This window comes from Actinorectispora metalli, assembly GCF_056323685.1.
The window spans coordinates 891981-945925 of sequence record NZ_JBREYE010000002.1 but is presented as its reverse complement, the minus strand read 5'-3'; the positions used below and the strand labels follow the sequence as shown (position 1 = coordinate 945925).

At 68.9% G+C, this 53945-nt stretch carries 64 protein-coding genes and 1 pseudogene (1 of these 65 only partly in view); 33 read left to right on the top strand and 32 right to left on the bottom strand.

Features of this window, described 5'->3' with window-relative positions; all coding sequences use genetic code 11:
* The first annotated feature begins 44 nt into the window (after positions 1-44).
* Entirely contained in the window at positions 45-710 is a 666-nt protein-coding gene (locus ACU6XJ_RS24685) for a HemK2/MTQ2 family protein methyltransferase (protein WP_476316340.1), read from the top strand.
* Positions 685-903, top strand: coding sequence for a CDGSH iron-sulfur domain-containing protein (locus ACU6XJ_RS24680; RefSeq protein WP_476316337.1), 219 nt, complete (start codon positions 685-687; stop codon positions 901-903). The genes ACU6XJ_RS24685 and ACU6XJ_RS24680 overlap by 26 nt, the downstream gene beginning before the upstream one ends.
* Here the strand turns inward: ACU6XJ_RS24680 and ACU6XJ_RS24675 are convergent.
* The gene (locus ACU6XJ_RS24675; protein ID WP_476318619.1) at positions 879-1844 is read right to left on the bottom strand and encodes an iron-containing redox enzyme family protein; all 966 of its coding nucleotides are present in this window, start codon (positions 1842-1844) and stop codon (positions 879-881) included. The genes ACU6XJ_RS24680 and ACU6XJ_RS24675 overlap by 25 nt on opposite strands.
* 35 nt (positions 1845-1879) lie before the next feature.
* Positions 1880-2953, bottom strand: a complete 1074-nt coding sequence (locus tag ACU6XJ_RS24670) for a carboxylate-amine ligase (protein ID WP_476318617.1) — start codon at positions 2951-2953, stop codon at positions 1880-1882.
* A gap of 228 nt (positions 2954-3181) precedes the next feature.
* On the opposite strand from ACU6XJ_RS24670, the gene ACU6XJ_RS24665 reads away from it, so the two are divergent.
* Both ACU6XJ_RS24665 and ACU6XJ_RS24660 read left to right on the top strand, forming a co-directional pair.
* Positions 3182-3712, top strand: coding sequence for a hypothetical protein (locus ACU6XJ_RS24665; RefSeq protein ID WP_476316334.1), 531 nt, complete (start codon positions 3182-3184; stop codon positions 3710-3712).
* Between the two features lie 113 nt (positions 3713-3825).
* Entirely contained in the window at positions 3826-4287 is a 462-nt protein-coding gene (locus ACU6XJ_RS24660) for a GNAT family N-acetyltransferase (RefSeq protein ID WP_476316331.1), read from the top strand.
* Positions 4288-4597: 310 nt separating this feature from the next.
* Here the strand turns inward: ACU6XJ_RS24660 and ACU6XJ_RS24655 are convergent, their stop codons facing one another.
* Positions 4598-5074, bottom strand: a complete 477-nt coding sequence (locus ACU6XJ_RS24655; protein ID WP_476316328.1) for a hypothetical protein — start codon at positions 5072-5074, stop codon at positions 4598-4600.
* 91 nt (positions 5075-5165) lie between these two features.
* Here ACU6XJ_RS24655 and ACU6XJ_RS24650 point away from each other — a divergent pair, with 91 nt between their 5' ends.
* Complete coding sequence (locus tag ACU6XJ_RS24650) at positions 5166-6023, top strand: aldo/keto reductase (RefSeq protein ID WP_476316325.1); 858 nt, start codon at positions 5166-5168, stop codon at positions 6021-6023.
* Here the strand turns inward: ACU6XJ_RS24650 and crcB are convergent.
* Both crcB and ACU6XJ_RS24640 read right to left on the bottom strand, forming a co-directional pair.
* Entirely contained in the window at positions 6012-6371 is a 360-nt protein-coding gene (gene crcB, locus ACU6XJ_RS24645) for a fluoride efflux transporter CrcB (protein ID WP_476316322.1), read from the bottom strand. The two genes, ACU6XJ_RS24650 and crcB, sit on opposite strands and share 12 nt — an antisense overlap.
* Positions 6368-6793, bottom strand: a complete 426-nt coding sequence (locus tag ACU6XJ_RS24640) for a FluC/FEX family fluoride channel (RefSeq protein ID WP_476316319.1) — start codon at positions 6791-6793, stop codon at positions 6368-6370. Before ACU6XJ_RS24640 ends, crcB begins: the two co-directional genes overlap by 4 nt.
* A gap of 279 nt (positions 6794-7072) precedes the next feature.
* Here ACU6XJ_RS24640 and ACU6XJ_RS24635 point away from each other — a divergent pair, with 279 nt between their 5' ends.
* Together ACU6XJ_RS24635 and ACU6XJ_RS24630 are read left to right on the top strand one after the other, a co-directional pair.
* Positions 7073-7771 carry a hypothetical protein gene (locus ACU6XJ_RS24635; protein WP_476316317.1) on the top strand — a complete coding sequence of 233 codons (699 nt, stop codon included), beginning with the start codon at positions 7073-7075 and terminating at the stop codon, positions 7769-7771.
* Between the two features lie 36 nt (positions 7772-7807).
* Positions 7808-8737, top strand: a pseudogene (locus ACU6XJ_RS24630) (VanZ family protein); the annotation flags it as partial.
* A 293-nt stretch (positions 8738-9030) separates the two neighbouring features.
* On the opposite strand, the gene mshC reads toward ACU6XJ_RS24630, so the two are convergent.
* Positions 9031-10269: a cysteine--1-D-myo-inosityl 2-amino-2-deoxy-alpha-D-glucopyranoside ligase gene (mshC, locus tag ACU6XJ_RS24625; protein ID WP_476316314.1), complete on the bottom strand. Its 1239-nt coding sequence runs from the start codon at positions 10267-10269 to the stop codon at positions 9031-9033.
* 125 nt (positions 10270-10394) lie between these two features.
* Here mshC and ACU6XJ_RS24620 point away from each other — a divergent pair, with 125 nt between their 5' ends.
* A complete protein-coding gene (locus ACU6XJ_RS24620; RefSeq protein ID WP_476316311.1) occupies positions 10395-11249 on the top strand; it encodes an arylamine N-acetyltransferase family protein in 855 nt (284 codons plus the stop codon).
* Here ACU6XJ_RS24620 and ACU6XJ_RS24615 read toward each other — a convergent pair.
* On the bottom strand, positions 11239-12186 hold the full coding sequence (locus ACU6XJ_RS24615) for an MBL fold metallo-hydrolase (RefSeq protein ID WP_476316308.1): 948 nt from the start codon (positions 12184-12186) through the stop codon (positions 11239-11241). The two genes, ACU6XJ_RS24620 and ACU6XJ_RS24615, sit on opposite strands and share 11 nt — an antisense overlap.
* Positions 12187-12454: 268 nt before the next feature.
* Here ACU6XJ_RS24615 and ACU6XJ_RS24610 point away from each other — a divergent pair, with 268 nt between their 5' ends.
* Positions 12455-13252 (top strand): GNAT family N-acetyltransferase, encoded by a 798-nt coding sequence (locus tag ACU6XJ_RS24610; protein ID WP_476316305.1) that lies wholly within the window; start codon positions 12455-12457, stop codon positions 13250-13252.
* Here ACU6XJ_RS24610 and ACU6XJ_RS24605 read toward each other — a convergent pair.
* Together ACU6XJ_RS24605 and ACU6XJ_RS24600 are read right to left on the bottom strand one after the other, a co-directional pair.
* The gene (locus ACU6XJ_RS24605; protein WP_476316303.1) at positions 13249-14049 is read right to left on the bottom strand and encodes an SCO1664 family protein; all 801 of its coding nucleotides are present in this window, start codon (positions 14047-14049) and stop codon (positions 13249-13251) included. The two genes, ACU6XJ_RS24610 and ACU6XJ_RS24605, sit on opposite strands and share 4 nt — an antisense overlap.
* Positions 14050-14058: 9 nt before the next feature.
* Positions 14059-14634, bottom strand: a complete 576-nt coding sequence (locus tag ACU6XJ_RS24600) for a DUF3090 domain-containing protein (protein WP_476316300.1) — start codon at positions 14632-14634, stop codon at positions 14059-14061.
* 220 nt (positions 14635-14854) lie between these two features.
* Here ACU6XJ_RS24600 and ACU6XJ_RS24595 point away from each other — a divergent pair, with 220 nt between their 5' ends.
* Positions 14855-15271: a hypothetical protein gene (locus ACU6XJ_RS24595; protein ID WP_476316297.1), complete on the top strand. Its 417-nt coding sequence runs from the start codon at positions 14855-14857 to the stop codon at positions 15269-15271.
* A 37-nt stretch (positions 15272-15308) separates the two neighbouring features.
* Positions 15309-17240 (top strand): prolyl oligopeptidase family serine peptidase, encoded by a 1932-nt coding sequence (locus ACU6XJ_RS24590; protein WP_476316294.1) that lies wholly within the window; start codon positions 15309-15311, stop codon positions 17238-17240.
* Here the strand turns inward: ACU6XJ_RS24590 and ACU6XJ_RS24585 are convergent.
* Positions 17237-17686, bottom strand: coding sequence for an MSMEG_6728 family protein (locus ACU6XJ_RS24585; protein WP_476316291.1), 450 nt, complete (start codon positions 17684-17686; stop codon positions 17237-17239). The genes ACU6XJ_RS24590 and ACU6XJ_RS24585 overlap by 4 nt on opposite strands.
* Here ACU6XJ_RS24585 and ACU6XJ_RS24580 point away from each other — a divergent pair.
* The 3 genes from ACU6XJ_RS24580 to ACU6XJ_RS24570 all read left to right on the top strand — a co-directional run bounded on the left by ACU6XJ_RS24580 (position 17685) and on the right by ACU6XJ_RS24570 (position 19836).
* A complete protein-coding gene (locus ACU6XJ_RS24580; protein ID WP_476316288.1) occupies positions 17685-18317 on the top strand; it encodes a pyridoxamine 5'-phosphate oxidase family protein in 633 nt (210 codons plus the stop codon). The two genes, ACU6XJ_RS24585 and ACU6XJ_RS24580, sit on opposite strands and share 2 nt — an antisense overlap.
* A 63-nt stretch (positions 18318-18380) precedes the next feature.
* Entirely contained in the window at positions 18381-19736 is a 1356-nt protein-coding gene (locus tag ACU6XJ_RS24575) for an L-lactate MFS transporter (RefSeq protein ID WP_476316286.1), read from the top strand.
* Positions 19729-19836 (top strand): MFS transporter small subunit, encoded by a 108-nt coding sequence (locus ACU6XJ_RS24570; protein ID WP_476316283.1) that lies wholly within the window; start codon positions 19729-19731, stop codon positions 19834-19836. Before ACU6XJ_RS24575 ends, ACU6XJ_RS24570 begins: the two co-directional genes overlap by 8 nt.
* A 42-nt stretch (positions 19837-19878) precedes the next feature.
* On the opposite strand, the gene ACU6XJ_RS24565 is transcribed toward ACU6XJ_RS24570, so the two are convergent.
* The 3 genes from ACU6XJ_RS24565 to ACU6XJ_RS24555 are packed head-to-tail and all read right to left on the bottom strand — an operon-like array spanning position 19879 to position 22504.
* A complete protein-coding gene (locus tag ACU6XJ_RS24565) occupies positions 19879-20697 on the bottom strand; it encodes an NAD(P)H-binding protein (RefSeq protein ID WP_476316280.1) in 819 nt (272 codons plus the stop codon).
* A 26-nt stretch (positions 20698-20723) separates the two neighbouring features.
* Positions 20724-21542, bottom strand: coding sequence for an ABC transporter permease (locus ACU6XJ_RS24560; RefSeq protein WP_476316277.1), 819 nt, complete (start codon positions 21540-21542; stop codon positions 20724-20726).
* The gene (locus tag ACU6XJ_RS24555) at positions 21539-22504 is read right to left on the bottom strand and encodes an ATP-binding cassette domain-containing protein (protein WP_476316274.1); all 966 of its coding nucleotides are present in this window, start codon (positions 22502-22504) and stop codon (positions 21539-21541) included. The genes ACU6XJ_RS24560 and ACU6XJ_RS24555 overlap by 4 nt, the downstream gene beginning before the upstream one ends.
* A gap of 75 nt (positions 22505-22579) precedes the next feature.
* Between ACU6XJ_RS24555 and ACU6XJ_RS24550 the strand changes: the two genes are divergently transcribed.
* Positions 22580-23326, top strand: coding sequence for a TetR/AcrR family transcriptional regulator (locus ACU6XJ_RS24550; protein ID WP_476316271.1), 747 nt, complete (start codon positions 22580-22582; stop codon positions 23324-23326).
* On the opposite strand, the gene ACU6XJ_RS24545 is transcribed toward ACU6XJ_RS24550, so the two are convergent.
* Genes ACU6XJ_RS24545 through map form a run of 3 tightly spaced genes read right to left on the bottom strand, consistent with a single transcriptional unit; the run spans position 23304 to position 25179 of the window.
* Positions 23304-23945 carry a class I SAM-dependent methyltransferase gene (locus ACU6XJ_RS24545; RefSeq protein ID WP_476316268.1) on the bottom strand — a complete coding sequence of 214 codons (642 nt, stop codon included), beginning with the start codon at positions 23943-23945 and terminating at the stop codon, positions 23304-23306. The two genes, ACU6XJ_RS24550 and ACU6XJ_RS24545, sit on opposite strands and share 23 nt — an antisense overlap.
* Positions 23942-24364: a PPOX class F420-dependent oxidoreductase gene (locus ACU6XJ_RS24540; RefSeq protein WP_476318615.1), complete on the bottom strand. Its 423-nt coding sequence runs from the start codon at positions 24362-24364 to the stop codon at positions 23942-23944. Before ACU6XJ_RS24540 ends, ACU6XJ_RS24545 begins: the two co-directional genes overlap by 4 nt.
* 47 nt (positions 24365-24411) lie before the next feature.
* Complete coding sequence (map, locus tag ACU6XJ_RS24535) at positions 24412-25179, bottom strand: type I methionyl aminopeptidase (protein ID WP_476316266.1); 768 nt, start codon at positions 25177-25179, stop codon at positions 24412-24414.
* A 48-nt stretch (positions 25180-25227) separates the two neighbouring features.
* On the opposite strand from map, the gene ACU6XJ_RS24530 reads away from it, so the two are divergent.
* From ACU6XJ_RS24530 to ACU6XJ_RS24515, 4 genes are all read left to right on the top strand, one after another.
* The gene (locus ACU6XJ_RS24530; RefSeq protein ID WP_476316263.1) at positions 25228-25488 is read left to right on the top strand and encodes a helix-turn-helix domain-containing protein; all 261 of its coding nucleotides are present in this window, start codon (positions 25228-25230) and stop codon (positions 25486-25488) included.
* Between the two features lie 783 nt (positions 25489-26271).
* Positions 26272-27189, top strand: coding sequence for a YVTN family beta-propeller repeat protein (locus tag ACU6XJ_RS24525; RefSeq protein WP_476316260.1), 918 nt, complete (start codon positions 26272-26274; stop codon positions 27187-27189).
* Between the two features lie 305 nt (positions 27190-27494).
* Positions 27495-27941 carry an SRPBCC family protein gene (locus ACU6XJ_RS24520; RefSeq protein ID WP_476316257.1) on the top strand — a complete coding sequence of 149 codons (447 nt, stop codon included), beginning with the start codon at positions 27495-27497 and terminating at the stop codon, positions 27939-27941.
* 43 nt (positions 27942-27984) lie between these two features.
* Complete coding sequence (locus tag ACU6XJ_RS24515; protein WP_476316254.1) at positions 27985-28542, top strand: TIGR03086 family metal-binding protein; 558 nt, start codon at positions 27985-27987, stop codon at positions 28540-28542.
* Between the two features lie 25 nt (positions 28543-28567).
* Here ACU6XJ_RS24515 and ACU6XJ_RS24510 read toward each other — a convergent pair whose 3' ends face one another.
* On the bottom strand, positions 28568-29344 hold the full coding sequence (locus ACU6XJ_RS24510; RefSeq protein ID WP_476316251.1) for an alpha/beta fold hydrolase: 777 nt from the start codon (positions 29342-29344) through the stop codon (positions 28568-28570).
* A gap of 130 nt (positions 29345-29474) precedes the next feature.
* Here ACU6XJ_RS24510 and ACU6XJ_RS24505 point away from each other — a divergent pair, with 130 nt between their 5' ends.
* From ACU6XJ_RS24505 to ACU6XJ_RS24490, 4 genes are all read left to right on the top strand, one after another.
* The gene (locus ACU6XJ_RS24505) at positions 29475-29741 is read left to right on the top strand and encodes a hypothetical protein (RefSeq protein ID WP_476316249.1); all 267 of its coding nucleotides are present in this window, start codon (positions 29475-29477) and stop codon (positions 29739-29741) included.
* An 81-nt stretch (positions 29742-29822) separates the two neighbouring features.
* Positions 29823-30650 carry a putative RNA methyltransferase gene (locus ACU6XJ_RS24500; RefSeq protein ID WP_476316246.1) on the top strand — a complete coding sequence of 276 codons (828 nt, stop codon included), beginning with the start codon at positions 29823-29825 and terminating at the stop codon, positions 30648-30650.
* Positions 30651-30690: 40 nt separating this feature from the next.
* Entirely contained in the window at positions 30691-31662 is a 972-nt protein-coding gene (locus tag ACU6XJ_RS24495; protein WP_476316243.1) for an aminoglycoside phosphotransferase family protein, read from the top strand.
* Positions 31663-32016: 354 nt separating this feature from the next.
* Positions 32017-32319 carry a hypothetical protein gene (locus tag ACU6XJ_RS24490; protein WP_476316241.1) on the top strand — a complete coding sequence of 101 codons (303 nt, stop codon included), beginning with the start codon at positions 32017-32019 and terminating at the stop codon, positions 32317-32319.
* Positions 32320-32553: 234 nt separating this feature from the next.
* Here ACU6XJ_RS24490 and ACU6XJ_RS24485 read toward each other — a convergent pair whose 3' ends face one another.
* On the bottom strand, positions 32554-35118 hold the full coding sequence (locus tag ACU6XJ_RS24485; protein ID WP_476316238.1) for a molybdopterin-dependent oxidoreductase: 2565 nt from the start codon (positions 35116-35118) through the stop codon (positions 32554-32556).
* Between the two features lie 104 nt (positions 35119-35222).
* Positions 35223-35792, bottom strand: coding sequence for a TetR/AcrR family transcriptional regulator (locus ACU6XJ_RS24480; RefSeq protein WP_476316235.1), 570 nt, complete (start codon positions 35790-35792; stop codon positions 35223-35225).
* Positions 35793-35916: 124 nt separating this feature from the next.
* Here ACU6XJ_RS24480 and ACU6XJ_RS24475 point away from each other — a divergent pair, with 124 nt between their 5' ends.
* Positions 35917-36549 (top strand): helix-turn-helix domain-containing protein, encoded by a 633-nt coding sequence (locus ACU6XJ_RS24475; RefSeq protein ID WP_476316232.1) that lies wholly within the window; start codon positions 35917-35919, stop codon positions 36547-36549.
* Here the strand turns inward: ACU6XJ_RS24475 and ACU6XJ_RS24470 are convergent.
* Positions 36546-37412 (bottom strand): trypsin-like serine peptidase, encoded by an 867-nt coding sequence (locus ACU6XJ_RS24470; RefSeq protein WP_476316229.1) that lies wholly within the window; start codon positions 37410-37412, stop codon positions 36546-36548. The genes ACU6XJ_RS24475 and ACU6XJ_RS24470 overlap by 4 nt on opposite strands.
* Before the next feature lie 214 nt (positions 37413-37626).
* On the opposite strand from ACU6XJ_RS24470, the gene ACU6XJ_RS24465 reads away from it, so the two are divergent.
* Positions 37627-38640: a DUF2891 family protein gene (locus ACU6XJ_RS24465; protein WP_476316227.1), complete on the top strand. Its 1014-nt coding sequence runs from the start codon at positions 37627-37629 to the stop codon at positions 38638-38640.
* Here ACU6XJ_RS24465 and ACU6XJ_RS24460 read toward each other — a convergent pair.
* The 4 genes from ACU6XJ_RS24460 to ACU6XJ_RS24445 form a co-directional block, all read right to left on the bottom strand.
* On the bottom strand, positions 38537-39814 hold the full coding sequence (locus tag ACU6XJ_RS24460) for an MFS transporter (protein ID WP_476316224.1): 1278 nt from the start codon (positions 39812-39814) through the stop codon (positions 38537-38539). The two genes, ACU6XJ_RS24465 and ACU6XJ_RS24460, sit on opposite strands and share 104 nt — an antisense overlap.
* Before the next feature lie 82 nt (positions 39815-39896).
* Positions 39897-41069: a mandelate racemase/muconate lactonizing enzyme family protein gene (locus ACU6XJ_RS24455; RefSeq protein WP_476316221.1), complete on the bottom strand. Its 1173-nt coding sequence runs from the start codon at positions 41067-41069 to the stop codon at positions 39897-39899.
* A gap of 9 nt (positions 41070-41078) precedes the next feature.
* Positions 41079-42410, bottom strand: a complete 1332-nt coding sequence (locus tag ACU6XJ_RS24450) for a cation:dicarboxylate symporter family transporter (RefSeq protein ID WP_476316218.1) — start codon at positions 42408-42410, stop codon at positions 41079-41081.
* Positions 42411-42423: 13 nt separating this feature from the next.
* On the bottom strand, positions 42424-43539 hold the full coding sequence (locus tag ACU6XJ_RS24445) for a mandelate racemase/muconate lactonizing enzyme family protein (protein ID WP_476316215.1): 1116 nt from the start codon (positions 43537-43539) through the stop codon (positions 42424-42426).
* Positions 43540-43674: 135 nt separating this feature from the next.
* Between ACU6XJ_RS24445 and ACU6XJ_RS24440 the strand changes: the two genes are divergently transcribed.
* The 6 genes from ACU6XJ_RS24440 (at position 43675) to ACU6XJ_RS24415 (ending at position 47311) form a co-directional block, all read left to right on the top strand.
* Complete coding sequence (locus tag ACU6XJ_RS24440) at positions 43675-44358, top strand: FCD domain-containing protein (RefSeq protein WP_476316212.1); 684 nt, start codon at positions 43675-43677, stop codon at positions 44356-44358.
* 60 nt (positions 44359-44418) lie between these two features.
* The gene (locus ACU6XJ_RS24435) at positions 44419-45483 is read left to right on the top strand and encodes a GDSL-type esterase/lipase family protein (protein ID WP_476316209.1); all 1065 of its coding nucleotides are present in this window, start codon (positions 44419-44421) and stop codon (positions 45481-45483) included.
* Positions 45484-45546: 63 nt separating this feature from the next.
* On the top strand, positions 45547-45843 hold the full coding sequence (locus ACU6XJ_RS24430) for a hypothetical protein (protein ID WP_476316206.1): 297 nt from the start codon (positions 45547-45549) through the stop codon (positions 45841-45843).
* Positions 45844-45850: 7 nt separating this feature from the next.
* Positions 45851-46162 carry a hypothetical protein gene (locus ACU6XJ_RS24425; RefSeq protein ID WP_476316204.1) on the top strand — a complete coding sequence of 104 codons (312 nt, stop codon included), beginning with the start codon at positions 45851-45853 and terminating at the stop codon, positions 46160-46162.
* A gap of 28 nt (positions 46163-46190) precedes the next feature.
* Positions 46191-46922 carry a hypothetical protein gene (locus tag ACU6XJ_RS24420; protein ID WP_476316201.1) on the top strand — a complete coding sequence of 244 codons (732 nt, stop codon included), beginning with the start codon at positions 46191-46193 and terminating at the stop codon, positions 46920-46922.
* A 2-nt stretch (positions 46923-46924) separates the two neighbouring features.
* The gene (locus tag ACU6XJ_RS24415; protein WP_476316198.1) at positions 46925-47311 is read left to right on the top strand and encodes a hypothetical protein; all 387 of its coding nucleotides are present in this window, start codon (positions 46925-46927) and stop codon (positions 47309-47311) included.
* Positions 47312-47319: 8 nt separating this feature from the next.
* Here the strand turns inward: ACU6XJ_RS24415 and ACU6XJ_RS24410 are convergent, their stop codons facing one another.
* From ACU6XJ_RS24410 to ACU6XJ_RS24380, 7 genes are all read right to left on the bottom strand, one after another.
* Positions 47320-47523 (bottom strand): DUF397 domain-containing protein, encoded by a 204-nt coding sequence (locus ACU6XJ_RS24410; RefSeq protein WP_476316195.1) that lies wholly within the window; start codon positions 47521-47523, stop codon positions 47320-47322.
* A 3-nt stretch (positions 47524-47526) separates the two neighbouring features.
* Positions 47527-48387: a helix-turn-helix domain-containing protein gene (locus tag ACU6XJ_RS24405; protein WP_476316192.1), complete on the bottom strand. Its 861-nt coding sequence runs from the start codon at positions 48385-48387 to the stop codon at positions 47527-47529.
* Between the two features lie 285 nt (positions 48388-48672).
* On the bottom strand, positions 48673-49626 hold the full coding sequence (locus ACU6XJ_RS24400) for a class I mannose-6-phosphate isomerase (RefSeq protein WP_476316189.1): 954 nt from the start codon (positions 49624-49626) through the stop codon (positions 48673-48675).
* A gap of 13 nt (positions 49627-49639) precedes the next feature.
* Positions 49640-50191, bottom strand: coding sequence for a GNAT family N-acetyltransferase (locus tag ACU6XJ_RS24395; protein WP_476316186.1), 552 nt, complete (start codon positions 50189-50191; stop codon positions 49640-49642).
* An 85-nt stretch (positions 50192-50276) separates the two neighbouring features.
* Positions 50277-50489: a PspC domain-containing protein gene (locus tag ACU6XJ_RS24390; RefSeq protein WP_476316183.1), complete on the bottom strand. Its 213-nt coding sequence runs from the start codon at positions 50487-50489 to the stop codon at positions 50277-50279.
* A 131-nt stretch (positions 50490-50620) separates the two neighbouring features.
* On the bottom strand, positions 50621-51070 hold the full coding sequence (locus tag ACU6XJ_RS24385; RefSeq protein WP_476316180.1) for an Lrp/AsnC family transcriptional regulator: 450 nt from the start codon (positions 51068-51070) through the stop codon (positions 50621-50623).
* Positions 51067-52212: a M24 family metallopeptidase gene (locus ACU6XJ_RS24380; RefSeq protein ID WP_476316177.1), complete on the bottom strand. Its 1146-nt coding sequence runs from the start codon at positions 52210-52212 to the stop codon at positions 51067-51069. Before ACU6XJ_RS24380 ends, ACU6XJ_RS24385 begins: the two co-directional genes overlap by 4 nt.
* A 90-nt stretch (positions 52213-52302) precedes the next feature.
* Here ACU6XJ_RS24380 and ACU6XJ_RS24375 point away from each other — a divergent pair, with 90 nt between their 5' ends.
* Both ACU6XJ_RS24375 and ACU6XJ_RS24370 read left to right on the top strand, forming a co-directional pair.
* Positions 52303-53274 carry a 5'-3' exonuclease gene (locus tag ACU6XJ_RS24375; RefSeq protein WP_476316174.1) on the top strand — a complete coding sequence of 324 codons (972 nt, stop codon included), beginning with the start codon at positions 52303-52305 and terminating at the stop codon, positions 53272-53274.
* A 100-nt stretch (positions 53275-53374) separates the two neighbouring features.
* Positions 53375-53761 (top strand): VOC family protein, encoded by a 387-nt coding sequence (locus tag ACU6XJ_RS24370; RefSeq protein ID WP_476316170.1) that lies wholly within the window; start codon positions 53375-53377, stop codon positions 53759-53761.
* A 130-nt stretch (positions 53762-53891) separates the two neighbouring features.
* Here the strand turns inward: ACU6XJ_RS24370 and ACU6XJ_RS24365 are convergent, their stop codons facing one another.
* Positions 53892-53945 carry the final stretch of a GNAT family N-acetyltransferase gene (locus ACU6XJ_RS24365; RefSeq protein WP_476316167.1) on the bottom strand. Its footprint extends 1170 nt past the window's final position, so only the last 54 of its 1224 coding nucleotides appear in the window; its start codon lies beyond the right edge, outside the window; the stop codon is at positions 53892-53894.

Genomic DNA, 53945 nt, shown 5'->3' with positions numbered 1-53945 from the left:
CATCCTCCGAGTTTGATCCACCACAGACGAGGTACGTCCTATCAGTGATATTGCTGAGACCTCCCGGCGTCTACCCGCCACAGGCTGATACCTGGTTGCTCATCGACGCGCTGCGCACCGCGGCGATCCCCGCGGGCGCCCGTGTGCTCGACATCGGCACCGGCACCGGTGCGTTGTCCGTGGCCGCATTCAAGGCGGGTGCCGCCGAGGTCACGGCGATGGACGTGTCCCGGCGCGCGGTGTTCGCCGCCCGCCTCAACACCTTCCTGCGCGGCCTGCCCGTGCGGGTGCTGCGCGGCGACGGCTACCGCGCGGTGGTGGGCCAGGAATTCGACCTGATCCTGGCCAACCCGCCCTATGTGCCCAGCGCGGAACCCGACCTGCCCACCGACGGGTCCGCCCGCGCCTGGGACGGCGGGCTGGACGGCCGGACCCTGGTCGACACCCTGTGCGTCAACGCCCCGGACATGCTCGCCGTCGGCGGCACCCTGCTGATGGTCCACTCCGGGCTCTGCGGCGCGGAGGACACCCTGGACCGACTGCGCGACGGCGGGCTGAAGGCCTCGGTGGTCGCCCGGCACATCGAACCGTTCGGGCCCGTGCTCACCGCGCGGGCGCCGATGTTGGAGGAGCGTGGGCTCATCGAGCCCGGGCAGCGGCACGAGGAGTTGGTGGTGATCCGCGGTGACCGACCCGATCCGGCAGGCTGAGCAGCAGGATCGCCGCGTCACCAGGGTGCCCGGCGGCCCCATCCTCATCGAGGGGCCGGTCGAGGTGACCGACCCCGACGGCAACACCGTGGTCTCCGACCGGTTCCTGGTGGCGCTGTGCGCCTGCCGTCGCAGCAAGCGCTACCCGTTCTGCGACACCAGCCACCGTCAGCGGGTGCGCAGCGAGGACTGACCGCGCCGCCACGAGCCGAGCATCCGCTCGGCCAGCCGCGCGTCAAGCACCTCGGTGGCCTGGATGCCGAACACCACGTCCGCCGTCAACTCCGGCTCCCGCGCCACCAGATCCCCGATCACATCGTGACGCATCACCTGCTCGTGCACGGCGTCGGCCTCGATGTGCTCGGTGTAGAACTCCACACACGCCGGGTGCGCGCCCAGCCGCCGCAGCGCCTGCGCCACCCGGGTCACGCTGGGGGAACTGGTGATCTCCACGGAGGCGAACTGGCCCACCAGCGCGCCGCGCAGCGACCGGTGCAGCCCGAACATCGACATCATGTTGACCAGCGCCAGCGGTTCGGCGGGCACGTCGTCGAGGTAGTGCAGGTAGTCCGGGCACAGTCCGGCGCCCGCCATCAAATCCGCCCAGAGCTGGGAGTGCATGCGTTCGGCGCGGCCGCCGCCGTACTCGTCGAACTCCACCGCCACCAGCGCGGCCTTGGCTTTGCCGGTCAGCCGCGGGATGGCCCAGGCCTGCGGGTCGGCCTCCTTGAGGTGGTAGACCGAGCGCTGCACGAAGTACTCCCGCACCTGCCACCACTCGGCGTCATCGCGCAGGTGGTGGGACACACCGCCGCCGGGGACGTGTTCGATCAGCAGCGCCTCCAGTTCGGCGTCGAGATCGCTGCCGCCTTTGACCTCCTCGCGCAGCGCCGACAGGAAGACCCGTTCCATGGCCGCCCGGAACCGCAGCAGTTCCGGCTGCCACTCCCACCCGGCGTCCACGCCAGCGAAGCCCTGGTAGTGCAGCTCGTAGCAGGAGTACAGGGCCAGCGCGAGGTCCTCGCCGAACGGCTCGGCCCGCACCGCGGGGTAGGGCCGGTCGGCGGGTTCGGCGGTCAGCGCCGCCACGACGGCCTCCGACAGGGGGCCACGGGGCTCGGGCAAAGGTGCGATGTTCACACGTCCGGGGTTACCCAGCGCCGCGACGATCACGCCGGGTAGGTGGCCTCGGCGAGCATGTCGACCACCGCGGGCAGACCCCGGTCGGCGGCGCGGAGTTGCCGCACGCTGCCGGTGCCTTCGGTCAGCAGCCAGTCCAGGTATTTGTGCACCAGCGGCAGGTCGCCGGTGTCCTCCAACGCGGGCCGCACCCAGTCCAGCATTTCCCACACCAGGTCGACGGCGTCGACGGTGGTGTGGTGCACCGGGTGCACGGCGTTGCCGCGCAGGCCGTGGCGGGCGGCGGACCACACGGCGGCCGCGGAAAGCTGATCGTCGCCGAAGGCGGCTTCCCGTCCCGCGGCGAGTTCATCGAGTGCGGTGCGGACCAGCGCCCGCGACAGCGCCGCCTGCAGCACCGCCTCCTCCACGGTGGTCGCCGCGTCCGCGGCGCGGAACTCGACGGTGGGCACATGGGTGGACAGCCGCGCCAGCCAGGTCGTCATCCGGTCGTCGGGCAGCGCCCCGCTGTCGACCAGCCGCGTGATGCTGCTGTCGTAGTCGGCGAGCGAGGCGAACCAGGGCGGCACGCCCACGTTGGGCAGGCGGACCATCCGCATCATGCGCCAGCTTGCGTAGCGGGTGTCGCGGCCCTGGTCGAACGGCGAGTTGCCCGACAGCGCGAGCAGCGTGGGCAGCCAGGGGCGCAGGTGGTTGAGCACGGCGACCGCGGTGTGCCGGTCGGAGACTCCGATGTGGACGTGGCAGCCGCAGGACTCGTAGTCACGCAGCACCCACGCATACATCTGGGCGATCTTCTGGTAGCGCTGGTCCAGAGTGGTCGGCGGGGTGACGGCGTCGATGACGGGCAGCCCCACCGAGATCAACGCACAGCCGTTGGCCTTGGCCGCCGCGGCCAGTGCGCCGCGCGCCCGCAGCAGCATGCCCCGCAGCTCCTCCAGCGACGTGCAGGGCCCGGTGGCGGCCTCGACCTGGCTGCGGATGAACTCGGTCTGGAATTCCGTGCGCTCGACCTCGGGTGTCGCGTCGAGCACCTGCCGCGCTCTGGGCACGGTTTGGCCGTTGTCGGGGTCCACGAGGAGGAACTCCTCCTCCACGCCCATGGTGAAGCCGTCGGCGATGTCCACCGTCACCGGATACCCGCCGCGGGCCCGCCGCACAAGTCGACCGTCCCCCTGCTGTGCTTTCGACCACAGCCAGTAAGGTGATCTTGGCGGGGTGATCGGCAGTAACCGCTGGTCCATCCGCTCGTTAGGGTGACACGAGCAGGAGAAGCATAGGTTCGGGCTATCGTCTTGAAGGGCGATTTCGGGTAAAGCGGGGAGGCGGGTATGACCGGTCGGTCGGTCGATCCCGGCTGGCGGCCCGCCCCCGATGCCCCGTCCCGTTCCCGTCGAGCAGGTCTGCCGGGGCGCAGACCCAACTTCGTCGTGATGGTGGGTGGGACGGCGATCGTCACCGCCACCCTGTTCGCCTCCATCGCCACCGTCTCCAGCCAGTACGCCAACCCGCGCTCCGGCCACGGCGACCCGGGGCAGGCGCCGACGGAGTCGGCCACCTCGGCGACGCCCGGCCCGTCCGTCCCGGTCTCGGCTTCGGCACCGCCCGCCGTGGTTCCGGTGAAGACCGTGCAGGACGCTGCGCCCCGCACCACGGTGTTCACCGACCCGGACGGCAGGCCCACCACGGTGACCCTGCCCAGCAGACCCACCACCTCCACAGGCACTTCGAAACCCACCTCGACGGGTTCGCCCTCGCCCACGACCACGTCGTCGGAGACGAGCACGACCGTGCCACCGCACTCCAACGCCACGGTGCCGCCGCAGCCGTCGCCGACGGGAAATTCCCTCGACCCTCGGTGAACCGGCCGGCTAGCCTGGCAGGCATGTCACATCGACATTAGAACTCCCGAGCACCTCCTCCGCGTCTCGCGTCGATCAGGCACGTCCACGACCGAGACGAGGAGAAGACACCGATGATGGAGATACGGCGGATCCGCGAGGACGAGGGTCCGGCGGTGGCGCTGCTGTGGGACCGCATGTGCCGCGAGATTCCCGACGGCGGTCCGCTCGCGCCCGAGGGGCTGCGGCGGATCGCGAACATGCTCAGCGCCTGCGCGTGGCACGACCGCTCGTTCTGCCTGGTCGCCCTGTGCGATGGCCGCATCGTGGGTTTCGCGAACGGCACCTTGGCCGTCGGCGACGGCCTGCTGCCCGGAGCGGTCGGCGAGATCGAGAACTGCTTCGTGGTGCCGGTGGCCCGCAGGATCGGCATCGGCGGCGCGTTGGCCGATGCCGCGTTGGCGTGGCTTCGGGAGCGCGGCGCGCACATCATGCGGCTGGAGATCTGCGCCGACGACGACAAGGGCAAGGCCTTCTGGGCGTCGAAGGGTTTCGAGGCGGACATGGTCTGCATGTCCCGCTACGAACCCGCCTGACCACCACACCGGTGGGGGTGAACCTCAGGTTGAGGTTCACCCCCACCGGGCCTGCTCGGATACCTCCCAGGGCCGTCCCTTCGCGGCACCGAAATGCGGTGGCGCCGGCGGTCTCACCATCGCCGCGGGGTTCGGGCAACGCTCACCGCTGTGGGTCAGCGCTCTGCTGGTCGCCGCCGCGTTCGTCACGGCGGGCCTCGCCTACGCAGCCCGGCGTATCCCGCGGCGGGAGCGGGCACGTGGTCCGGAGCGGCCGCGGGTGTGACCATCGCACCGGCCGCCGGGACCCTCCGGCGGCCGGTGCCGCGTGCTAGGGGGCAGGGGTGTCGGCGGTGTCGAGCGCCGACTCCAACTTGGCGATGTAGGCGCGGACGATGTCGCCGTAGGCATCCTCGTCCAGGGCGTCGAGACAGTCCTTGGCCAACGCCAAGTGGTGGCGGGCCCGGTCGCGGTCGCCGAGCAGCAGGTGGTCCTCGGCGAGGTTGGCGTGCAGCGACGGGTAGAACCCGCGCAGGCTCATGCCCGGGTGCAGCCGGTGCAGGCGCTCCTCGGTGAGCTCACCCGCGGCGTCCAGCGCCACCTGGTCCCAGTGCAGCTTCCGCGCCGGGTCCTCGTGCAAATCCGCCAGGTAGTGGCCGAGGGTGCAGCGGTAGAGTGGATCACCGTCGCCGCCCACCTCGGCCCAGATCGCCAGCAGGCTTTCCCGGGCCGCGGGCGGGTCGCTGCCCTGCAGCATCATCGCCGCGCCGATACGGTTCATGGTCTCGTCGGGACCAGGATCGGTCATGGTGTTTCCCCCTTGTGGTGGTGCTCCCGCCACGCTAGGCCATGGCCCCGACAATTCGGTTTATTCGTGCGGTTTCACCGGGAGGGTTGGCATGCAGGTGCGCAAGATCGGGCAGGTCGAGGTGTCGGCGATCGGTTTCGGCGCCATGCCGCTGTCGGTGGTGCGGCGCCCGGACCGGCAGCAGGCGATCGAGACCGTGCGGGCGGCGCTGGAGGCGGGGGTGACGGTGATCGACGCCGCAGATGCCTACTCCCACGACGACAGCGACTTCGGGCACAACGAGGAACTGCTCGCCGAGGCCCTGCGCGTCGCGGGTGGGCCGGAGGTGCTGGTGGCCACCAAGGGTGGGCATACCCGCGGCCCCAACGGCGAATGGAGGGTCGACGGGCGGCCCGAGTACCTAATGCGCGCCTGTGAGGACTCGCTGCGCAGGCTGGGGGTGGAGGCCATCGGGCTCTACCAGTTCCACCGCCCCGACCCTCGGGTGCCGGTCGCCGATTCGGTGGGGGCCCTGGCGGACCTGCTGGAGCAGGGCAAGATCCGCTACGCCGGGGTGTCGAACTTCGACCCGGAGCAGATCAAGGAGGCCAACGAGATCCTGGGCGGGCGGCTGGCCTCGGTGCAGAACCAGTTCTCCCCCGCCTTCCGCAGCAGCGAGCCGGAACTGCGTTTGTGCGACGAGTTGGGCATCGCGTTCCTGCCGTGGTCGCCGCTGGGCGGCATGGGCGAGGCGGGCGCGCTCGGTTCCCGGCACGCGGTGTTCGCCGACATCGCGGCCCGTCACGGCGTCAGCCCGCAGCGGGTGTGCCTGGCGTGGATGCTGGCCAAGTCGCCGGTGGTGATCCCCATTCCCGGGGCATCCCGCCCGGAGACGATCCGCGACTCGGCCGCGGCCGCGGAGCTGGAACTGTCCCCTGTGGACATCCACGCCCTGGATTCAGCGCAGTGACGACGCGATCAGCACGCCTGCGTAGGCCGCTGCCAGCCCGGCGGTGAGACTCACGGCCACGTTCACCGTCGCCCGGGTCCGCGCGCCGTCCCGCAGCAGGCACACGGTGTCGTAGCCGAACGTCGAGTACGTGGTCAGCGCCCCGCAGAACCCGGTGCCCAGCAGCGCGGTCCACCCACCGCTCGCGGGCATGGCGAGCAGAATGCCGAGCAGCAGCGAGCCCGCCACGTTGACCAGCAGGGTGCCCCACGGAAACGCCGCACCCAGCCGGGCGGCCACGGCGCGGTCGAGCAGGTAGCGGGCGGGTGCGCCCACGGCGGCGCCCGCCGCGACCAGCAGCACGGTCATGAGCGGCTCCGCGCCGCGAGCCGCGCCAGCGCCGAGCCCGCGACCACGCCCGCGAGGGCGGCCGCGGCGGTGCCCAGCAGGTAGAGCAGGCCGATGCCCGGTGTGCCCGCTTCGATCAGGGCCCGCGCGTCGGTCATGGCGGCGGAGAAGGTGGTGAAGCCGCCGAGCACCCCGGTGCCGAGGAAGGGCCGCAGCAGCGGTGGCCGGGGTCGCCGGGCGAGCAGCGTCATCATCGCACCGATCAACACGCAGCCGCCGACGTTGATCAGCCAGGTCGCCCACGGCCAGCCGCCCGGCTGGTGCGGCCACACCTGCCCCAGGCCGTGTCGGGCCAGCGCGCCGAGGACTCCACCGGCGGACACCGCGGCCACCACGACGGCCGGATGCGCGGTGCGAGGGGCATGCGCCGGGGATTCGATCACCAAAGAAGGGCCTCCGCGAAGACTGCGAAGAGTCACTATAGGAGCGGGGTTTCACTCTTTTCAGAATGTGTGACCGGACGCGCGCGTATCGGCCAAAACTGTCATCTGCGACTGTAGAGCCGGGGTTTACCTGTGGTTTAGATTCGGGTGGATCCATGACGCCGGTCGCACGTGCGTCACGAACCTTGCGCGGACTTAACATGGCGCTCACGCTTCAACCAGAGACCTCACCCGAAAGAGTGAGGACGGTCCCGGTCCCCTGCTTATCCGGAGCCCTTCATGACCCGCCGAGTGCTCGCGGCGGTCGTACCGCTGATGTGCGGTCTCGGCCTGCTGCTCCCCGGCGCCATCGCAGGCGCCGACCCGGGCGACCACCCGGCCGCACCGCCGAGTTCCACCGCACCCTGCCCGCACCCGGGCGCCGAGCCCACGGCGAGCTTCGCCGACTCGCAGGGCGACCCCTACGGGGTTGCCCCGACCGGCCCGCCGTGCGAGTCGCAGTACGGCATCGGCATCCTGCCCTGGCCCCCACCACCGCCGCCGCCGTGGCCGACGTTCACCCCTCCCCCGCTGACCACCCGGCCTGCCCCGCCCCCGGTGGTCACCCGCACCCCGGCCCGCCCGGTCGCACCCGCCGCCGAGTCCCCGGCCAAGGCCAGGGTCTACCGGGAGCCGACGCCGTTCACTCCCAGGTCGACGACGTTTTTGCCCGAGACGCTGCCCGCCAAGGACACCCCGGGCGCGGTGGCGCCGTCGCTGGCCCAGCCGCCCGACGTCTACGGCGCGCTCGCGGCCTCGCACCGCTACACGGCGCTGGAGTCGGGCTGGATGATCGCCCTGGTGCTCTCGGCGCTGCTGGCGGCGGGCTGGTTCATCCTGCTGGTGAGCGTGCCGGATATGCGCGGCCGCGACCCGTTGGACCAGGGGCTGACCGCGCTCAGCCTGGAGGCTGACCCGGAGGATGAGCCCGCCGGATGACGCGAGCGCCCGGGTGCGGGCGGAAAACTCTTCCCCGTGCTCTCCGCCGCTCATCTCACTTCCCTGCGCACCGGCCTGCTGGTGTTCCTCGCCGTCGGCGCCCTGCTGTTCCTGCCGGTGATCTGCTGGCACTACGCCCGCTTCGGCCGGGTCGAGCCGCGCCGCTCGCTGATCCTGTACGCGGGGCTGCTCTACGGGCTGGTGGCGGTGGCGCTGGTGTTCATGCCGCTGCCCGACCCGGCGACGGTGTGCATCGACCAGCAGGTCACGCAGCGGCGGCCGTTCCAGTGGGTCGGTGACATCCGCACCGAGATGACCAAGCACGGTCTGCACGGCGTGGGGGCGGCGCTGGGCACGAAGGCGTTCTTCTCCTTCGCCTTCAACATCGCCCTGTTCGTGCCGTTCGGGGTGTTCGTGCGCCGCGCGTTCCGGCGGGGCTGGGCGTGGGCGGTCGGCGGCGGGGCGGCGGTGTCGCTGCTGTTCGAACTCACCCAGCTCACCGGCAACTGGGGCATGTACCCGTGCCCGTACCGGATCTTCGACGTCGACGATTTGATCGCCAACACCGGCGGCGCGGCGCTGGGGTGGTTGATCGCACCGGCGATCCTGGTGGTGCCGAGGCTGCTGCCCGCCGCGGAGTCGATGGTGCTGCCGGGGGTGGTGAGCGTGCCGCGCAGGCTGGGTGCGCTGGTGCTGGACTTCATCGCCTGGGTGGTCCTGATCTTCGCCGGGTACGCCGTGCTCGGTGAGGTGAGCGTGGCGGAGGGCGGTCTGCTGGTGGTGGCCGCCGCGCTGGGTGTGCGGGTGGGGCTGCCGTGGCTGACCGGCGGGTTCACCCCCGGTGGGTGGCTGCTGCGGTTCCGGGTCCGCACCGCCGACGACCGGCCCGCCGGGCTGGGCCGGATCGCGCTGCGGGAGGCGCTGGGCCTGTTCGGGCTGTTCGGCTACCTGGTTCTGTTGCCGGTGGCCGCGGCGGTGCTGCTGCGGGTCTCCGGGGTGGACGCCCGCCGGTTCGTCAGCCTGGAGTCGGTGCAGATCCTGGTGTTGCTGGCGCTGCCGATCGTGCTGGTCGTTTTGATCGGGGCGGTGCTGGTGCCGGCGTTCCGGCGCGATCAGGTCGGCTGGAACGAGTCGCTGTCCGGAACGCGGTGCGTCCCGGTCCGCCACAGCGGTGGTGAACCCCCGCTGACCAGCGCGGACAGCGGGAGTACCACACGTGTAGTCACTGATTCACATGAAACATCAACAGAGGGTGACCGTCACAGGTCGACGCCGAGCAGCGCGTCCACCCCGGACCGCACCAGCGCGGGGGCGGCGGAGTCCCGGCCGGACCTGGTCAGCGCCTCCTCGGCCCAGGCGTCCACCGCGGCCAGCGCCCGGGGGGTGTCGAGATCGTCGGAGAGGTGATCCCGCAGCCGCACCAGCAGGCTCTCGGCATCCGGCCCGGCATCCAGCGACACGGCCTCCCGCCACTTCGCCAGCCGGGCCTGGGCGGTGCCGAGCAGGTCGTCGGTCCAGGCGCGGTCGGTGCGGTAGTGCCCGGCGAACAGCGCCAGCCGCACCGCCATCGGGTCGACCCGGTCGGCGCGCAGGCGGGAGACGAACACCAGGTTGCCCTTGGACTTCGACATCTTCTCGCCGTTGAGGGCGATCATGCCCGCGTGGCTGTAGTGCCGGGCGAAGGGGTGCTCGCCGGTCAGCGATTCGGCGTGCGCCGCGCTGTATTCGTGGTGCGGGAACACCAAATCCGATCCGCCGCCCTGGACGTCGAAGCCCATGCCCAGCCGGTTGAGCGCGATGGCCGAACACTCCACGTGCCAGCCCGGGCGGCCCGCGCCGTGCTCGGACTCCCAGGAGGGCTCGCCGTCGCGGGCCATCCGCCACAGCAGCGCGTCCAGCGGATGCCGCTTGCCCGCGCGGTCGGGGTCGCCGCCGCGCTCGGCGAAGAACCGCAGCATTGTCGGCTCGTCGTAGTTGGACTCATACCCGAACCGGCCGGTGGCGCTGTGGTCGAAGTAGATGTCGGGGTAGCGCTCGTCGTCGACCCGGTAAGCCGCGCCGGAGGCCATCAGCTTGCCGATGGCCTCGACGATCTCCGGGATCGACTCCACCGCGCCGACGTAGTCGTGCGGGGACAGCACCCGCAGCGCCTCCATGTCCTCCCGGAACAGCGCCGTCTCCCGCATGCCCAGCACGACCCAGTCCTCCCGGTCGCGCTCGGCGCGCTCCAGCAGCGGGTCGTCGATGTCGGTGATGTTCTGCACGTAGTTGAGGTCGTGACCGTTGTCCAACCAGATCCGCTGCACCAGGTCGAACGCCAGGTACGTCGCCGCGTGCCCGAGGTGGGTGGCGTCATACGGCGTGATGCCGCAGACATACAGCCGGGCGGTGGGGCCGGGGGTGGTGGGACGGATCTCCGCGGTCGCGGTGTCGAACAACCGCAGCGGACGGGGGGTGCCGGGAAGCCTCGGCACCGGTACCGACGACCAGGTTTGCATACGCCTGACTCTAATCCGCTCGTGAGGGGGCTCTGGAGGTGTTCCGTGGCTCACAACAGGCATGACGTCACGATCTATTCCCGTTGATCGGGGTGACCAGTCGACGGCGACTGTCTGGAGGGGACATGGACGACGACCAGTGGCAGATCGACACCTTGGACCTGTCCGCCTATCTGGCGAGAATCGGCATAGCGGCTGCGCCACAACCGGATCTCGCGGGTCTGCGGTTGTTGCAGCGCTCGCATCAGGAGGCGATCAGCTTCGACAGCGTGACGTCCTTCCTGCACGACCCGGTCAGCCTGGAACTGCCCGACCTTCAGGCGAAGCTGGTGGGTCGGCGCCGCGGCGGCTATTGCTACGAGCAGAACCTGCTCTACTCGGCGGCGCTGACGAGGATGGGCTTCTCCCTGACCCGGCTGCTGGGCAAGGTACTCATCGGCGGCAAGCAGCCGTGGGAGATGGGCCGCACCCACATGGTGAGCCTGGTGCGTTTCGGGGAGCAGCAGTGGATCTCCGATGTGGGGTTCGGCGGAGTCAGCCCGCACGAGCCGGTGCCGCTGGAGGACGGCGCCGAGGTCGAGCAGGACGGCTGGCGGTACCGCGTCGAGTGGGTCGACCGGTGGTATTGGCGGCTGCTGTTCCACGACGGGCAGCGCTGGGAGGTGATGTACCAGGTGCCGATGGTGCCCACCGACCGCATCGAGTACCGGCACGCGAACTTCGTCACCACGAACTGGCCCACCTCGGGCTTCCGCAACAACCTGGTGGCCGCCCGCCCCAACGGCAAGCGCCGCATCCAGTTGCGCAACACCGAGTTGACCGACACCACCTCGGACTGGGCCTCGCAGACCCGTGTCCTGGCGCCCGCGGAGGTGCCGGGTGTGCTGGCGGAGGTCTTCGACATCGACCTCACCGCCGACGAGAGCAGCCGTGTCGTGACGCGGCTGACCGAGAATCCCCAGGGCGCCGTCAGCGGCTGAGCAGGGCGGACGCGCCGACGGCGAGGTCCAGCAGGTCCTCCGGGGCACGGCCCGCCTCCGCCCAGGCCTGGCGGGCCCGGCGCAGCGGTTCCAGTACCGGTTCGGCGGAGAGGGCGAAGGTGCCCCAGTGCATCGGCGCCAGCTTCGCCGCACCGACGTCGGCCGCGGCCCGCACGGCCTCCTCGGGGTTCATGTGGACGTCCTTGAGGAAGGCCCGCGGCTCGTAGGCGCCGATGGGCAGCATCGCGACGTCGATGCCCGGGTAGCGGGCGCCGATCTCGGTGAACCAGTGGCCGTAGCCGGTGTCGCCGGCGTGGAAGAGGCGGGTCTGGTCGGGGGCGGTGATGATCCAGCCGCCCCAGAGGCTGCGGCAGGAGTCGAACAGGCCGCGCCTGCTCCAGTGGTGGGCGGGCACGAAGTCGAAGCGCAGCCCGCCGACCTCGGCGGACTCCCACCAGTCCAGTTCGATGACGTTGCCGAACCGGCGGCGCCTGCACCATTCGCCCAGGCCCGCGGGCACCAGGAGGGCGGTGTCGCGAGGCAGCCGGGCCAGGGTGGGGGCGTCGAGGTGGTCGTAGTGGTTGTGGCTGATCACCACGGCGTCCACCGGCGGCAGCGCGGACCACGGGACGCCGACCGGGGTCAGGCGGGGGCGGACGCCGGGGATGCGGCGCGACCACACCGGGTCGGCCAGCACGCAGCGTCCGCCGGTGCGCAGCACGAACGACGCGTGGCCTGCCCAGGTGATGCCGGTCTGGCCCGGGTTCACCGGCGGCAGGTCCTGCTCGGCGACCGGGATGTTCGCCGCCTCGGCGAGATCGGGCCGCAGGCCGCCGGAGCGCAGCAGCTTCAGCGCCTCGCGCGCCGAGGGCAGCGGCGCGGTGAGCCGGTCGGAGAAGGACCGCGGCCAGCGCCGCGCGGGAACCACCGAGGTCATAGCCCCCAGAATGCCAGACCCGATCGAGGGATAACGATTACCGGCGGTTCATGAGATGATCACTGAGTAGGCGAGATGACCCTTTGTCCATAAATCAATAAGGTGATTTGTCGACAAATCGACAAGGAGTCGGGTTCCCTTCGCGTCGCGGCGTCCCTCCGGCCGGCACATCCGCCGCCGATCCTGCGTGCCGCGCGACCATGCACCCCGAAGCGTCGCCGACGAAAATCGAGCGCGTCGCGGCACCCGGCGTGGTAGGTGTGCTCCGGTGGACACCAAGATCGCCGACGTGCTCGACCGCATGGAGCGCAACCTCGCCGAGCACGCCTGCCACCTGCACCGCGACCGGCCCGGGATGACCGTCACCGAGACCGACGACCTCGTCATCGGCGACAGCGGGCTGCACGACGACACGTTCAACATCGTCGCGACCGCCCGCTTCACCGCGGCGACCGCCGACACCCGGATCGCCGAGACCGTCGGTGTGCTGACCGCGACCGGGCGGCCCTACTCCTGGTGGGTCGGCCCCGCATCGACCCCGCCCGACCTGTCGGCGCGGCTGACCCGCGCGGGGTTGCCCGTCACGGAGTCCGAAGCCGCGATGTGGGCCCGGCTGGACCACATCCCCGACCAGCCGCCGCCCGAGGGCCTGGAGATCCGGCAGGTGCGCACCACGGGCGAGTTGGCCGACTACGCCACGGTGCTCGCGGCGCTGTGGGACCCGCCCGCGGCCACCGTGCGCCGCTTCTTCACCGAGGCGGGCACCGCGGTCCTGTCCCCCGAGTGCCCGGCCCGCTATCTACTGGGCTACCACCGCGGCGAACCGGTCTGCTCGGCCGAGGTGTTCCTGCACGCCGACGTCGCGGGCATCTACAACATCGCCACCCTCGCCGCGCGGCGGCGCCGCGGATTCGGCGGCGCGATCACCCTGGCCTGCCTGCGCACCGCCATCGACGCCGGTTACGACACCGCCGTCCTCCAAGCCTCACCCGAGGGCGAACCGGTGTACGAGCGGCTGGGATTCCACGCCTGCGGCCGCTTCGTCGAGCACGCGATCCGGGGCTAGAACACCGGCCACGGAATCGCGGGCCACTCCCCGCCCGGGGCGGGGAACCTGCCCTCGGCGAGGAACCGGGCGATGCGGTCGTCGAAGGCCTGCAGCTCCTTCTTGGTCAGGTGCTCGGCCAGCTTCTCGCCGAGACCGTCGTGCAACCCGGCCCGCAGCCGCTCCAGCAGATCGATGCAGTCGGCGGGCAGCGCCTCGCCCAGCCAGCCCCACAGCACGGTCCGCAGCTTGTCCTCGGAGTTCAAACACACCCCGTGGTCGACGCCGTAGACCGTGCCGTCGCGGGAGCGCAGCACGTGCCCGCCCTTGCGGTCGGCGTTGTTGATCACGATGTCCAGGGCGGCCAGCCGTCGGATCGCCGGGTCGTCGGCGTGCACCAGCAGCGCCGGGCTGCCGTGGCGGTCATGGGCCCGCAGGACCGTGCGCCACCCGTCGGGCACCTCCGCGGGCGGCACCACGTCGACCAGCGCGGAATCCTCGTCGGTGTCCACCCACAGCTGAACCATGCCTGCACCGAACGGCCCGTCCCGCAACACCGTCGGCGGCACCAACCCGAGCCCGGCGGCCTCGCTGATCAGGTAGGTCGCGACCTCGCGGCCCGCGAGCGTGCCGTCGGGAAAGTCCCACAGCGGACGCTCACCACGGACCGGCTTGTACACGCACTCGGCTTCCAGGCCGTTGCCGGTGATCGTGCAGAACAGGGTCGCGTTGGAGGCGTCGACCAGCCTGCCCTGCACCTCGATCTCACCGCTGCGCAAAAGCTCGCCCGCCGCGTCGTCACTCAGCCGTACCCCCACGAGACCAGCTTAGGTCTCGGGGGTCTCGCTGCGCCGGTAGCCGTTCTGCCGCGGGCAGATGTGGCCCTCGGAGTCCAGCGGCTCGCTGCACAGCGGACAGGGCTTGCGCCCGGCGGCGACCACGCGCTCGGCGCGTTCGGCGAACGCGCGGGCCTGCAGCGGGGTCAGGAAGACCCGCACGGCGTCGGGGCCTTCCTCGGTGTCGTCGAGGACGACCGATTCGTCGATCTCCTCCTCGGTGGTCGCCAGCAACTCGATCACCACGGCGCGGGTGTCGGCGTCCCAGCCCAAGCCCATGGTGCCGACGCGGAACTCTTCCTCGACGGGCACCTCCAGCGGCTCGGTGTCCACGGTGCCCTCGGGGGCGGTCGGCGGCGGCACCTCGGCGCCGAACCGGCGCGCCACCTCCTCGAGGAGCGCGCCGATACGGTCCGCGAGCACGGCCACCTGCTGTTTCTCCAGCATCACGCTGACGGTCCTTGCTTCCTCGACCGCCTGCAGATAAAAGGTGCGCTCGCCTGGCTGCCCGACGGTTCCGGCGATGAACCGTTCGGGCTGGCGGAAGACATGAATGACACGGGCCATAGCACTACCGACCCTAGAGGACGGCCAACGCCGAAGCAGGGCTATCCCGAGGAAATTGGGCCCACGCCACTACGGTAGGCGTTGATCGCTAGGCCGAACGGTATGTGATTCACGCCGCGATACCTCGCGCCGGTCACGTTCCGCACCCTACGGTTCACCGTTGCGCCACCGCGGCGCAACGAGTACGGCGTCGGAGTCGTTGAGACTGGGTCCGGTCGCGATGGGGATGGAGGCACAGCAGGTGGCCAAGTGGGTCCGAAGCGAGTTCGATGAGCGAGAACATGCCGTGGCCGAGGACGGCGGTGGCGATGTGCTCGTGGCGGAGTTCCTCACCGATCACGACACCGTCGAGGACACCGGCCCCATCCCGGCCATCATCGAAGCGGTCGAGGCGCTCTGCGGTGCCCGCCTGACCGTCTCCAGCGGCCGCCACGCGGGCAAGGCCGCGCGGTGTGAGCGGTGCGTGATCGTCGTCCGCGCCAGGGAGACACTGCGGGATCTTCCCGACTTCGACGACGAACCCGAGCGCTCCGGCTGGTTCGGCCGCCTGCGCCGCACGAAGAAGACCGACGCCGCCCGCCCCACCCCGGACACGCTGCCGCGCTACTCGCTGCGCGCCGAGTCCACTGTGGATTGAGTTAACGGCTATTGCGGGCGCAGGTACGCTCGCAGGCGTGGTGAAGATCGCACCGTATGGAGCCTGGGAGTCACCTATCGGCGCCGAGCAGGTCGCCGCGGCCGGTTCCCGGCCGTTTTGGGTGGATGTAGCCGACGGACAGGTCTGGTGGACCGAGAGCCGTCCCGCCGAGGGCGGGCGACTCGCCCTGCTGCGGCACACCGAGGCAGGGACCAGCGAGGTGCTGGCCGCGCCGTGGAACGTCCGCAACCGGCTGCACGAGTACGGCGGCAGGCCGTGGACGCTGTTGGGCGGTGCGCGGTTCGCCTTCACCCACTGGGACGACCAGCGCATCTACGTCGCGGAGCCGGACGGGCAGCCCCGCCCGATCACCCCGGCACCCGCCGAACACCACGGCGTGCGCTACGGCGACCTGGTGGCCGGGCCGCAGGGCACCGAGGTGTGGTGCGTTCGGGAGACGGTGACCGGCAGCGGCCGCGCCGACGTCCGCCGCGACCTGGTGGCCGTGCCCGTCGACGGCACCGCGACGGTGCGGGTGCTGGCCGCGAGCCACCACTTCCTGACCGCCCCGAAGCTGAGCCCCGACGGCGGGCACGCGGCGTGGATCGGCTGGAATCACCCGCAGATGCCGTGGGACGGCACCGAACTCTGCGTCGCCGCCGTCGGAGACGACGGCATGCTGGGCGAGCACCGCGTGCTGACCGGCGGCGAGACCGAATCGGTCTGCCAGTTCGAATGGGCCTCCCCCGACGCGCTCTACGCCGTGACCGACCCGAGCGGCTGGTGGAACCTGCACCGCGTCGGCCTCGACGGCACCCGCACCAACCTGGCGCCGCTGGCCGAGGAGTTCGGCGGCGCGCTGTGGGTCAACGGCGCCCGGTTCTTCGTGCCGCTGGGCGGCGGCAGGCACTTGGTGAACCGCCGCGGCGGACTCGCCGTGCTGGACGAAACCGACGGCACCGTCACCAACGTGCCCGGGGTACCACCGGTGTGGCGGTTCGACCTCGGCACCGACGGCACCGTCGTGGCGGGCATCGGCATGGGCCCCACCCAGCATCCCGCGGTCTTGCGCGTGGACCTGGCGGGCGGTGACACCACCACGCTGAGCACCCGACCCGAGAGCCTGCCCGACCCGGCCTACCTGCCGACGCCGCGGGAGCTCACGGTCACCTCGCCGGACGGCGCGCAGGTGCCGGTGTTCCTGTACCCGCCGCACAATCCCGACTTCGCCGCGCCCGATGGCGAGTTGCCGCCGCTGCTGGTGCATGTGCACGGCGGCCCCACCTCGCATGTGCTGGGCACCCTGGACGCGGAGATCGTGTTCTTCACCAGCCGTGGTTTCGCCGTCGCCGCGGTCAACTACGGCGGCTCCACCGGCTACGGCAGGGCCTTCCGGGAGCGGTTGCGGGAGAACTGGGGCGTGGTGGACGTTCACGACTGCGCCGCGGTCGCCGAGTCACTGGCCGCCGACGGCGTGGTGGACGCCGAGCGGATGGCCATCCGCGGCGGCAGCGCCGGTGGCTGGACCACGGCGGCATCGCTGACCACGGTGCGGACCTACCGCTGCGGCACGGCGCAGTTCCCCATCCTGGACCTGCACGGCTGGGCCAACGGCGAAACCCACGACTTCGAGTCCCGCTACCTGGACAGCCTGGTCGGCCCCCTCCCGGAGACCCGGCAGCGCTACCTCGACCGTTCGCCCAGCAACCGGGTGGACAAGCTGGCCGGTCCGATCCTGCTGCTGCAGGGCCTCGAGGACGAGATCTGCCCCGCCGAGCAGACCGAGCGGTTCGTCAAAGCGTTGGACGGCACCGGCATCCAGCACGCCTACGTGCCATTCGAAGGCGAACAACACGGGTTCCGGCGCGCGGAGAACATCATCGCCGCGCTGCAGGCGGAACTGTCCTTCTACGCCCAGATCCTCGGCTTCGACGCACCCGGTGTGCCGCGGCTGGAGCTGCGGTCCTAGCGGTCGGAGGACGGCCACACATACGGCAGGTCGTCGGGGTGCTCGTCGCCGAAGACCGGCCGGTAGAAGGCGGGGTCCTTGCGCAGCAGCGCCGAGCGGTGGCTGCGGTGCAGCGCCTCGTCACCCAGCCACGGCGGCAGTTCGCCCGCCGCCGCCAGTTCGGCCTGGCTGCGCGGGGTGAGGCCGACCTCGGCGGTCATGCTGACCGCGCAGGTGTCGGCGCGGCCGGTCGCGGTCCAGGTGCGGCAGACCTCCAGCCCATAGCGGACCAGGGCCTCCGGGTAGCCGGTCCACATCTTCGCGGCCGGGTGGTGGCGCCAGCCGTACCCGGGGACGGTGAGCGCGCGCAGCACCTGGAGGGTCTCCACGCGCTGCTTGCCCAGCCGCCGCGGATCGAGGACGGCGGCGCTGGCGGCGAAGTCGGGGTAGGGCAGGAAGGTCTGCATGTGTCGTTGTTCACCGGCTCCGCGGCAGGCCCGGTCCGTAGGGTCGAGCCATGGGGAAGGTGTACGAGCGGATCGACGGGCGGCTTCGGGAGTTCATCGAGGCACAGCCCCTTTCTTTGTCGCCACCGCACCGCTGACCGGGGATGGGCACGTCAATCTCTCCCCCAAGGGTCGCTCGGGAACGCTGGTCGTGCTCGATGAGCTGACCGTGGCCTACCTGGACTTCGGCGGCAGCCACGCCGAGACCATCGCGCACCTGCGGGAGAACGGGCGGATCACCGTCATGTGGTGCGCCTTCGACGGGCCGCCCAGGATCGTGCGGGTACACGGCACCGGAGAGCCGGTGTTCCGCGACGACCCGCGCTGGGCGGAGTTGGTCGGACGCTTCGGCGACGCCGACGGACCCGCCCTTCGGGCGGTGATCGTGGTGCGGGCGAAGCTGGTCAGCGACACCTGCGGGTACGCGGTGCCGCTGATGGACTACCGGGCGGACCGGACGATCCACGCGCAGTATTTCGGGAAGAAGACCGATGAGCAGTTCGCCGAGTACTGCGAGTCGAAAAGCCACAACGCCGTGAGCATCGACGGGCTGCCCGCGTTGCCGCTGCCCCTTCCACCCCGCAGAAACTAGCTGGTGGACAATCCCCTCCGCTGTGGTGAACTCGTCTCTTCGCACAGCAGGGGGAGGTACTGGATGGACGGTTTTCTCGGCCGGTCCCGCATCGTCGCACCGCCGGGCTGGAGCCGGTGGCTGGTGCCGCCCGCCGCCCTGTCGGTGCACCTGGCCATCGGGCAGGCCTACGCGTGGAGCGTGTTCAAACCGCCGCTGGAAGGTTCCCTGGGCCTGTCCGGGACGGCCAGCGCGCTGCCGTTCCAATTGGGCATCGTCATGTTGGGCCTGTCCGCTGCCTTCGGTGGGCCGCTGGTGGAACGCAACGGACCCCGCTGGGCGATGTTCGTCTCCACCGTCTGCTTCTGCTCAGGCTTCCTGCTCGCCGCGCTGGGCGTCTACACCGCCCAGTACTGGCTGGTCGTACTCGGCTACGGCTTCGTCGGCGGCATCGGCCTGGGCATCGGCTACATCTCCCCGGTGTCCACGCTGATCAAGTGGTTCCCGGACCGGCCCGGCATGGCCACCGGCATCGCCATCATGGGCTTCGGCGGCGGCGCGTTGATCGCCTCCCCCTGGTCGGCGGCGATGCTGGAGGGCTTCGGCCGCGACACCACCGGCATCGCCAAGACCTTCCTGGTGCACGGCCTGGCGTATGCGGTGTTCATGTCGGTGGGGGTGCTGCTGGTCCGGGTGCCCGCCGACGGCTGGCGACCCGCCGGGTGGCAACCGGTGACACGCACGGCCCGGCTGATCACCACCGCGAACGTCTCGGCCCGCAACGCGATCCGCACCCCGCAGTTCTGGTGCCTGTGGGTGGTGCTGTGCTTCAACGTGACCGCGGGCATCGGCATCCTGGAGAAAGCCGCGCCCATGATCAGGGACTTCTTCGCGGGCACCACCGCCGCCGTCGGCGTCGCGGCCGCCGCGGGGTTCGTTGCGCTGCTGTCGCTGACCAACATGATCGGCCGGTTCGTGTGGTCGTCGGCCTCCGATGTCATCGGGCGCAAGAACATCTACCGCGTGTACCTGGGCGTCGGCGCGCTGCTCTACCTGGCGATCGCCCTGCTGGGCAGCACCTCCAAACCGCTGTTCGTGGTGTGCGCCATGGTGATCCTGTCCTTCTACGGCGGTGGTTTCGCCACCGTCCCCGCCTACCTCAAGGACCTGTTCGGCACCTACCAGGTCGGCGCCATCCACGGCCGCCTGCTCACCGCGTGGTCACTCGCGGGTGTCCTCGGGCCGCTGATCGTCAACGCGGTCGCCGACGCGGAGAAGGCCGCGGGCAAGACCGGGCCCGCGCTCTACACCAACTCCCTCTACATCGTCACCGCGCTGCTGGTCGTCGGCTTTATCGCCAACGAACTGGTGCGACCGGTGCACGAACGCTTCCACGAACCCGCACCGAAGCCCGCCCTGAGCGGAGGCGCCCATGTCTGACCGTGCGTTGATGGTCTTCGCCTGGCTGTGGGTGGGCCTCCCCTTCGCCTACGGCCTGTACCAGCTGATCACCCGCGTGACGCAGCTGTTCACGAACTGAAAGCCCGGTGGGCGGCGGCAGCGCCACCCACCGGGCCTTCTCCTAGCGGAACATCGTCACGTTGTCCCGCGCCCACCGCGCGAAGCCGTGGGCCGGGCGCCCGAGGACCTCCGCGACCGTGGTCGTGGGTGCGGGCGGGTCGGTGGCCCAGCGGACGAAGTAGCCCATGATGTGGTCGACCGCCCAGTCCGGGATGCCCAGGGCCATCAACTCCTGGCGTTCCTCGTCGTGGCTCACCTGCTCGACCCGCAACGGCGCGCCCAGCGCCGCCCCGATCGCGGCGACCTGCTCCCGGTGAGTGATGGGCTCCGGGCCGGTGAGCGTGTAGGCCTTGCCCTGGTGTCCGTCCTCGGTCAGCGCCGCGACCCCCACCGCGGCGATGTCCTCCTCGTGCACCGGAACGCCCGCCACATCCGGGTAGGCCAGGCGGACCACGCCCGCCTTCACCCCCGGCGCCCACATGCCCTTGTTGCCCGCGAACTCACCGGGCCGCAGATGCGTCCACTCCAGACCCGACTGCTCCACCGCCTCCTCCACCGCGCGGTGCTCGGCGGTGTCGGTGCCCCTGGTGACGGCGTCGGAGGACAGCGTCACCACCCTCCGCACCCCGGCCGCCTTGGCCACCGCCACGACCTCCTCGGCTGTGCCGAAGGCGGGGAACAGGTACAGCCTGTCCACTCCGGACAGCGCCTGCGTCAGGCTCTCCGGAGCTTCGAGGTCACCCCGCACCACCTCGACACCGGAGGGCAGGCGGGCCGCCTCCGGATTGCGGGAGGTCGCCCGCACCTTCTCGCCCTTGGCCACAAGCTGGTCGACCACTCGGCGGCCGACCGAGCCCGTTGCCCCGGTTACCAGAATCAAACTTCTCTCCTTCATCGTTGGACGGATCAGCGGCTGAGCCGCTGATAGCGACGGATCGACAGCGGCATGAAGATCGCCACCAGCAGCGCGGGCCACAGCAGCGCCATCAGCATCGAGTTCTGCGCCACCCAGGAATCGCCGCCGAACCCCGGATTGCCGAACAGCTCCCGCGCCGCGGACACCGTGGCCGACAGCGGGTTCCACTCGGCGATGGTGCCCAGCCAGCCCGGCATCTGCTCCGGCGCGGCGAAGGTGTTGGCGAGCATCGTGATCGGGAACAGCAGGCCGTACATGTTGTTGGCCGTCTCCGGGCTCGGCGAGACGAGCCCGAGGTAGATGCCCACCCAGATGAACGCGAACCGCAGCAGCAACAGCAACAGGAACGCGGCCAACGCCGAACCGAGACCGTGGTGGAACCGCCAACCCACCGCGAGCCCGCACAGCACCAGCACGAGCAGGTCCAGCACCGAGTTGATCATGTCGGCCACGCTGCGGCCCGCCACCACCGCCGAGGGCGCCATCGGCATCGACCGGAACCGGTCGGTCACCCCACGCGCGGTGTCGGTGACCACCCCGACCATGGTGTTGCCGATGCCGAACATCATGGCCATGCCGAACATGCCCGGCATGAGGAACTCGCGGTAGTCGCCGCCGCCGTGCACGACCATGGCGCTGCCGAAGATGAACCCGTACATCACCACCATGACGATCGGGAAACCCAGCGCCCACACCACCCGCGCCGGTTCCCGCACCCAGTGCAGCAGGTCGCGGTAGGCGATCGTCCAGGTGTCGGCCAATGCCCACCGGAGCTTCGACGCACCCCGTGGTGCCGCGATGGTGGTCATGCCGCCACCTCCGCCTCGGCGTCGTCGGCGCGGTGACCGGTGAGGTTGAGGAACACCTCATCCAGGGTGGGTCTGCGCAGCCCGATGTCCTGCACCGCGATCTCCGCCGCGTTCAGCGCGGCGAGCACCTCGGCCAGGGTGGACACCAGGTCCTGCACCGGCGCGCTGACCGTGTGGGTGTCGGCGTCGGTCTCCGGTTCGGCGGCGCAGACCCGGCGCAGCACCGCCGCCGCGGTCTCCAGGTCGGCGGCGCGGTAGAGCTGCACGTCGATGCGGTTGCCGTGCAGCTTGGACTTCAGTTGCGCCGGGCTGCCCTCGGCGATCACCTTCCCGTGGTCGATCACCGAGATGTGGTCGGCCAACCGGTCGACCTCGTCGAGGTAATGCGAGGTGAGCACCACCGTGGTGCCGCCGGAGACCAGCGCGCAGACCGACTCCCACACCTCGTTGCGGTGCCGAGGGTCGAGCCCGGTGGTGGGTTCGTCCAGGAACAGCACCTGCGGGGCCATGATGAACCCGGCGGCCAGGTCCAGGCGCCGCCGCATGCCACCGGAGTAGGTCTTGAGCTTCTTGCCCGCCGCGTCGACGAGGTTGAACTGCGCCAGCAGTTCCTCGGCGCGACGGCGGGCGCCGCGGGCACCGAGGTGGTAGAGCCTGCCGAACATCACGAGGTTCTCCCTGCCGGTGAGCGCCTCGTCCACCGCCGGGCTCTGCCCGGTCAGCCCGATGCGGAACCGCACCTCCGCGGCGTGCCGCGCGACGTCGAGACCCGCCACCTCGGCCCGGCCGCCGTCGGCGCGCAGCAGCGTGCTCAGGATGCGCACCGCCGTCGTCTTGCCCGCACCGTTGGGCCCCAGCAGCCCGCAGACGGTGCCCGTTGGCACCGCCAGGTCGAGTCCGTCCAGTGCCTTGGTCTTGCCGAACCGCTTGCGCAGGTCTTCGGCAAGTACCGCGTACTCCATCCGATCCCCCTTCCCCAAAACAACTGAGTACACTGTACCACGTACAGCGCACGCAGTTATATCATGAGGACCACCATGACTGACAACAGCGGGAACACCGACGCCGAGAAGCGCGCCATGGAGCTGCTGTGGCGCCCGAGGGAACCGGCGACCCGCGGCCCCAAACCCGGCTTGGACCTCGCGCGGATCGTGCGCGCGTCGATCGAGATCGCCGACAGCGAGGGAGTCGACGGCCTGTCCATGCGCCGCGTCGCGGACAAACTCGGCGTCGGCACCATGACGCTGTACCGCTACGTGCCGGGAAAGACCGAACTGGTCGGCGCCATGCTCGATACCGTCGCCACCGAACTGACCTTCGAGGACTCGGGCACCTGGCGTGAACGCCTGGAATCCTTCGCCCGCCAGCAGTGGGACCAGTACCACCGCCACCCCTGGATGCTGTCCGTGGACACCGGTCGCCGCAGGCTGCTCGGCCCCAACGAACTGGCCTGCTACGACGCGCTGCTCACCGCGACCAAGGCCACGGGCCTGCCGCCCGCCCAGGTGGTCCCCCTGGCCAGCGTCGTCACCGGCTACATCCAAGGCGCGGCTCGCGAGGCCGTGGAGGCCACCCAGACCGAGAAGAAAACCGGCATCTCCGACGACCAGTGGTGGGGCGACCGGATGTGGTACTGGGACCAGGTCGTCGACGTGGTCTACCCGACGTTGACCGAGATGTGGGAGAGCGGCGCGTTCGACGAGTTCGTGAACAACTTCGAGTTCGGCCTGCAACGCGTCCTGGACGGCATCGACGCCTTCGTCACGAAGGCTTCCGCAGAGTGACCCGCCACAACCTGCGCGGCAACGCGCCCTCCTCGCAGTCGGCGATCTCCACCAACTCCGTGCCCGCCGACAGCCGGTCCACCAGCGCCCGGTCGAAGAAGTGCACCACGAACCCGCCGCTCTCCCACCGGTCGTCCCCGTGGTCGACGCCGACACCGAAATGGGCATCCCCGGTGTGCCGCACCGCGTAGACATGCCAGCCACCCGGCCGCAGCACCCTGGTGATCTCCGCCGAGATCGCCTCCAACTGCGCCGTGCTCAGATCCATGCACAGCAGCATGTGCGAATACACCGCGTCCACACTCGCATCCGGCAACGGGATCGGCTCGCGGATATCGTGCCGCGCCACCGTCAGCCCGCCCTCGAGCCCCTCCGCCGCGGCCCGCACCCGGATCGCCTCCAGCCCCTCGGCGACATAGTCGGTGGCCTGCACGCTCAACCCCGCGCGCAGGAACGGCAGCGTGTCCCGACCCTGACCGGCCCCGAGTTCCAGCACACCGCGGACACCGCGGGCGGCGAACAGTTCGATGGCGTGGCTCGCGGCCGCGCTGGGCGCGAGCCCGTACATGTCGGGGTTGTCCCGGTAGATACCCCGCCAGTGCTCGCGCTGGTCGCTCATCCCCCGGCGGACCAGCCGTAAACGCGTTCCAGCCGCACACGCACGACCAGCCGCTTCTCCGAGATCATGGCCGCGCGGTACTCGTCCCAGTCCGGGTGCTCCCCCGCGATCGACCGGTACAGCGCCACCAATTCCTCCGCGGCCGCATCCCGCGGATCGGTGGTCACCGCCGACAACTCGGCGGTGCCTTCCCCGACCGCGTAGGTCCAGAAGTCCGCCGACGTCACATACAGACTCGCCCGCGGATCACGCCGCAGGTTGCGCACCTTGACCCGGTCCTCGGTCGTGGACACCCGCACGGTGTCCCCGTCCACCGCGTAGGACACGTTGGACAGTTGCGGCCGCCCGTCCCGCTTCAGAGCCACCAGCACCCCGCGGTTGCTCTCGTGGATCAGCGTCCACAGCGCCTCGTCACCCATCGCCGCCTCTTCTCCCTCGATGCTCCCGCCCCATCCTGGCACCGATGTCAGGGCAGCGTGAGAATCGCCGGACCCGCCTCGGTGATCGCCACGGTGTGCTCGAAGTGCGCCGCCCGGCTGCGGTCCACGGTGCGCAGCGACCAGCCGTCCGGCTCGGTGATGAACACGTCGAAGCCGCCCGCGATGAACATCGGCTCGATCGCCACCACCAGGCCGGGACGCAGCCGCATCCCCTTGCCGGGCGTGCCCTCGTTGGGAACTGGCGGGTCCTCGTGCAGTGCGCGGCCGATGCCGTGGCCGCCGAAGCTGTGCGGGATGCCGTAGCCGCGGGACCGCCCCACCGCGGCGATCGCGGCGGAGATGTCGCCGATCCTGGCGTCCACCGTGGCCGCCGCGATGCCCGCCTCCAGCCCCAGTCGCGTGTTGTCGATGAGCTCCAGATCGTTCTCGTCCACGGCACCGATGGGGAAGGTGATCGCGGAGTCCCCGTGCCATCCGTCGAGTTCCACGCCGCAGTCCACGCTGAGCAGGTCGCCCTCACGCAGCCGGTACGGGCCGGGCGGCCCGTGCACGATGACTTCGTTGACCGAGGTGCAGATGACTCCGGTGAACGGCGTGTCCGCGAAACTCGGCTGGTAGCCGAGGAACGAGGGCTTGCCGCCTGCCTCCCGCATCACCGAGTGCGCCACCTCGTCGAGTTCTCGCAGCGACACGCCCGGCGCCGCCGCCCGCCGTGCGGCGGCCAAGGCGTTGGCCACCACCCGGCCCGCCTCACGCATGGCGACCAGTTCGGCCTCGGTTTTCAGCTCGACCACGAAGTGCCCCTCCTGCCCAATTCTTATACCGGTATTAGTATCACAGGCATGGTGAGGCCTCCACTGAGCATGCTGGACCGGGAACGGGGCGAACGGCTGGGCGCCATCCTGCGCACCGCCCGGGGTGAACGGAGCATGGTGCAGATCGCCACCGCCGCAGGCATGTCGGCCGAGACCCTCCGCAAGATCGAGACAGGTCGGATCGCCACCCCCGCGTTCTTCACCATCAGCGCCCTGGCAGGCGTACTGGGGCTCTCCCTGGACGAACTGGCCGGACACTGCGAGACACCGGGATCGATGTCGGCCTGAGACACCCGGTCCGGCCGAGCAGCACTCGATCGAGGAACCGGACCCACTCCCCCACCGCAACGCGTGATCTTGCATCAACGGGTCGGGCAATTGCCGGTCAGCCACATGCTGCAAGCTCAATCGATCATGGCTATCCACTGCACCGTCACGGATGCGGCCCCACATTCAAACCCGACCGCGAGGCTGTGAGCCGGTGACCCCCGCGCTCCGGGCGAGCGACCTCCACCACGCCTACGGCAGACGATCCGTCCTGCGTGGCCTCGGCTTCCACCTGCACGCAGGCTCCGGGGTGGGAATCGAGATGATCTTCCGGTCACGGACGGTTCGCCTCTTGGTGGTAACGCTGAGAGCTCAGTCCTACGGTTCGGTGTTACCCGGCGTGGACATGGAGTGGGTGGCGGGGTCCACACGGACATGTGGTTTGGATCGATGAAAGCCGATCCGAGCCTAGCGCTCAATCACGGAGCTCAGGGTAAGAACTGCGGACCGTTACAGCGTGAATAGCGCAAACGGTTCCCGGTAGCACTCGTTCGTGATTTCATCTGGTATGCGCTTTCCAGCAACTTATCCCCTTTAGGGTTTTCGGACTGTTGCTCCCGCAACTACGGCCTATTGTGATTCCGCAGTGACCCAATCATGACCCACTTGTTACCACCGCACGTGGGCTGGCCGAAATGACCCCGACTGCATTTCGGTCCGCCGCCCCGGTCGAGGAGTTGAGAGCACATGTTGGCATGCCGGAAAGCACTGTTCCTGGGGGTTGTACTCGGCTTGCTGGCAGCCATGACCTGGTCGTACCCTGCGGCCATCGCCGAACGCTGGCCGGACAGGATCAAAGTGTTCGTGGCGAACAGCGGTTCGAACAACGTTTCTGTCTATACACCTCGACTGGGCCAAGTTGTGGCCACGATTCCGGTCGGGAAATATCCGACCGGAGTGGGATTGTCGCGTTGCGGGAACAGTGTTTATGTCGCCAATGAATCCTCCAACACGGTTTCGGTGATCGACATCCGCAGTTCCTCGGTCGTGGCGACCGTGCCGGTCGGCGCCAATCCCTTCGGCGCGACGGCCAATGGCAGCAACGCCTACGTGACCAACAACGGCTCGGACACGGTCACCGTGATTGACGTGGCAAGCAACGAGCCGGTGGGGACGATCCCGGTCGGGCGGCTGCCACATACCCCGATGGTGACCCCCGACGGCCAATACGTCTACGTCACCAACAGCGGCTCGGCCAACGTGACCGTCATCGACACCTCGACCAACGAACCGACCGAGACGATCCCCGTCGGCCAGTCCCCCTCGGGGATCGCCATCAACCACGAGGGCGACAAGGCCTATGTCTCCAACAGCGGGGATAACACGATCACCGTGATCGACATTCCGAGCAACGAACCGACCGAGACCATCCAGGTGGGGTCCGGCCCGCTCGGTGTGTCGATCACACCGGACGGCTTCGGCTATGTGGCCAACACCCTGGAGGACACCGTGTCGGTGATCGACGACGACGCGGAAGGCACGCTGGCCAACGTCGCCGCGGGCGACCAACCGGAGGGTTCGGCCGCGGCCCCCGACAACAGCTTCGTCTACATCACCAACACGTCCAGCAACAGCATGACCATCATCGACGCCAAGACGAACAACCCCGTCAACACCGTCGCGGTCGGCAGCAAACCGGAGGGCGTGGCCGTGTCCTGCTGAACCTGTTCGGGCACTCCCCTGTCCACGTCCCCGTCCGCCGCGAACCCGGCGCTCCAGCTGTCGCTCGCCCTCAAGGCCGATCTTTTGACTTGTTCGCTCACTTAGTCAACGGTGACCAGTTAAATTCAGTTAACACTGAAGTAATAGAAGCAATAAATCAGCAGGGCGGCGTGCCTTGTGCCGTGGTCCGCGCAAGTGATCCATCACTGACTCAGCCAGGTGATAGATCCCCACATTGGGGATGTCTCCAACGTGAGCGTGTGAGAAATGCCATTCTGGACACTTCCGCAGGGAAGGAGATCCTCATGGCGATCGACGTACGTGCCGAACGCGTGATCAAACAGCCTGTCGACAAGGTCGCGGAGTACGCGATGGACTGGCGACACGACCACGAGTGGACCCAGGGGATCACCGAGGCCAGCCTCACCAGGGAGTCCGAGACCGGCGGGTTCGGTGAGGGCGCCGAGGTCACCAGAACGGCCTACTTCATGAACAAGCGCATCGACTACGTGCTCAAGGTGACCCGCTACGAGCCCACCCACCTGCTGGACATGGAATCGGTGGCGGGCCCGATGGACATGCACGTGACCTACAGCTTCGAACCGCACCCCGACGGCACGCTCGCCACGATCCGCGTGCAGGGCGAGAGCAGCGGCTACTACCGGGTCGCCGGGCCGCTGATGGGCATGATGGTCCGCGCGAACCTCGGCAAGGACCTGCGCGATCTGGAGAAGCGTTTGCAGGACCAATAAATGTCGATGGGTGCGGGCAGGCTGGTCGCCAAGGAGGTACCGGATGAACGTCCTTGATTCCTTCGACCGCATCAGCGACGAACAGTCGAAGATCCTCGACCAACTCACCCCCGCCCACTACGACCTGCCGACCCCGTGCACGCAGTGGTCGGTCCGGCAGCTGATCAACCACTTCGTGGTGATCAACCTGCTCTACGCCGAGTTCGCGGAACGCCGCGAGCCGATCGACCGGGACGCGGACTACCTCGGTGGGAATCCCACCGAGGCGGTCCGCTCCTCGGTGGCCGCGGCGCGCCGCGCCTTCCACCGGCCAGGGCTGCTGACCGAGGAGTTCCAGGCACCCTGGGGACCAGTCAGCGGCGAGGACATGGTCCAGCACGTGGTCAACGAGCAGCTTATCCACACCTGGGACCTGGCCAAGGCCACCGGCCGGTCCACCGACATCGCACCGGACCTGGCGGAGCATTCGCTGGCGGTGTGGAAGAAGTGGATCGACGACGTCCCGCGCACCGAGAACGTGCCCATCGACCCCGAACAGCCCGCACCCGCGAACGCCACCGCGGCCGACCGCATCGCGGCATACCTTGGACGGCGGGTCTGACTGCCCCGGGTGCGGGTGGCGCGCGTCAGAGATCGGCGAGAAAATCGGCGATGGCGGCAGCGTAGCCCTCCGGGTCGTCGGTGTGCAGCCAGTGGCCGCAGCCGGAGAACTCTCGCATCACCGTTCGGTGACGCCGATCCGCCATGCCGCGGGCCAAATCGGTGGGCAGGATGGGGCTGTCGGTGCCGTGCAACAGCAGAGCCGGGCAGGACGAGCCCAGCCATTCGGTCCACCAGTCGCCGAGCAAAGCGCGTTGTGAGGCCATCAGGTCGTCGTAGTCGAACAGGAAGCCCCAGCCGTCCTCCCGCCGCACCGCGCTGGCCGCGAAGTAGTCGGCGGCCGTCCCGACGGTCCGGGCCAGGTGTGCCCGCAGGTCCGGTTCGCCGGGAAAGCGTCGCGGCCAGCCGGTCACGTCGAGGATGGGCGGCGCCACCACGGCCGGTCCCTCTTCGACGATCAGTGCGCGGACCAGCCGCGGATAACGCGCGGCCACCAGTTGGGCGATGACGCCGCCCATGGAATGGCCGAGCAGCACGGCGGGTACGAGTCCCAGCTGCCGGAGGAATTCGACCGCGTCCTCCACATAGGCGGACGGCGTGAATTCGCCGCCGTGTTCGGAACGGCCGTGTCCCCGCTGGTCCAACGCGACCAGCCGATAACGGTTCCCCAACGCGGTCGCCAACGGCGCGAATTGGGCGGCGCGTCCGAAATGCCCGTGCAAGGCGAGGACGGGCGGCCCATCGCCACCGGTGTCCGTGAAGGAGAAGACCCGGCCGGACAGGGTGAGCTGCGACTCATTCATAAGGCCACCGTAAACACCGGTAACCATGCCGGAGCAGCGTCGTTGGTAGGACACAGTGTCTCACTGGAGAAGCCGGCGGGAGCCCGGCGGACCCGACCTCATGTACGAGGGCACACGGTAGGGAGCAGCCATGGGCCCGCTGATGAACGACAGTTCTCCGTGGTTTGTATCGGAGGACGACGGCAGCTACGGGCGGCACGCCGATGACGGCAGCGGTCGCATCCCGGTCGGCGCGCTGATCGGGGAACCCCCTCGCCGCGCGCTGCCCGCGCATTCCGCGGAACCCGACGACTGGTTCCCGGCGCATTCCGTCACGCTGCCCGCGAACGAATCGAATTTCTTCCTCGCCGACCCGCTGTGGGGCGAGAGCAGCGGTCGCCACGCGTACCGAGCCTGAACACGTCGCCGAACGGCAGTGGTGCCCGGCACCCCGATCGCGGGGCACCACTACTGTGAGGGCTTCGTCAACGGAGGTCCGGTGCTCGCAGCAGCTCAGCGGTTTCTGGCCTGCCCGCTCTGCTCGGAGGGCCTGGAACAGGCGAGCGGGAGCATGCGGTGCGCCCGAGGCCACGTCTTCGACATCGCCCGCCAAGGCTATGTGAGCCTGCTGGCAGGCAACGCCGCCCTGGGCACGGCGGACACCGCCGCCATGGTGGCCGCCAGGGCAGACTTCCTGGACGCGGGCCACTACGCACCCATCGCCGCGGACCTCGCCGCCCGCGTCGCCGCGGTTCCCGGTGAGGGCTGCGCCGTCGACCTGGGCGCAGGCCCCGGCTACTACCTCGCCGCCGCGCTGGAACCCACACGGCGCGTAGGCCTGGCCCTGGATTTGTCCAAGTACGCCGCCCGCCGAGCCGCCAAGGCCCATCCCCGGATGGCGGCGGTGGTGTGCGACGCGTGGTCCCGCCTGCCGGTCCGCTCGGACGCCGCCGACGTGGTGTTGAACGTGTTCGCCCCCCGCAACCCGCCCGAACTCGCCCGCGTCCTGCGCCCCGGCGGCAGGCTGCTGGTCGTGACCCCTGCCCCGGAACATCTCGGCGGGCTGGTGTCGGCGCTGGGCCTGCTGCGGGTGGACGAGGACAAACAGCAGCGCCTTGACGAGAAACTGAGCGCCCACTTCACCCTGGCCGACCGCACCACCCGCGAGTTCACCATGCGGCTGGACCACGCCGCGATCACCGCTGCCGTCGCGATGGGCCCCAGCGCCTGGCACATCGGCAGCCAGGCTTTGGCCGAGCGCATCGCCACCCTTCCCGCCACCACATCCGTGGTGGCCTCGGTGGACATCGGCGAATACGTCGCTTGATCGCACCGAAATTCGGTGGAGGGCGTCGGCGGCGGGTGTGATGATCGCGCCGTACGCCATGGTCAAGGAGCTGCGAGTGTCGTGGAGTGACAGGTCTTCGGACGAGGTGACGATCACCGTCGCGGTGGTGCGCCGCCTGATCGCGGAGCAGTGCCCACAGTGGGCAGACCTGCCGGTGGTGGCCTCGGCCAAGCAGGGCGTGGACAACGCCACCTACCGCTTGGGCGAGGACATGCTGGTGCGCCTGCCCCGGTTCTCCCGCTGGGAGGGCCAGGTGCACCGCGAACAGCACTGGCTGCCCCGGTTGGCGCCGCGACTCCCGCTGGCCGTCCCGGTCCCGCTGGCCATGGGTGTGCCGTCCGAGGCGTTCCCGTTCCCGTGGTCGGTCTACCGCTGGCTACCCGGCGAACAGGCCACCCCGGACGTGCTGACCGACCAGCACCAGGCCGCCATCGACCTCGCCGAGTTCCTCGCCGCCCTCCAGCGAATCGACCCCACTGACGGCCCACCACCCGAGTGGAGCAACGGCTTCCGAGGGGTCGCCCTCGACGACGACCGTGACTCCCCCGTCGTGAGGCCGCGCCTGCGGTCCAGAATCGCCGCGCTGAAAGGCCAGGTCGACACCGACGCCCTCACCGACGTCTGGGAGTCCGCGCTCGCGGCCCCGCCATGGGACGGCCCGCCGGTGTGGATCCACGGCGACCCCGCCCCCGGCAACCTGCTGGCCACGAACGGCAGGCTCTCAGCCGCCATCGATTTCGGTACCTGCGCGGTGGGCGACCCGGCCTGCGACCTGATCGCCGCCTGGACCTTCCTCACCCCCGAGTCCCGCAAGACCTTCCGCGCAGCGCTAGCCATCGACGACGCCACTTGGTCCCGCGGCCGCGCCTGGGCACTCACCGCCCTGCTCCCCTCCCCCGACCTACCCGCCACCAACCCGGCTCAAGCCGCCGCGTCCCACCAACGCCTCGCCGACCTGGTGGCCGATTTCATCCACCAACGCCCGGGCTGAAATCCAGTCGCACGGACGGCATTACCCGACTGACCTTCGGATTTCCTCGATCGGCTGAATCCACCAGGTTTCCTAATCTCAGTCTGCTCGTGTCGATTTCCTCACCTTCGTCCGCGACAGTGAGTGCGCGATCACCTTGCGTGAAGGGAAATCATGGACGGTCAGGTACCTCACGAACCGGCTTATCCTCCGTACCCCGCTCCACCTGTGCAGGGAAAGAAGCGGCCCAATTGGCTCATTCCTGTCCTCGTGGCAGGGACCGCGGGTTTCCTGGCGGTCGCTCTGGTCGCCGGCTACATCGCGTTCAGGTTGATGTCGCCAAACGAGTTCGAACTCCGCGGAGCCCTATTCCTGATGAGAGGCTCGACCACCTATGTCACCTCGGGCGAAGGCGAGTGCGAGGGGTACGGCGGCTACTCCGACATCCACGCCGGAACGTCCGTGACGGTGTACGACGAGGAGGGCAAGGTCCTCGCACTCGGCGAGCTTGGACCGGGTGCGGGCAGGAGCAGCCCGTGTGTTTTCGCGTTCCGGATCTCGGGCGTACCCGGTGATGCCAAGGTCTACCAGGTGGAGGCCTCTCACCGCGGCAAGGTCAAGTACAGCCCGGAAGAAGCCCATAAGGGCGGGCTCACCCTCACCCTCGGCAAGCTTTGATCACGTCAAAGGCGGCGATTGACGGCGAGACCCTTCGCGCCTGCGGTCGCAGGAGTTGACCAATCCGAGGGCTACAAGTCCGGTCGCGGACGATGCGGTCGGGTCGGACGGTGGCCGAGGTCGTCCAGCGTGGAACGCCCACCCAATGGGTGGTGGCCGGGCGACCAAGCAGAATCCGCCTTGGCGAGCAGGGTCAAGCCATGCACCGGTCGTAGAGCACGAACGCGATGTCCATCAGTCGGTCACCGCTTCCAGGCGGGCGGGCACGTTCTTGTGCCACGGGGTGCCGACGAAGGCGTCGCGGCGGGAGTTGGTGGTGAGTTCGTTGGGGGCCACGCCGGTGCGAACGGTCGTGCCGTTCTCGTCGGGGTAGTCGACGCCGAGGCCGTTGGGCAGTGAGATGTGGCCGGGCTGCATGATGTCGTTGAGCTCCACGGTGGCCATGGCGGTGCCGCGTTCGGTGGTGACGCGAACCTTCGCGCCGTCGCCGAGGCCGAGCCTGTCGGCGTCGGCGGGGTTGATGCGTAGTGCGCCCGCGGCGTCCCGGCGGCGCCAGGTGGGATCGCGGTAGATGGTGTTGGCGGTGAAGGCCCGCCGCTCCCCCGCCGACAGCACGAACGGGAACTCCTCGCTGGTCCATTCGGGGCCGGTGTCGGCGAGTGAGGCCAATTCCTCCAGCAGCATGGGGATGACCGTCCTGATGCGACGGTCGGGGTAGCGCACGTAGTTCCAGGCGTCGGACCAGTCGTCGACGGTGAACACGACGCCCGCGCGTTCGTCCAGGATCTTCTGGAACAGCTTCTCGCCGGGTTCGATGCCGGTGCCGGTGAAGCCCGCGCGGCGGACCGCGTCGGGTTGGCTGATCGCGGCGCTGTGCGCGGCTGCCCACACCAGTGCCGCGCCTGCCGCGCCGTCGGGCAGGGTTTGGCCGATCGTCTCGTGCAGCAGGTAGCCGACGAGGCCCATCAGGCGTGGTTCGGCGGTCAGGGCGCTGAAGAAGGCGGCGGCGAACGCGGCGCGGCCGATCTTCAGCGCGGCGCGCAGGCGGTGCAGCAGGCGGGGGTCGACCACGCCGAGTTCGGTGATCAGCGCCGAGTAGATCTCGGCTTCCGGGCGGGTGCCCTCCAGCGGCGGGATGACGGGCGAACGCAGGTGATAGACGTTGTGCGGGAATTCGAAGTTGAAGAACGTCGACTCCCACTTCTCGAATTGGCTGGCCGCGGGCAGCACGTAGTCGGCGCGGCGGGCAGTTTCGGTGAACGCCACGTCCACCACCACCGACAGTTCCAGCGCGTCCATCGCCTCGCGGAAGCGCTGCGAGTCGGGGAGAGAGTGCGCCGGGTTGGTGGCGTCCACCCACAGCGCACGGAACCGGTCGGTGTGGTCGGCGAGGATCTCGTCGGCGACGGTCGCGGCCGGGATCATGCCCGCGATCACCGGGGCACCGGTGACGGGGGTGCGTGCCAGGACGTGTTGGAAGTACTCCCTGGTCAGCACGATGTCCGAGCCCAGCATGTCGGGCTGCTGGTCGAACTGCGAGCGCGCGACGATCTCCCTGGCCAGGGAACCGCCGACCAGATCGAGGCCGGTGGCGAGCAGCCGGGCGGTGACCTTCTCGAACCGGCGCGCGAGGCGCGGGCGAGCGGCCACGGCGGGCATCGAGGCGAGCAGCGGGGCACCGCCCAAGCGCATGCCCACCGGCATGGCCCGCCTGCCGATGGCCTCTGCCCAGCGCCGCACGCGGTCACCGCGGCGCGCCGGTTGCGGGTCCTTGGCAATGTGCAGGGCGCCCGCGAGTGGGAACAGCCAGGAGTGCAGGTACATGGTGCCGGGCTTGCCGAAGTTGCCGGTCAGGATCCACAGCATCTTCTGCAGGTAGGACACCAGTGTGCTGTGCGGGCCCTGCTGGACGCCCAGGTCCTCGTAGGTGGCGACGCTGCGTGCCGCGGCGATCCGCCGGGTGGCGGCCCTGATCAGCTGTTCGTCCACGCCGCAGCGGCGGGCGTAGTCAACGACGGGGATCGTGCGCAGCACGGCGATGACCTCGTCGGCGCCGACGGTGTGCTCGGCCAGCCAGTCGTGGTCGACCAGGTCTTCCTGGGCGAGCACGCCGGCCATGGCGGCCAGGCACCAGGCGTCGCCGCCGGGCCTGATCCGCAGGTGGAAGTCGGCGAGGGCGGCGGTTTCGCTGCGGCGGGGGTCCAGCACGATCAGCGACCGGTCGGGGTCGGCGGCGATGGCCTTGAGAGTGGGACGGGCGCGGGGCAAGCCGTGGGACTGCCAGGGATTCTTCCCGACGAAGATCGACACCTCGGCGTGTTCGAAATCGCCCTTGGTGTGCCCGCCGTAGAGCATGCCGTCGACCAGGCCCTCGCCGGTCTTCTCCTGGGCCAGGGCGTTGGACTGGTACCGGACCCCGACCGCCGACATCAGCGCCCTGGCGTAGCCGCCGCCGAGGTGGTTGCCCTGACCGCCGCCGCCGTAGAAGACGATCTTGTCGCCGCCGTGGCGGTCGCGCACGTCCTTCAGCCTGGCCGCGATCTCGCGGATGGCGGTGTCCCAGTCGATCTCCTCATAGCTGCCGTCCGGGGCACGGCGCAGCGGGGAGGTCAGGCGGTGGCGGCCGTTCTGGTAGCGGTCGAGCCGCAGCGGCTTCTCGCAGGTGTACCCGGCGGAGCCTGGGTGGTCCTTGTCGCCGCGGATGCGGGTGAACGTCCGCCCGTCGACCTGGATCTCCAGTCCGCAGTTGCACTCGCAGAGGATGCACGCTGACTTCTGCCACGTCTCGGTGCCTGCCATCGCCAGCCGCCTCCCGCTCCGACAAGATCGTTATACTGGTCGGTATAACCCGTCGATGGCAGTCATCGTGCTCCGCCCACACGTCGGAGGCAACGTGACTCAGGTCACTTGTCCAGGGCGAGGCGCAGCATCGACTCCAACTCGAGTTCGACCCGGTTCAACGGTTCGAGGCTGCCCGCCGCCTGCGCCATCAGCAGGGCGCCTTCCACGGCGGCCACCGCGAGCGCGGCCATCGAGCGGGCCCGGTCCAAGGCGATTCCGTGGCGGCGCAGCATCCAGGCGCACTGCTGCTGCCACCGCGCGAAGGCGGCCGCGGCGGCCGCTCTGGCCTCCGGCGCGTCGTCGTCGACCACCGCCGCGGCGGCCACCGGGCAGCCCGCGGTGTAGTCGCTGTCGCGCAGGATGATGCGCCAGAACTCGATGAACGCCTTCAGTGCCGTGACCGGGTCGGACTGTGCGGTGGCCTGCTCGATGAGGGTGCTGATGTTCTCCCCCGCCCGCCGGGTCGCCTCCTCGGCAAGCTGCGGTTTTCCGCCGGGGAAGTAGTGGTAGACCGAGCCGCGGGGCGTGCGGCTGTGCTCCACGACGTCGTTGACCGAGGTCGCGGAGATGCCTTTGCGCTGGAACAGGTGGACCGCGCTGTCCAGCATCCGGTCACGCTGGGGCCGAGCCATCGACACCGCCTATACCGATCGTTATAACCCTAGACACAAAGATACGCCCGACGAGCGGCGATCACCCACCGGCCTTCATTTATGTCAGGCTGTGCCGACCTGGTGTGTGAGGGGGTATCGACGGGTGGTCCGGGAGCAGGCAGGCCGGGTGCTGGCGGCGAATCTGAAGACGCTGCGGGAGCGGCGCGGGCTGTCGCTGTCGGAGTTGGCGCGGCGGTCGGAGATCGCCAAGGGCACGTTGTCGCAGCTGGAGTCGGGGGCGGGCAATCCCACCATCGAGACGGTGTTCAGCCTGTCCAGCGCGTTAAACGTGCCGGTGTCCAGCCTGCTCACCGAGCGCGTCGACCCCGGCGTGGTGCTGGTCCGGTCTGCGGGGCTGGAGGTGCTCAGCAGCAATGCCGTGGATCTTCGGCTGCTGCGCAGGATGGACGTCACCGACACGATCTTCGAGCTGTACGACCAGCGGGTGCGTCCCGGCGAGGTCCAACGCTCCAACGGCCACCCCGGCAAAGAGCATGTGGTGGTCACCTCCGGCGTCCTGCACGTCGGCCCGCCCGAGGCCCCGCACGTGCTCGGGCCGGGTGACTACGTGTGCTTCCCCGCCGGGCAACCGCACATCTACACCGCGCCGGAAGGCCCGGTCTCCTCGGTGCTGCTGCTGGAGTACGAGGCGGAGGCCGAACCGTCGGAGCAGGTCAGGGCCCGTGAGTGCGGTGTCGGGCAGGCCCAGGCACTCACGAGCCCCGAGCAGCCCTAGCGGGTGGAGTTGGCGTCGTAGAGTGCCTTGGCCGCAGAGCCGAAGACCACGCCGATCGCGTAGCTCTGGCCGTCGCCCGCGCTGTGGTTGGCCCACAGCTGGCCCAAGCCGGTCGGGGTGTCCGCGCCGGTGATGTAGCCGCCGCCGCTGCTGCCGGGCTGGGTCACACACGAGGTGCGCACCCTGCTGCCCTGCATCTGCGTCCGCTCATCGCACCAGGTCAGGTCGCGTCCGCTCCAGCCGCCGGTGGCCGGGTAACCCCAGATCGTGGTGCGGTTGTTCACCGGCCCGTTGAACCGGGCACCCGCGGAACCGACCACGTCCTGAAGACTGCGGCCTCCAACCTTGTCCACCACGACGACACCGTGGTCGTTGCTGGAGGTCCGCACCCGGACGGCAGGCCACCGGCCGTAAGGCGCGTCGTTGCTGCCGCCGGAGTTGTAGGCGGGCACGAACATGGCGTTGCTGCCGCGCAGACAGTGCCCGGCCGTCCACACCAGACTCTTGTTGGGGGCCGTGACCACGGTCGCCGAGCAGCTGGAATTGCCCATGAACAGCCTGCCGTGCACCCGCTCGTTGGGGTCGGTGTAGGGCCGCGCGGCCGCGGTCAGCCTGGTCAGCGCCGCCGAGGGTGCCGATGGTGCCACCGCGAAGTCCACCGGCTGCTCCAGCGTGAGCACCGGGGGAACACTCGGTTCGACGGGCTTGGCCGCCGCCATCCGCTCGGGCGTCCAGTACGCCAGGATCTCCTGCGGCGACTGCTGGTCGACGACCGACGGCTCGGCCTGTGCGGGCAGGACCGTCGCCGCGGCCAGACCCGCGGCGGCGAGCAGCACCCGCCAGCCTTGACTCACTGAGGACATGGCAGAACTCCTTGTCTCGGCGCGGACGGCAGGGGTGTGTGTCCGCACCAGCAGGGGCCGGCCGTGGGAAAACGCACGGCCGGTGACGACAGCGAAGGTAGGCCGATCCGGTGAGCACCCGGCCGTCTCAGACGTATAGCCGCCGTGGACACCGAATGGGCGGCTTTGCGCCGGCACCGGAGAGCGGCGGGCGGCGGCAGGACACAGTGGGCCGGTGATCCGTGTCCTGCTGCTGGTCTGCGCGATATTCCTCGGCCCGGCCATGGGCCAGGCCGGCGCTAGCGAGACGGACTCCTGGTCGAGGTTCCTCGCCCAGCGTCCGCAGCTCCTGCGCACACTGGCGCTGCCGATCGTGGACTGCGTAGCCCGCACCGACTCGGCGGACCGCGCCAGCCCGATGTTCCACGGCTGCTACGACTGGCACTCCGCCGTGCACGGCCACTACGCGCTCTACGTCCTGTACGAGCGGACCGGCGACCCGTCCTACCGCGCCGCCGCGGACCGCCAGCTTCGTCCGGAGCTGGTCGGCGCCGAGCTGACCTACCTGCGCACCACCATCGCGCAGCGCGAGCTTCCCTACGGCTTCGCCTGGCTGCTGGCGCTGGCCGAGCAGCGTGAACGCGCCACCGCCGTCACCGATCTGCGCCCGCTGGCGGCAGAGGCGGCGTCCCGCCTGTCGATCTGGGTGCGCGGGCTGACGCCGACGCAGGGCATGGAGGCCGCCCTCAACGACGACTACCGCAACCTGTCCTGGGCGCTACTCAACCTCAACGCCTGGGCCGTGCACACCGGCGACGTCACGCTGCGTTCCGTGGTCCGCGAGGCCGCCCGCACTCACCTGATGCGTCCCGAACTCGACACCCGCTGCCCGGCCGCCCGCGATGCCGATCCGAAGGCGGTGGACTTCATGCCGCCGTGCCTGATGCGGCTGGCCGCCGTGGCCCGGATCGAGGGCGCCCGTCACTGGGTCCGCGACCGCATGCCCGCGGACCTGCGCATTCCGCCGGTCACCCAGCCGGCCCGGGTGCACTCGGCGGGCCTGAACTTCTACCGTGCCAACGCCCTTTGGGACATCCACGCGATGACCGGAGCGACCAAGCACCGCGACAACTACGCCGAGCTGATCACCTATCACGTGGGCACTCCGGAGTACTGGCGCGAGGACTACGACCGCTACTCGCACTGGGTTCCTCAGTTGGGCGTCCGCGCGATCGGCCTGTCCTACTGACCGCGAACACCGCCGCGCACACCGCGAGCACAACGGTGGCCAGCGCGGAGGCGAGGACGGTGTCGCGAGCGCCCAGGAACTTCACCAGCGGCGCACCCGCCAGCGAGCCCGCGGGCACCGACAGTTGAAGGACCGCGCCCCGAGCGGCCAGCACACCCGGCAGCCCCTCGGTGCTGACCGCGCGTTGGAACAGGGCGATGGAGATCACCGCGTACGGCGTGTAGAGCAGGCCGCCGACCCCGAAGCACACCAGCGCCACCGCCGTCGAGGCGCCGAGGCCGAGCGGCAGCAGGCTGACACCCCAGCCGAACACCACACCGATGGTGGTCGGCCACAGCGGCCACTCCCGCAGGTGGCCCGCGAGCAGCCCGCCGAGGATCGCGCCGATGCCGAACGCCGTCCAGTACGCGGCCAGCAGCGTCGCGGAGCCGCCGCCGTCGACCACGTGGATGGGGATCGCCACCTCCAGCGGCCCGTAGAGCGCGAAGAACAGGAAGGTCAGCGCCAGCAGCCCGACCAGCTGCGGGTTGCCGAGTATCAGCCGCCAACCCTTGGGCTCCCGCTCGCTTTCGGCCCGGCGGGCCGGTGCTTTGACGCCCAGGCAGGTCACGGCCATCACCGCGAAGGTCGCCGCGTCCACGGCAATCGCCACCACCGCGCCGCCGAGGGTGATCACCACTCCTGCGAGCATCGGCCCGAACACCGCGCCCACCTGGACAAGTGTGCTGACCAGCGCGTTGCCCGCGAGTCGGTCGCGTTCGGGGAGATGCTCGGCGAGCAACGTGAACCGGCCCGCCGAGCCCCACACGAACAGCAGGTTGCCGACGGCGACGAACGCCACCAGCAGTTCGATGGTGAGGTACCCGAGCAGGTGGGCGACCGGGATCGCGGCGAACGCGCCCGCGCGGACCGCGGCGTTCCAGCACACCAGCGCGGTGCCGGACCTGCCCTTCAGCCATCGCGCGAACACGACGGCACCCAGGAACCCCGGCAGCCAGTTCGCCGCCAGCGCCACCGCGACCCAGGTGGCGGCCTGCCCCTGCGGGGCGAGCTGGATGGCCAGCCAGCTGATCGACACCAGGCTCATCATGTCGCCGAGGAACGACAGTGCCATGGCGGGCAGCAGCCGCCGCATCACCGGATGCCGGATCACCGGCCAGTACGGCTTGAGCACACGCCCTCCCCCGGATCACCCCACTGGACAGGTGTCAGCCTGCCCGCGGTGAAGCGTTTACCGGAGGGTTTTCGTTCAGGGCTTAGGCGTGGAGGCCGAGGAACACTTTGTGGAGTTCCGCCTTGTCCTCGAAGCCGATGCCCGGTGTGTCGTTGAGGGCCAGCCTGCTGTGCCGCACGGTCGCGGAGTCGGCGAACCCGCCGGTGGGCTGGAACTCGCCGGGGTAGGACTCGTTGCCGCCCAAGGCGAAGGCCGCGGCGATGTGCAGGGAGAACTGGTGCCCGCCGTGGGGGATGCAGCGGCGGGTCGACCAGCCGTGTTGACGCAGCATGTCCAGGATTCGCAGGTATTCGACCAGTCCGTAGCCGAGTACCGGATCGAACTGGATGACGTCGCGGTCGGGGCGCATACCCGCGTAGCGAACAAGGTTGCGGGCGTCCACAAGGGAGAACAGGTTCTCGCCGGTCGCGAGGGGCCCGCGGTACTGCTCGGCGAGGTTGGCGTGCAGGGCGAAGTCCAGCGGGTCGCCCGGTTCCTCGTACCAGACCAGGTTGTAGGGCTCCATGGCCTGCCCGTACCGGAGCGCGGTGGCCAGGTCGAATCGACCGTTGGCGTCGACCGCCAGCCGAGAGCCATCGCCGCCCAGTACGGACAGCGCCGCCTCGATGCGGGCCAGGTCCTCGGCCAGGCCCGTACCGCCGATCTTGATCTTCACCACGTGGTAGCCGAGGTCGAGGAAGCGCTTCAGCTCGTCCTTCAGCTCACGCTGCCCCTTCCCCGGCGCGTAGTAGCCGCCCGCGGCGTAGACGAACACGTCGGCGTCCGGTTCCGCGGTGCCGTAGCGGTCGGCGAGCCACCGGTAGAGGGGCTGCTCGTCGAGCTTCGCCGCCAGGTCGAACAGAGCCATGTCGATCACGCCGACCGCCACCGAGCGTTCACCGTGTCCGCCGGGTTTCTCGTTGCGCATCATGACGTCCCACGCCCGCGCCGGGTCGAAATTGGTGCCGTCCTCGGTGAGCAGGTCAGCCTCCGGTGCCCGCAGCAGCCGCGGGATCATCCGCCGCCGGAGGATTTCGCCGACGCTGTAGCGGCCGTTGGAGTTGAAGCCGTAGCCGACGACGGGACGGCCACCCCGGATCACGTCGCTGACCACGGCGACGATGGAGCAGTCCATGTCCTGGAAGCTGATGAACGCGTTGCTCATCGACGAGCTGATCGGCACGGTGCCCTCGTGGAGGGCGGTGATGCGTGGCACGGGTTCTCCTTACGTGGGTGGGGTGTCGGAGGGTGGGTGCGGCCGCCGCCCGATGGTGCGCGCCAGCTGTTCCTCATCCACGCCGTCGCGTTCCCAGCGGGCGACCGCGATGGCGGCGACGGCGTTGCCGAGCACGTTGGTCAGCGCACGCATCAGGGACAGGAAGCGTTCGACGGACAGGATCAGCGCGAGACCTGCGACCGGGATGAACGACACGGCGGAGATCAGGTTCGCCAGCGTGATGAACGCGGAGCCGGTGACGCCCGCGGTGCCCTTGGACAGGAACAGGAACACCAGGAACAGCGTGAGCTGCTCGGAGAAGCCCAGCGGCACGCCGTACACCTGGGCGATGAAGATCGCCGACATGGGCACCACGACCGCGACGCCGTCCAGGTTGAACGAGTAGCCGGTGGGCACGACGAGACCCACGATGTCGCGTTTGCAGCCGAACTGTTCCAGCCGTGCCATCAGATGCGGCATCACCGCCTCCGACGAGGAGGTGCCGAGCACCACGTACAGCTCCTTGCGCAGGCCCTTGATCAGCCGGATCAGCGAGACCCCCGCCCACCAGGTGACGACGTTGAGCACCAGCGTCAGGAAGACCAACAGCGTCACAAAGGCCAGACCGACGTACTTCATCAGCGCGGTCAGCGTTTCGGGGCCGTATTTGCCGACCGTGTAGGCCACGGCGCCGAACGCTCCGAGGGGCGCCAACCGGATGATCATGTTGACCATGCGGAAGAAGACCTCGCCGAGGCGCCTGCAGCCGTTGAGGATCGGGTCCGACACCGTCTTGGGCAGGGTGAGCAGGGCGACAGCGAACAGGATCGCGAAGATCAGCACCTGGATGATGTGGCCTCTGGCGAAGGCATCCACCACGTTGTGCGGCAGCAGGTCGAGCAGGAACTCGGTGGTCGAGCGCTCCTTGGCGCCCTCGACGTAGCTGCCCAGCTCGTCGGAGGCGTCCGCGGGCGGCACCACCCCCTCCCCCGGCCGGAAGATGTTGATCGCCGCCATCCCGAGCAACGTGCCGATGGTGGTGACGATCTCGAAGTAGATGATGGCCTTCAACGCGATCCGCCCGACCGACTTCATCCCGCCCACGGCGACGATGCCGGTCACCACGACCAGGAACACGATCGGCGGGATGACCAGTCGGATGAGCGCGATGAAGCCGTCGGCCAGCGGCTTGAGGGTCGCGGCCGCCTCCGGTGCGATGAGGGCGAAGACCGCCGCGATGATCGCGGCAACCAGCACCTGAATGCCGGTGTTGAAGGCGAGGCGGCGCCAGCGCGGTGTGGGATCGGCGACGGTCGCCGGGAGGTCTGTTTGGCTGCTCATGAGTCCACCCCGCTCACTCGTCGGGTAACGCGGTCTCGCGCAGCGCGTCACGGTCCACGCTCAGGCCAAGCCCCGGCTGGTCCGACAGCCTGATCCGCCCGGCGACCGGTTCGGGAGCGCCGGGGAACAGCAGTTGGCCGACCTGCACCATGCCCAGGTGCCACTCCAGAATCCAGCCGTTCATCAGACCCGCGAGGGTGTGCATGTTGAACAACGGCCACCCGCCGCCGTGCGCCACCGGCAGGTTGTAGATCTGCGCCAGGTGAGCCGCCTTGCGGGCTTCCGTGAAGCCGCCGCAGTAACAGGCGTTGGGCTGCAGGATGTCGACCGCCTGCCGCTCGACCAGCTCCCGCAACCGCCATCGGTGGCCTTCCATCTGGCCCGCCGCCAGTGGGATGCGGGTGTGCGCCCGAAGATCGGCCATCGCCCTGGCGTCGTTCTGGTGCAGCGGCTCCTCGAACCAGGTGATGTCGTATTCCTCGATGGCGCGGCACAGCAGCTTCGCCTCGGTCGGGCTGAACAGGTAGTTGGCGTCGATCATGATGTCGACGTCGTCGCCGACGGCCTCGCGCACGGTGCGCACCCTGGCCGCGTCCTCCCGCCAGCCGCCCTTGTCCACGCCGACGACCAGCTTCATCGCGCGAAATCCCGCGGTGTGCTGCAACAGCGCGGCGGCGGCCAGGGTGTCCCGGTCGTACTGGGGGAACCCGAAGGTCACGTAGGTGGGAAGCTCGGTCCTCGCACCGCCGAGCAGGCTCGCCACCGACCGTCCGGCGTGTTTGCCCGCGATGTCCCACAACGCGATGTCCAGCAGCGACAGCGCGCTGGACACCACGCCGGTCATCGTGCGCGGGTTGAGCGCGGTCCACACCCGCCGGTGGATCGCCTCCACCTCGCGCGGGTCCATATCGGTCACGACCGGCAGGAAGTGCTGTTCGAGCGCGACCACGACCGACCTGGCCAGGAAGTGCCCGGTGAGCGCGACGCCGGTGAGCCCGTAGTCGGTCTCGACCTCGCAGAAGACGAACTCCCGCTGTTCCTCACGGCCATACCCCTCGACCTTGCCCGTCAACAGCGGCACGTCGATCGAGGTGGTGTGCACGCTCGCCCGGATGTCCTTGATCTTCATATTCGCACCCTTCGGGAGTCCACGTCCGATTAGCCGGAAGTCTGAGCGCGCAATCGTCAACTGTCAACGATTTGCAATTGCATGGATGGTAGATTGTCGACAGTTGACGACGCTTTCCGCGATCAAGGCAGGTCCATGAGCGAGCAGTTGGAACCGATCACCGCACTACAGCGCCGGGTGGCAGAACGCCAGGCCACCTCGCTGCCGCACCTGATCGTCGAAGAGCTCGAACAGATGATCATCACCGGCGTGCTCAAGGGCGGTGACCGGATCAACGAGTCCGCGATGGCCATGCGCCTCGGCGTGAGCCGAGGACCGGTCCGGGAGGCGTGTCGTCAGCTCGAACGCAGCAGGCTCGTCGAGTTCCGGACCAACCGGGGCATGTTCGTCCGCGAGATCAGCGTCGAGGAAGCCGCCCAGCTCTACGACATCCGCGCCAGCCTGTTCGGCCTGGCCGGGCGCCTGGCCGCTGAGCGGATCGGCGCCGAGGACGCCGATCTGCTGCGCCTGAAGGTCCAGCGGCTCGACGAGGCGGCCAGTATGGACGACTACTACCCCTGCAACGTCGACCTGCATCGCCAGCTGGTGGCACTGTCCGGAAACACGCGGCTGGTGGAGCTGTACGACGGCGTCTCCAAGGAGCTGCACCTGTTCCGACGGCACGGCCTCGAGAGCGCCTCGGCCCGCCACACCTCCAACGAGCAGCACCGGGGCATCATCGACGCACTTCAGGCCGGTCGGACCGAGGATGCGGGCAAGCTGATGGAGGAACACATCCTCGCGGGCAAGAACCGCATGCTGGCCGAGCAACGGCTATGACCTCTCGGGGCAGCACGGAGTTGGCCGCCCCTTCACCTCCGGTGCCTACACTCAGTGGCGATGCGCAACCTTCCACGCCGTCGCCTGCTGGCGCTTACCGCCGTCGTCCTCGCCCTTGCCGGGATCGGGGTCGTGATGCTGCTGGGCGGCCGCGAGGAGCCTCCCCCGCCGGGGCCGCCGGAGCATTTGCCGCGTGCGGTGGTGGCGCTGGGCGACAGCACCATGTCCGGTGAGGGCGCGGGCGACTACGTGCCGGGCACCAAGGGCGAGAACGGCAACTGGTGCCACCGCTCCCCCAAGGCGCTGGTCAACCAGCTGGGTCGCGCCGGGATGAACACCATGATCAACCTGGGCTGCTCGGGTGCCGACACCACCGACCTGAAGCGGGACGGCACCGAGCCAGCACAACTCCGCCGCCTCGCCGAACTTGCGCGCACGTACCGCATCGAGGCGGTGGTCGTGCAGGTCGGCGCCAACGATGACCCGCGTTTCGCGGCGACGGTGCAGTCGTGCGTTGAGGCGTGGGCCAGGCGCGGCCCCACCGGCTGCGCCGCCCCCGACTGGAGCGAGCGGGTCGGCCGGATGGTCCCGAAGGTCGCGCAGGTGCTTCAGGACGTGAAGTCGGCGATGCGCGAGGCGCACTACGCGGACAACACCTATTCGCTGGTGCTGATGTCGTACGCGGCGCCGGTCGGTCCGAACGTGCGGTTCGAGCTTCAGGACCTGTCCGGCTGCCCGTTCACCTCGGCGGACCTGCGCTGGGTGCATGACACGGCGGTGCCCGCGCTGTCCGGTGGCCTGCGCGAGGCGGCACGCCGATCCGGCGCACGGTTCCTGGACCTGGCGGAGGCGGGCCGGGGCCACGAAGCCTGCACAACGCCGGACGGCAAGGGCGAGTGGTTCACGCGGCTGTCGGTGGACTGGGTGCTGCTCCGCGACAACAACGCCGAAGGCAGGCACGCCACGGCGGAGTCGTTCCACCCCAACGCCGATGGCCACCGCCAAATCGGCGGCTGCCTCCGGCAATTCCTGGCCACTCAAGACCCACGCGCGAAGTGCGTGGCGGACGAGCACCAGAACCTCCGCGCGGTCCCGGTCAACACGGCGGAACTAGCAGGCGGCTGACCTGCTCGGGCTGAGTTCGAGCAAACCCGCCCCAAGCCGGACACTAGCCAGTAGCCTGCTCTTGTGAGTCAGCTGAGCAGACTGTTGCAGCGGTGGTCGACTATTACCGTCGATCCCGACCCTCGCGGAGGGTTCCGTCCCACCATAAACGTGGGACTCATCGTTGCGAGCATGATGCTTATGGTTGGAGTTCTCACGAGACCCTTCCACGTATTGTCGATTTTCACCAGCGTGTTCGCAATTATCGGCCTTGCCGGACCAGTCTACTCTTTTTTGATTCCTCAAATCCGGGCCAAATGGACGGGAACATACATCGGATTCGGCGCAATCATTCTCGGTGCCATTTTTATGCCAAAGTGAGGATCTGTTGTCCTTCGATGTCGTACCCGAGCATCTTCTGATGTATGCTCGCCAACTTCGTTTGGGTATCGATGATTTACAGCTGTGCACCACCTTCATGAGGCAGAACATGGAACTTGAGGTACAGGGTGGGATGCTCGGCTTCCTGGAACAAGCTCACAGAAACGCCGTCGATCAAATGGGCGAAAATCTGGCACACCTGCAACTGCTGTTCTCGGCCAATGACATAGAGCTCACCAAAGCCTCTGAGCTCTACGCCACGATCGACAAAGGTGAAGCCGAAAGGCTCGATCGGACATACCCGTCAGTGCAGCGTTGACAGTCTTCTCGTTGGAGTCGGATCAGCCATGTTCACGAATACTCAGGATCCTGCAGGCAGGCTACATCCTCTGCCGAAGCCACAGGAGTTTGTGGACCCGCTCCAAGAGTTCAACACCGTCGGAGACCTTCTAAGCCCCACCATGTGGGTAACCGAAGTTCTGGATCTTGCATTCGGGTTCAATCCACTAAAGGAAGTCTCCGCTCAGTTCGCAGGGAACTGGGAAACATACGTCAACTGTTCAAATGCCTGGAAAAGCTTGGGCAAGGCGATGGAGGACATTGCCGTCAACGTCGAAGCGGGACTTCGAGACCTCGATTCGACATGGCAGGGAAACGCTTCAGACGCAGCATATGTCCACTTTAGGAAGGTCGCCCAGGCGATTCATCATCAAAGTGAAATTCTTTCCAGGCTGCATGCCGAATACAATGACGCCGGAGGTGCAGTGTGGCAAGGAGCCAAAGCAATTACCGACCTTTTGAAGGGACTGAGCGATGCGGCGCTCTTGGCTGCCGTTGAAGTGGCCGCAGGAACCCTTTTGATAGAAAGCGTTGTCGGCCCCATAGTATTATACTCATTAGCAGCCGTGCAGATAGCGAAGATGCTCAACAGGTGGCAAGAAATCACCCAGCAGGTGACTACCCTGCAAGTGGCAGTCAACGGCACTGCGGCGATTGTGACAGGGCTGATGGTCGAGATGGCAGATGTCAGCAAAGTTCCGATTCCGGAGTCTGCGTTTGATCATCCGGGGGTGAGGTAATCGTGGAGTCCGACTTTGGGATGGGTGGGGCGTATAGCGCGGATGAGCTGAAGCGGTTGCGGTTCGCGTTGCGGACGATTGCGGAGCGGTCGCCGAATCCTGCGCTCAAGGATCTGGCCGGGGATGTGCTGGCGGGCAAGATCAACCTTCGGGACGCCGTGCAGTCGGAGGTCTTCGAGGGCGAGATGACCGGGAAGGTCGCCCGCTTCGGCGAGTGGTACCACAGCCTCTCCGACGAAGAGCGCGAGGACGCCATCCGGGCGGGCGAGGAGTTCATGGATCGGTTGGACGAGGCTGGTACTCAGCCCACGCCCGAGGCACGCGAGCCAAAGCGCACTGAGGCAGGCGACGATGACACCTACTTCGAGCGGGGCTCCTGGCTCCAGTGACCGGCGTGCTACCTGTCGAAGCGGCCTGACTTCACGGCGGAGACGAAGGTGCACAGTTCGGTGGCGGTGAAGGTCAGGACGGGACCTGCGGTGTTCTTGGAGTCTCGCAACGCTGCCGAATCGCCTTGCAGGGCTACCTCGACGCAACTGTCGAAGTTGGGGCTCCGAGTGCTCTTGCGCCACGTCAACGACGCAGAGCGCGCGGGATGCATGGCTCACTCCCTGTACCTCAGGTCGACGTTCTCGGCGAGGCGCCTGATCAGTACTTTCGATTCTTCCTCACCGAGAGCAGTCTGGTCCAGCGAACCGAGGGGTCGCCGGTAGCCGACGATGTCGTCGTCCTCTTCCATGAACAGGCAGGATGTCTCGCCTTCGAGGTAGGCGATGGGTGGCAGACCATCGAACTCAAGAAGTCGGAAGGTGCCTGCTCCACCGGCATGACCGCCGGGCTTGACCGCCACCACGCGAATGGAAATGTTGGGCCGTACGGACATGCGTAGCAGGTGGTGCAACTGCTCGGTCAAGACATCTTGGCCGCCGACCGGCACCAACAGGACTGTTCCGTGGATGAAGATGGAGAACCGAGGTGGGTCACTGCTGTCCAGGAGCCGCTGTCTCGACATTCGAAGCTTGACGCGCTCGTCGACCTCCGAAGCCGGCACAGATGCCGAGGCGAGCATCGAGGCCCGGCCGTATTCGGGAAGTTGCAGCAGTCCGGGCATGAGCAGACCATCGAACCCGGAGATGACGCTCGCGATGTTCTCGTTTTCGATGATCGTGCGCAGTTGGGCAGGTGGTTTCGAACCGTGGCGTTGCCACCAACCGCGCTTGTTCGCCCTCTCGCAGAGCTTGAGCAGGTCGTTGCGTTCTTTACCCGTGACGTCGCAGATGGCCAGGATCGCCGAGGTGTCCGCGACGTTGATCAGGTCCTTGCCGCTGAGGTGCAGGCTCAGCTTGGTGGGTGACCACTTGAGCTTGCGGGCCACCGCGTCGTACTTCAACCCGGCCTGTTTGATCGCGTTTCGCAGAGCCGCGCCCAGTTCCCGGGCCCGGACAGTGGACACCCGATTTGTCATGCGGCCAAATTAGCGGCTCTCCCGCAACGGATTGCGGTCTCTCAGAACATTCATTCGATCGCGGGAATTGCGTTGCTCGTTAGCAAAAAGATTTCATCTCCTCCACAAATGCAGAGGAGAGACATGAATCCGGAGCCCAGGCGGACACCGATGACACCGGAGGTACAGGCGCAGACCGCGAAGCACATGTTGGCGTGTGCCTTGCGGCGAGAACCTCTGCGGGAGCGCAGGGAGGATGCGTTGCGTTGGTTGGATCTGCTCTATGACATCGCGATGGCACGCTGATCACGCAGGCGGGAGGCACCGTATTGCCTCGAGATCCCCTTCGAACACCGTCTCGCCGCATGCGTGCGGAATCAGGATCGTCTGGCCCGGCTCCAACGCCACCGTGGCGCCTGATTTGGTGTTGAGCGCCCCGGTTCCGCGAAGGACCACCACCACTGCGAACGACGGGCCGACGGTCTGCGGATCGCGGATGTGTTGGGCGCGGAAGAAATCATCCGCGGCGGGGCCGAAGATGTTGTCGGGAGTGGAGCCGTGGCGCACCGCGGCGATTCGGGTCTGGTCCCATGCGGAGCGGTCGACGCATTCCAGCGCCGTTGTCAGCGGCAGGCCGAGTTGTGGGTCGCCGTCCAGGCCGTAGGGCTCCCATTCGAGCATGAGCGAGAAATCCGTGGGCTCCTGGATCTCCAGGACGAACACGCCCTCGCCGACGGCGTGCGGGGTTCCGGCGGGGACGAACACCGTGTCGCCCTCGGTGACGGGGACGCGGTTGAGCTTGCCGATCAGCTCCGACTGGTCGCCATTCAGCAAGCCATCCGCGGACTGGTCCACTACGAAGCCCAGATATACAGCGGGATCTGGGGCCTCGGCGGCCAGCACGTACCAGGCTTCGGTCTTGCCGCACGCCGAGTTCAGGTGTGTGCGGGCGAATTCGCGGTCGGGGTGGCAGTGCACGGGCAGGCGTTGGTCGGCGTCCAACAGCTTGACCAGCAGCTTCGGGTCGGGGCCGAAGCGGGCCACGTGCTCCGCGCCGAGCCACGGGACCGGGTTCGCTGCGATTGCGTCGCGGAGCAGGCGGCCGTCCGGGAGGTGGCTCAGGCCGTGGTCGGGGTCGCCGAAGCGGTGGGTGGTGGAGGCGATCCAGTCTTCCGGGCCCGCTCCTTCCGAGGAAGCCCGGAAGGCATCGAGGCGGGCGCCGCCGCGGAAGAACTGCGGCACGCGGTTCGGGTGCAACACGACCGGTTCCATGTCACAGGTCCGGGAACGGGTGGCGCTGGCGGAATGTCGTGGCGGTCATGCCCATCATCACCATGTCGTGGTGGCGGCCCGCGAAGAACTCGTGGTCGCGCAGCCTGCCTTCTTCCTCGAAACCCAGCCTATGGTGCAGCGCCAGACTCGGCGCGTTGAACGCGTAGATCCCGACCTCGCACTTGTGGAAGCGGCGCTCGCCGAACATGAACCGCAGTAGCAGTACCGCGGCGTCGGCCGCATAACCACGGCGGTGGTACTCGCTGCCGATGGAGACGCCGTAGCCGAAGCGGCCTGCGCGCTGGTCCACCGAGTGCGTGTTGACCGAGCCGACCAGGGTGGCGTCGGTGAGGGTTTCCGCGGCGAGCCTGAATTCCTCGCCGGAGGCGTGCTCGCCCGCCGTCCAACGACGGTATCCCTCGGCGGAGCGAGGTGGGTGGAGCATGTCCGCGTTGCGCATCGCGGCCGAATTCTCGTCGAATGCTTTGAACGCGGCCCAGTCTTCCGGTTCTATCCCCCGCAGGCGCACCAGCGTGCCGTCCCAGAAAGTCACTCGGTGATCCAAGCAGGGCCGCGGCCGCATTTCGAACGGTTAACGCGAAAAGGCCCCGCCGGAGCGGGGCCTTCGACACGAAAGCTCAGTACTTCGCGGCCTGGTAGAGCACCTTGTCCTCGCGCGGCATGATGATCCACAGCGCGATGTAGATCAGGAACTGCGGGCCGGGCAACAGACACGACAGCAGGAAGATCAGGCGGACCGTATTGGCTCCCCAGCCGTAACGGCGAGCCAGCCCCGCGCACACCCCCGCAATGACCTTGCCGTCCCTTGGGCGAACCAATTTGCCGGACATCGTTGGTCTCAACGCCTCCTCGCTTGTCTCTGTACTCCTTGTAACGGATATTCCCCGTCGCAAGTTCCAGCATGCCGCCGCCCGGCGGTTGACAGGCTCGGGACTAACCCTGATTCATCCCTGAATCGTGCTCAGACCGCGGGTGGACGGTCCTCGAATGGCGTGGACAGCACGACCGTGGTCGTGGTGGAGACCTTCGCGGCCTCCCGGATGTGCCGGAGCAGTTCCTCCAGCGCCGTGGGACCGGCCACCCGCACCTTCAGGATGTAGGACTCCTCCCCCGCCACCGACCAGCACGAATCGATCTGCGGGAGGTGCTCAAGGCGCTGCGGGTAGTCGTCCGGCGCGGCCGGGTCGATGGGGGTCAGCGAGATGAACGCGGTCAGCGGCAGCCCGATCTGCTCCCCGTCCAGCAGCGCCGAATAGCCACGCAAGGCCCCCCGCTGCTCCAGCCTGCGCACCCGCTGGTGCGCGGCCGACACGCTCAGTCCGACCCGTTCCGCCAGGTCGGTGAAGCTGCATCGGCCATCGCGCGCCAACTCCCGCAGGATCGCTCTGTCGATCGGTTCAAGTCCGCTCACAACACCACCAGATCCCGCGGCTGATTGTTCAGCCGCTCGACGCCGTCTTCGGTGACCACCACGATGTCCTCGATGCGCGCACCCCACCTGCCGGGCAGGTAGATGCCGGGCTCCACCGAGAAGGCCATGCCCGGCACCAGTTCGAGATCGCTGCCGCTCATGATGTAGGGCTCCTCGTGCACGTCCATGCCGATGCCGTGGCCGGTGCGGTGCACGAAGTACTCGCCGAAGCCCGCCTCGGCGATCGGGGTGCGGGCGGCGGCGTCGACGTCGGCCGCGGTCACGCCGGGGCGCACGCTGGCGACGGCGGCGTCCTGCGCGGCCTGGAGCACGGCGTAGGTGGCTGCCACGTCGGGGTGGGTGGGCGCGCCGACCGAGTACATGCGGGTGCAGTCGGAGAAGTAGCCCTCCGCGACGGGGCCGCCGATGTCGATGACCACCACGTCGCCGGACTCGATGACGCGGTCGGAAAGCTCGTGGTGCGGGCTGGCCCCGTTGGGGCCGGAGCCCACGATGACGAACGCGGCGCGGGTGTGGCCCTCTTCGACGATGGCGGCGGTGATGTCCGCGCCGACCTCGGCTTCGGTGCGGCCCGCGCGCAGCCACTCGCCCATCCGCGCGTGCACGCGGTCGATCGCGGCGCCCGCCTTGCGCAGCGCGTCGATCTCCGCGGCGTCCTTGCGCATCCGAAGCTCACGGATCACCGGGCCCGCCAACTCCTGGCGGGCGGCGGGCAGCGCGTCCCGCAGCCGCAGCGCGTGCAGGGCGGGCATGACGTCGGCGACCGCGACCTTGCCGGGCTGTTTCGACCGCGACACCGCGTCGGCGACCAGCCGGTAGGGGTCCTCACCGTCGACCCAGGTGGTGGTCTGGATGCCAAGACCGTCCAGCGGCACGTTGGCGAAGCCCAGCTCCTCCAGCTTCGGCAGCACCAGCACCGGCGTCTCGTCGGAGCCCGCGGCAGGGACGACGAGGCAGGTCAACCGCTCGAACGACTCGCCCGCGGCACCGATCAGGTAGCGCAGGTCGGAGCCGGGCGTGACGAGCATGGCGTCAAGTCCGGCGTTGGTGGTGGCTGCGGCGGCGCGAGCGAGCCGGTCCTGTGCGGCGGCGAGGTTCAGGGCGGAAGTCGACGTTGACATGCCGGTAAGCGTAGCCGTGACCGGAAGATTTCCGCCCGCGCCTTTGGCGTATCCACGCGGGTGTCGGTGGCATAGGCCAGACTGCTTCCTGTGAGCAAGCCCTTGATCCTGTTGGACGCGGCGAGTCTGTACTTCCGCGCCTTCTTCGCGCTGCCCGAGTCGATGACCGCGCCCGACGGCAGCCCGGTCAACGCGGTGCGCGGCTTCGCCGACATGGTCGCCAAGGTCATCACCGACCGGCGGCCCGGCAGGTTGGTGGCCTGCCTGGACGCCGACTGGCGCCCGGAGTTCCGGGTAGCGGCACTGCCCTCGTACAAGGCGCACCGGGTCGCGGGCGTCGACACCGCCGCCGCACCCACGGGCAGCGTCGAGATCGGCGCCGCCGAGGAGGTACCGGACACGCTGACCCCGCAGGTGCCGATCATCCTGGAGATGCTGGCCGCCGTCGGTATCGCCACCGCCGAGGCGGACGGCTACGAGGCCGACGACGTGATCGGGGCGTTGGCCGACCGCGAGAGCGCCGACCCGGTCGAGGTGGTCACCGGCGACCGCGACCTGTTCCAACTGGTCCGCACCGAGCCCACGCCGGTCACGGTGATGTACGTGGGTCGCGGTATCGCCAAGGCCGAGTTCTTCGGCCCCGCGGAACTGGCCGCGAAGTACGGCCTGCGCGGCGATCACCCTGGCCCTGCCTATGCGGATATGGCGGCGCTGCGCGGCGACCCGTCCGATGGGCTGCCGGGCGTGGCGGGGATCGGCGAGAAGACCGCGGCCAAGCTGATCAACACCTGCGGCTCGCTCGAAGGCGTGGTCGCGGCGGCGGGCGACCCCAAGGACAAGCGGCTCTCGCCGCGGGAGCGCGCGAAGGTGCTGGAGGCCGCCGACTACCTCAAGGCCGCGCCGATCGTCGTCCGCACCGCCGTGGACGCGCCGGTGGAAATGGACCGCCCCGACACGCTTCCGTCGGCGCCGGTCGACCCCGATGGCCTGGCCGCGCTCCAGGACAAGTGGGGCCTCAGCCGCTCGGTGGACCGGTTGGTCGCCGCCCTACGCACCCGGTGAAATCCGGTCCCCATACGGGCATTGCTCTCAAGTTAGGTCGAGGTTTTAGGGTCGGTGGTGTCGGGCGGCGAACCCGCCCGCGGACCACTGGAGGATTTCCATGCCTGCACAGCTGAATCACACCGTTGTCTACGCGCGGGACAAGCATGTCTCGGCGATGTGGCTGGCCGAACTGCTGGGCCTGCCCGAGCCGACCGAGTTCGGACCATTCTCGGTCGTGGAGACCGGCAACGACGTGTCGCTGGACTACTTCGAGGCCGACGGCGACATCACCAGCCAGCACTACGCGTTCCTGGTCACCGAGGACGAGTTCGACGAGATCTTCGGGCGCATCAAGTCCCGAGGCATCCCGCACTGGGCGGACCCGTTCCACAACGAGGCCGGCGAGATCAACCATCACGACGGCGGTCGCGGCGTGTACTTCGAGGACGCCAACGGGCACAACCTGGAGATCATCACCCGGCCCTATGGCAGCGGCGGACAGTAAGCCCACCGAAGCCCGAACAGCCCCGAGCCTTGCCGCTCGGGGCTCTGTCGTCTCCGGGGTCCGCAGGCGCCCCTCTCCGACCTTCAGCTGGCAGACCCCGTCGTGGGACCCGGCGAATAACGAGGCGGCGTCAGAAATGGGTTCCGCACCACGGCGGACTGTCGGTGGCGAAAAGCCGGTCCGC

Coding starts and splice junctions, on each gene's coding strand:
- ACU6XJ_RS24670 (WP_476318617.1), bottom strand. CDS start 2,953: ATGGGCGTGGAGGAGGAGTTCCTCCTCGTGGACCCCGACAACGGCCAA.
- ACU6XJ_RS24665 (WP_476316334.1), top strand. CDS start 3,182: ATGACCGGTCGGTCGGTCGATCCCGGCTGGCGGCCCGCCCCCGATGCC.
- ACU6XJ_RS24660 (WP_476316331.1), top strand. CDS start 3,826: ATGATGGAGATACGGCGGATCCGCGAGGACGAGGGTCCGGCGGTGGCG.
- ACU6XJ_RS24655 (WP_476316328.1), bottom strand. CDS start 5,074: ATGACCGATCCTGGTCCCGACGAGACCATGAACCGTATCGGCGCGGCG.
- ACU6XJ_RS24650 (WP_476316325.1), top strand. CDS start 5,166: ATGCAGGTGCGCAAGATCGGGCAGGTCGAGGTGTCGGCGATCGGTTTC.
- crcB (WP_476316322.1), bottom strand. CDS start 6,371: ATGACCGTGCTGCTGGTCGCGGCGGGCGCCGCCGTGGGCGCACCCGCC.
- ACU6XJ_RS24635 (WP_476316317.1), top strand. CDS start 7,073: ATGACCCGCCGAGTGCTCGCGGCGGTCGTACCGCTGATGTGCGGTCTC.
- mshC (WP_476316314.1), bottom strand. CDS start 10,269: ATGCAAACCTGGTCGTCGGTACCGGTGCCGAGGCTTCCCGGCACCCCC.
- ACU6XJ_RS24620 (WP_476316311.1), top strand. CDS start 10,395: ATGGACGACGACCAGTGGCAGATCGACACCTTGGACCTGTCCGCCTAT.
- ACU6XJ_RS24615 (WP_476316308.1), bottom strand. CDS start 12,186: ATGACCTCGGTGGTTCCCGCGCGGCGCTGGCCGCGGTCCTTCTCCGAC.
- ACU6XJ_RS24600 (WP_476316300.1), bottom strand. CDS start 14,634: ATGGCCCGTGTCATTCATGTCTTCCGCCAGCCCGAACGGTTCATCGCC.
- ACU6XJ_RS24595 (WP_476316297.1), top strand. CDS start 14,855: ATGGGGATGGAGGCACAGCAGGTGGCCAAGTGGGTCCGAAGCGAGTTC.
- ACU6XJ_RS24580 (WP_476316288.1), top strand. CDS start 17,685: ATGTGTCGTTGTTCACCGGCTCCGCGGCAGGCCCGGTCCGTAGGGTCG.
- ACU6XJ_RS24585 (WP_476316291.1), bottom strand. CDS start 17,686: ATGCAGACCTTCCTGCCCTACCCCGACTTCGCCGCCAGCGCCGCCGTC.
- ACU6XJ_RS24575 (WP_476316286.1), top strand. CDS start 18,381: ATGGACGGTTTTCTCGGCCGGTCCCGCATCGTCGCACCGCCGGGCTGG.
- ACU6XJ_RS24570 (WP_476316283.1), top strand. CDS start 19,729: ATGTCTGACCGTGCGTTGATGGTCTTCGCCTGGCTGTGGGTGGGCCTC.
- ACU6XJ_RS24560 (WP_476316277.1), bottom strand. CDS start 21,542: ATGACCACCATCGCGGCACCACGGGGTGCGTCGAAGCTCCGGTGGGCA.
- ACU6XJ_RS24555 (WP_476316274.1), bottom strand. CDS start 22,504: ATGGAGTACGCGGTACTTGCCGAAGACCTGCGCAAGCGGTTCGGCAAG.
- ACU6XJ_RS24550 (WP_476316271.1), top strand. CDS start 22,580: ATGACTGACAACAGCGGGAACACCGACGCCGAGAAGCGCGCCATGGAG.
- ACU6XJ_RS24545 (WP_476316268.1), bottom strand. CDS start 23,945: ATGAGCGACCAGCGCGAGCACTGGCGGGGTATCTACCGGGACAACCCC.
- ACU6XJ_RS24540 (WP_476318615.1), bottom strand. CDS start 24,364: ATGGGTGACGAGGCGCTGTGGACGCTGATCCACGAGAGCAACCGCGGG.
- ACU6XJ_RS24530 (WP_476316263.1), top strand. CDS start 25,228: ATGGTGAGGCCTCCACTGAGCATGCTGGACCGGGAACGGGGCGAACGG.
- ACU6XJ_RS24525 (WP_476316260.1), top strand. CDS start 26,272: ATGACCTGGTCGTACCCTGCGGCCATCGCCGAACGCTGGCCGGACAGG.
- ACU6XJ_RS24520 (WP_476316257.1), top strand. CDS start 27,495: ATGGCGATCGACGTACGTGCCGAACGCGTGATCAAACAGCCTGTCGAC.
- ACU6XJ_RS24515 (WP_476316254.1), top strand. CDS start 27,985: ATGAACGTCCTTGATTCCTTCGACCGCATCAGCGACGAACAGTCGAAG.
- ACU6XJ_RS24510 (WP_476316251.1), bottom strand. CDS start 29,344: ATGAATGAGTCGCAGCTCACCCTGTCCGGCCGGGTCTTCTCCTTCACG.
- ACU6XJ_RS24505 (WP_476316249.1), top strand. CDS start 29,475: ATGGGCCCGCTGATGAACGACAGTTCTCCGTGGTTTGTATCGGAGGAC.
- ACU6XJ_RS24495 (WP_476316243.1), top strand. CDS start 30,691: ATGATCGCGCCGTACGCCATGGTCAAGGAGCTGCGAGTGTCGTGGAGT.
- ACU6XJ_RS24490 (WP_476316241.1), top strand. CDS start 32,017: ATGAGAGGCTCGACCACCTATGTCACCTCGGGCGAAGGCGAGTGCGAG.
- ACU6XJ_RS24485 (WP_476316238.1), bottom strand. CDS start 35,118: ATGGCAGGCACCGAGACGTGGCAGAAGTCAGCGTGCATCCTCTGCGAG.
- ACU6XJ_RS24480 (WP_476316235.1), bottom strand. CDS start 35,792: ATGGCTCGGCCCCAGCGTGACCGGATGCTGGACAGCGCGGTCCACCTG.
- ACU6XJ_RS24470 (WP_476316229.1), bottom strand. CDS start 37,412: ATGTCCTCAGTGAGTCAAGGCTGGCGGGTGCTGCTCGCCGCCGCGGGT.
- ACU6XJ_RS24450 (WP_476316218.1), bottom strand. CDS start 42,410: ATGAGCAGCCAAACAGACCTCCCGGCGACCGTCGCCGATCCCACACCG.
- ACU6XJ_RS24445 (WP_476316215.1), bottom strand. CDS start 43,539: ATGAAGATCAAGGACATCCGGGCGAGCGTGCACACCACCTCGATCGAC.
- ACU6XJ_RS24440 (WP_476316212.1), top strand. CDS start 43,675: ATGAGCGAGCAGTTGGAACCGATCACCGCACTACAGCGCCGGGTGGCA.
- ACU6XJ_RS24435 (WP_476316209.1), top strand. CDS start 44,419: ATGCGCAACCTTCCACGCCGTCGCCTGCTGGCGCTTACCGCCGTCGTC.
- ACU6XJ_RS24420 (WP_476316201.1), top strand. CDS start 46,191: ATGTTCACGAATACTCAGGATCCTGCAGGCAGGCTACATCCTCTGCCG.
- ACU6XJ_RS24410 (WP_476316195.1), bottom strand. CDS start 47,523: ATGCATCCCGCGCGCTCTGCGTCGTTGACGTGGCGCAAGAGCACTCGG.
- ACU6XJ_RS24405 (WP_476316192.1), bottom strand. CDS start 48,387: ATGACAAATCGGGTGTCCACTGTCCGGGCCCGGGAACTGGGCGCGGCT.
- ACU6XJ_RS24390 (WP_476316183.1), bottom strand. CDS start 50,489: ATGTCCGGCAAATTGGTTCGCCCAAGGGACGGCAAGGTCATTGCGGGG.
- ACU6XJ_RS24380 (WP_476316177.1), bottom strand. CDS start 52,212: ATGTCAACGTCGACTTCCGCCCTGAACCTCGCCGCCGCACAGGACCGG.
- ACU6XJ_RS24370 (WP_476316170.1), top strand. CDS start 53,375: ATGCCTGCACAGCTGAATCACACCGTTGTCTACGCGCGGGACAAGCAT.